Consider the following 56,448-nt stretch of genomic DNA (forward strand, 5'->3'; position numbering starts at 1 on the left):
GAGGACGGCAACGTCACCCGGCAGGGGGCGGACTACTACCTCAAGCCGATGAACTGCCCGATGCACATCCTGGCGTACCGCTCGCAGGCCCGGTCCTACCGCGACCTGCCGCTGCGGATGTTCGAGTTCGGCACGGTGTACCGCAACGAGAAGTCCGGCGTGATCCACGGCCTGACCCGCGTGCGCGGCATGACCCAGGACGACGCCCACATCTTCACCACGCAGGAGAAGATGAAGGAGGAGCTGACGACGACGCTCCAGTTCGTGCTCTCGCTGCTCCGCGACTACGGCCTCGACGACTTCTACCTCGAGCTCTCCACGAAGGACCCGGAGAAGTACGTGGGCGACGACGACGTGTGGGAGGTCGCGACGAACACCCTGCGCGAGGTCGCCGAGGAGTCGGGACTCGAGCTCGTCCCGGACCCCGCAGGCGCTGCGTTCTACGGCCCGAAGATCTCGGTGCAGGCCCGCGACGCGATCGGCCGCACGTGGCAGATGTCGACCGTGCAGCTCGACTTCAACCTGCCCGAGCGCTTCGAGCTCGAGTACACCGCGCCGGACGGCTCGCGCCAGCGTCCGGTGATGATCCACCGCGCCCTGTTCGGCTCCATCGAGCGGTTCTTCGGTGTCCTCACCGAGCACTACGCCGGCGCGTTCCCGGCATGGCTGTCCCCGGTGCAGGTCGTCGCGATCCCGGTGGCGGCCGAGTACGGCGACTACCTCGACGAGGTCGTCGCGAAGCTCCGGTCGCACGGCGTCCGTGCCGAGGTCGACCACTCGGACGACCGCATGCAGAAGAAGATCCGCACGCACACCAAGGCGAAGGTGCCGTTCCAGCTCATCGCCGGTGGTGACGACCGCGACGCCGGTGCGGTCTCGTTCCGCTTCCGCGACGGTCGCCAGGACAACGGCGTGCCCGTCGACGAGGCCGTCGACCGCATCCTCACCGCGATCCGCGACCGCACGCAGGTCTGATGGGCCAGGAACAGCCGGGAGGCACACCGGACGTCCCCGGGACCGGTCACGTCGACGACGTGGTCGGTCCCGACCCACTGGTGATCCGCGACGCCGCGACCGGCGCCGCGGTTCCCGACGCCTTCCAGCGCCTGTGGAACCCGCACCGGATGGCGTACATCGACGCCGGCCGCGACGGGAAGGGCCGAGGAGACGAGGACGACTGCCCGTTCTGCGAGGCCCCGCGGAAGTGCGACGAGGACGCCCTGATCGTCGCCCGCGGCGAGCACGCCTACGTCCTGCTCAACCTGTTCCCGTACAACAACGGGCACCTGCTCGTCTGCCCCTACCGTCACGTCCCGCTGTACGACGAGGCGACCGCGGACGAGACCCGCGAGATGGCCGAGCTGACGCAGACCGCGATGCGGGTGCTGCGCGAGGTGTCGCACTGCGACGGGTTCAACATCGGGATGAACCAGGGCGAGATCGCCGGCGCCGGCGTGGCCGCGCACCTCCACCAGCACATCGTGCCGCGGTGGGCGTCGGACTCGAACTTCTTCCCGATCATCGCCCGCACGAAGTCGATGTCCCAGTTGCTCGGTGACACCCGCCGACTCGTCGCCGAAGGCTGGCCCGCCGCGGACTAGACTGTCGGCATCATGAGCGACAGCACCAGCACCTCGGACACCAACGGCACCTCGATCACCGGCTCCGACCGCGTCAAGCGCGGCCTGGCCGAGATGCTCAAGGGCGGCGTGATCATGGACGTCATCGACGCCGAGCAGGCCCGCATCGCGGAAGAGGCCGGCGCGACCGCCGTCATGGCACTCGAGCGCGTCCCCGCCGACATCCGTGCGCAGGGCGGCGTCGCCCGCATGTCCGACCCGTCGATGATCGAGGAGATCATCGCCGCGGTGTCCATCCCGGTCATGGCGAAGGCCCGCATCGGCCACTTCGTCGAGGCCCAGGTCCTGCAGGAGCTCGGCGTCGACTACATCGACGAGTCCGAGGTGCTGTCGCCCGCCGACTACGTCAACCACATCGACAAGTGGAACTTCACCACCCCCTTCGTCTGCGGTGCCACCAACCTGGGCGAGGCGCTCCGTCGCATCACCGAAGGCGCGGCGATGATCCGCTCCAAGGGCGAGGCCGGCACGGGTGACGTGTCCGAGGCGACGAAGCACATCCGCACCATCTCCAAGGAGATCGCGGCGCTGCGCCACCTCAAGGAGGACGAGCTCTACGTCGCCGCGAAGGAGCTCCAGGCGCCGTTCGACGTCGTCAAGGAGGTCGCGCAGACCGGCAAGCTCCCGGTCGTGCTCTTCACCGCCGGTGGTGTCGCGACCCCGGCCGACGCCGCGATGATGATGCAGCTGGGCGCGGACGGCGTGTTCGTCGGCTCCGGCATCTTCAAGTCGGGCGACCCGGCGAAGCGTGCCGCGGCGATCGTCAAGGCCGTCACCTTCCACGACGACCCGAAGGTCATCGCCGAGGTCTCCCGCGGGCTGGGCGAGGCCATGGTCGGCATCAACGTCGCCGACGTCCCCGCGCCGCACCGCCTCGCCGAGCGCGGCTGGTGAGCGCCCGACCCCGCATCGGGGTCCTCGCGCTGCAGGGCGACTTCCGTGAGCACATCGCCTCGCTGACGGAGCTCGGCGCCGACGTGGTGCCGCTCCGTCGGCCCGAGGAGATCGACGCGCTCGACGGCGTGGTGATCCCCGGCGGCGAATCGAGCGTCATGGACAAGCTGTCCCGGACGTTCGGCGTGGCGGAGCCGCTCGGCGCCGCGATCCGCGACGGACTGCCGGCGTACGGCACCTGCGCCGGGATGATCATGCTGTCCTCCCGGATCGCCGCGGGCATCCCGGGGCAGCAGACCCTCGACGTGCTCGACACCACCGTGCGCCGGAACGCCTTCGGCAACCAGAACGACTCCTTCGAGACCGACATCCCGATGCCGGCGCTCGGCGAGGCCCCTGTGCACGCGGTGTTCATCCGCGCGCCCGTGGTCGAGGAGCACGGGGCCGGCGTCCAGGTGCTCGGCGCCCTGGCCGACGGGCAGGTCGTCGCGGTGCAGCAGGGCAACGTCCTGGCCAGTGCGTTCCACCCCGAGGTCGCCGGTGAGGACCGCTTCCACCGCCGCTTCCTCGACCTCGTCCGCAGCGCCTGACCCGGTCACGCGGAGGACGCGACCCGCGGGGCGGCGGCGATCCGCGCCTCCCGGCCGGTAGACTGGTGCGGATCTTCCGCTAGACGCAAGGAGCACCGTGTCCGGGCATTCCAAGTGGGCAACGACCAAGCACAAGAAGGCGGTCATCGACCAGCGCCGTGCGAAGTCGTTCGCCAAGCTCATCAAGAACATCGAGGTCGCCGCGAAGATGGGCGGCGCGGACCTGTCGGGCAACCCGACGCTGGTCGACGCCGTGCAGAAGGCGAAGAAGACCTCGGTGCCGAACGACAACATCGACCGCGCGATCAAGCGCGGTGCCGGTCTGACCGGCGAGTCGATCGAGTACACGACGATCATGTACGAGGGCTACGGCCCGAACGGTGTCGCGATGCTCGTCGAGTGCCTCACGGACAACAAGAACCGTGCTGCGGCCGAGGTCCGCACGGCGATGTCCCGCAACGGCGGCACCATGGCCGACCCGGGCAGCGTCGCCTACAACTTCTCGCGCAAGGGCGTCATCTCGGTGACGAAGACCGACGGCCTCGACGAGGACACCGTCATGACGGCCGTGCTCGACGCGGGTGTCGAGGACGTCATCGACCAGGGCGGCGGCTTCGAGGTCATCACCGAGGCGAGCGACCTCGTCGCGGCGCGCACTGCCCTGCAGGACGCCGGGATCGACTACGACTCCGCCGACGCCGAGTTCGTGCCCGGCGTGAAGGTCCCCGTCGACGCCGACACGGCGCGCAAGGTCTTCAAGCTGATCGACGCGCTCGAGGACAGCGACGACGTGCAGAACGTCTACGCGAACTTCGACATCCCCGCGGACGTCCAGGCCGAGCTCGACGAGGACGAGGACTAGTCCGGTGCTCCGTGTGCTCGGGGTCGACCCCGGGCTCACCCGGTGCGGCGTCGGCGTGGTCGAGGTCGCTCCGAACCGGCGCGCACGACTCGTCCACGTGACGGTCGTGCGCACCCCGGCGGACATGGCGTTGGAGCAGCGGCTCCTGCGCATCGCCGACGGCATCGCGGCCGAGATCGACGAGCACCGCCCCGACGCGGTGGCCGTCGAACGGGTCTTCGCGCAGGCGAACGTCCGGACGGTAATGGGGACCGCGCAGGCGGCGGGACTGGCACTGCACGCCGCCGCCGCCCGCGGGCTGCCCGTCGGACTGCACACGCCGTCCGAGGTGAAGGCCGCCGTCACCGGCTACGGCAACGCCGACAAGCGGCAGGTGCAGACCATGATCGCGCGGGTGCTCGGCCTCGACGAAGCGCCGAAGCCCGCCGACGCCGCCGACGCGCTCGCGCTGGCGGTCTGCCACGCCTGGAGGCTCGGCTCACCCGACCGCGTCGGGCCCGGCCCGTCGACGCTCACCCCCGCGCAGCGTGCCTGGCGGGACGCGCAGGCCGGTACCGCGGACTCGCCGCTGGCGCGGGCCGCTGCCGCAGCATCGCGCAAGGGCCCGGGCGCCGGTGTCGGTGCCGCCGCCGCCGCGCGGCGGTCCGGCTCCGTCGGTGGGCGGCCCTAGGCTCGTGGGCATGATCGCGAGCCTCCGGGGAACCTGCATCGACGTCTCCGGATCGGCCGTGGTGGTCGAGGTCGGGGGAGTGGGGTACGCCGTCACGGTGACCCCTGCGCACGCCCTGACGATGCGCCACGGGTCCGAGGTCTTCCTGCGGACGGCGATGATCGTGCGCGAGGACGAGCACCTGCTCTTCGGGTTCGAGTCGACCGATGCGCTCCAGGTGTTCGACCTGCTCCGCAGCGTCTCGGGCGTCGGGCCGAAGTCGGCGCTCGGGGTCCTCGCCCACATGGACCCGGCACAGGTCGCGAACGCCGTCGCGAGCGAGGACGACGCGGCGTTCCGCAAGGTCTCCGGCATCGGGCCGAAGACCGCGAAGCTCATCACGGTCGCGCTGTCGGGCAAGCTCGTCGCCTTCGAGCAGGCCCCCGCGGCCGCCGCCGGAGCGCGCGCGGTCGCGCACCCGGCCACCGTCGACGTCGTGTCGGCGCTCGTCGGGCTCGGCTGGCGTGAGGACGCCGCACAGTCCGCCGTCGACGCCGTGGTGGCGAACGACCCGGGCGCCGCGGCGATGGGCACGCAGGCCCTGCTCCGCGCCGCGCTCGGCACGCTGCGTCCCGCGGGTGCCGGTCGGTGAGCGGGATCACCTCGGCGGGCGCCGAGTCGCAGGAAGAGCTGGCGTTCGAGGGGGCGCTCCGTCCGAAGTCCCTCGACGAGTTCGTCGGGCAGCGCAAGGTCCGCGGGCAGCTCGACCTGCTGCTCCGGGCCGCGGCGCTGCAGGAGCGCACGCCCGACCACATCCTGATGGCCGGTCCGCCCGGACTCGGCAAGACCACCCTCGCGATGATCGTCGCGCACGAGTCCGGCCGACCCCTGCGGATGTCGAGCGGTCCCGCGATCCAGCACGCCGGTGACCTGGCTGCGGTGCTGTCCTCCCTGGTGCCGGGCGAGGTCCTCTTCATCGACGAGATCCACCGCATGGCGCGCTCGGCGGAGGAGATGCTCTACCTGGCGATGGAGGACTTCCGGATCGACGTGATGGTCGGCAAGGGTGCGGGCGCGACGAGCATCCCGCTCGACCTCGCACCGTTCACCCTGGTCGGGGCGACCACCCGCGCCGGCCTGCTGCCGAACCCGCTGCGCGACCGCTTCGGCTTCACGGCGCACCTCGAGTTCTACGAGAAGGACGAGCTCGAGCAGGTGCTGATCCGCGCCGCACACCTGCTGGACCTGCAGATCGACCGGACGGCCCTGCGCGAGATCGCCGGGCGGTCCCGGGGTACCCCGCGCATCGCGAACCGCCTGCTCCGCCGGGTCCGCGACTACGCGCTCGTGCACCGCACGTCGGACGGCATGGCCGCGGTGCAGGGAGCGCTCGACCTGTACGACGTCGACGAGCTCGGTCTCGACCGGCTCGACCGCGCCGTGGTCGAGACGATGCTCACGCGGTTCGACGGCGGCCCCGTCGGGCTGAACACCCTCGCGGTGTCGGTGGGCGAGGAGTCCGAGACCATCGAGTCGGTCGTGGAGCCGTTCCTGGTCCGCGTGGGACTGGTGACCCGGACACCCCGGGGGCGCATCTCGACGCCGCAGGCCTGGCGGCACTTCGGCATCACCCCGGGGGAGGGCGTCGGCGGGCAGCCCGGGCTGTTCGACGACTGATCTCGTATACGGTATTCTGGGCGGCGTCGTCCGGGTGCCCCGGCCCGTCTGCACACACTCAGGCGGCTGCCCGATCGCGGGCACGCCCGTGCCCTAGACTGCTACGGCCCGAAGCCGAGCAACGACCGCTCCGGCTGGATCCGAGCAACCAGAGAAGGCAACGCCCCCATGGACCAATCACTCTTCCTCATCGTCATCATCGTCGCGTTCGCCGCCTTCATGTTCTACAGCAGCCGCAAGCGCAAGAAGCAGCAGGCGGACCTGCAGACGAAGATGGTCCCGGGCGCCCGCGTCATGCTGTCCTTCGGCCTGTACGGCACGCTGCTCTCGGTGGACGACGAGAAGGTCACGGCTGACGTCGAGATCGCCCCGGGCACGGTCGTCACGGTCCACCGCCAGACGCTCTCGCGCGTCGTCGACGACAACGCATCCGACGTCGAGACCACCGTGGTGCCCGAGGACGACGCCGTGGCGCCGAAGCCGGTCGCCGAGCTCAACGGTGAGCCGGTCTACGGCGAGCGTGTCGACGAGACCGACCCGAACAAGCGCAAGACCGAAGACTGACGCCCTCGGTCGCCGGGTCCACCGACCCGGCGACCACACACCGCCGCCGGCCCAGACGCCGTCGGTCCTGAACAGAGAGACGAGACGACCGGTGGCACGATCGACACCCGTCAAGAAGGCGCTGCGTTCGCTCACCTGGTTGGTGATCATCATGGCGGCCCTCGCTGGCCTGAACACCGCTGCGTCGGTGCTCGCGGCCAACAGCAAGGACGACACGAACGAGTGGTTCGCCGGCGCGAGTTGGGTGCCCGAACTGGCGCTCGACCTGCAGGGCGGCACGCAGCTGACCCTCGCCGCGCAGAACACCGAGGGCGGGTCCGTCACCTCGCAGCAGTTGAGCCAGGCGGTCAACATCATCCGTCAGCGCATCAACGCCACGGGTGTCTCCGAGTCGCAGATCAACACGCAGGGCACGAACAACATCGTCGTGTCCATCCCCGGCAAGCCGGACAAGGCGACGATCGACCGGATCGAGGCAGCGGCGAAGCTGACCTTCCGTCCGGTGCTCTACACCGAGGCGGCGACGAACACCGCGGTCGGCGGCGACGGGAAGACCGCATCGCCGACGCCGTACTCACCGCCGGCATCGCTCGACGCGACCCCGAGCACGAAGCCGACCAACGGCAGCGACCTGTCCCAGGTCACGCCGGCGCTGCAGGACCTGTACACGAACTACAACTGCGCGGCCCCGGACGACGTCACGACGGCGCCCGACGACGAGCCGCTCGTCACCTGTGACCAGGACGGCGCCGCCAAGTACATCCTCGGTCCCGTCGAGGTCTCCGGTGCGGGCATCAGCAACGCGACCTCGGGCCTCGCCACCGACTCCCAGGGTGCGACCACCGGGCAGTGGGCCGTCAACCTGACGTTCTCGGGCAAGAGCTCGGACGACTTCCGCGACGTCACGAGCCGCCTCGTCAAGCTCCCTTCGCCGCAGAACCAGTTCGCGATCGTGCTCGACGGCACCGTCATCACGGCACCCGCCTCGAACGCGGCGATCACGAACGGCAAGGCGCAGATCACCGGCAACTTCACCGCCGAGTCGTCGAAGACCCTGGCCGACCAGCTGAAGTACGGTGCCCTGCCGATCAACTTCCAGGTGCAGTCGAACGAGAACATCTCGGCCACGCTCGGCACCGCGCAGCTCGTCGGCGGGCTCGTCGCCGGCCTGATCGGTCTGATCCTGGTCGTGATCTACTCGATCATCCAGTACCGGGCGCTGGCCTTCGTGACCGTGCTGTCGCTCGGTGTCGCGGCGGTCCTGACCTACCTGGTGATCGCGATCATGTCGTGGCGCGTCGACTACCGTCTGTCGCTCGCGGGTGTGGCCGGTCTCATCGTGGCCATCGGCATCACGGCGGACTCGTTCATCGTGTACTTCGAGCGCATCCGCGACGAACTCCGCGACGGCCGCGGGCTCGAGAGCGCCGTGGAGTCCGGTTGGAAGCGTGCCCTCCGCACGATCCTGGCGTCCGACTCGATCAACTTCCTCGCCGCGGTCGTGCTGTACGTCCTGGCCGTGAGCGACGTGAAGGGCTTCGCGTTCACGCTGCTGCTCACGACCCTGATCGACGTGGTCGTCGTGGTGCTGTTCACCCACCCGATGATGCAGCTCATCGCCCGGAGCCGGTTCTTCGGCGAGGGGCACAAGTTCAGCGGACTCGACCCGTCCGCCCTCGGCGCCGTCTACCGCGGCCGGGCGCAGTTCCGTGCGCCGGTCGTGGACGGCAAGCGCCAGCGCAGTGCGGGCGAGGCCCAGCGCCGCCAGACGATCGCAGAGCGGAAGGCCCAGCGGGCCTCCGGCGACAACGGCTCCACGCCGGACGGGAAGGACGACTGATGGCCAGCTTCAGCCAGTTCGGCAGCGACCTCTACACCGGGAAGCGCTCCTACGACATCGTCGGGCGGCGCAAGACCTGGTACCTCATCGCACTGATCGCGATCGTCGTGTCGCTCGCGGTGCCGTGGCTCCGTGGCGGCTACCACCTCGGCATCGAGTTCACCGGCGGCTCCGAGTTCACGATCTCGAACGCGAAGGACCTCGACCAGTCGATCGCCACCCGAACGGTGGAGTCGATCGTCCCCGAGGGGATCCCGCGCGTCTCCCAGGTCGGCCAGGACGGCATCCGCGTCCAGACCGAGCAGTTGACCGACCGTGAGACCAGCGAGGTGCAGGACGCCCTGGCGAAGGCGTACGGCGTGTCCGACGACCAGGTCGCCTCGACGTACATCGGCGCCACCTGGGGCGCGGACGTGCTCGCGCAGGCGATCCGCGGTCTGGTCATCTTCCTCGCGCTGGCGGCCGTCGTGATGGCCGTCTACTTCCGCACGTGGAAGATGTCGGTGTCGGCCATGGTCGCGCTGCTGCACGACCTGCTCATCACCGCCGGCGTCTACGGCATCGTCGGGCTCGAGGTCACCCCCGCCGCCGTCATCGGCTTCCTGACGATCCTCGGCTACTCGCTGTACGACACCGTCGTGGTGTTCGACAAGGTCCGCGAGAACACGTCGCAGGAGTCGCACCGCACCTTCGTGCAGTCGGTCAACCTCGCGGTCAACCAGACGCTGGTGCGCTCGATCAACACGTCGGTCGTGGCGCTCCTGCCCGTCGCCGCGATCCTCTTCATCGGGTCGTACGTGCTCGGCGCCGGCACGCTGCGGGACATCTCGCTCGCGCTCTTCATCGGCATCATCGTCGGCACCTACTCGACGATCTTCATCGCGTCGCCGATGTACGCGCACCTGCGTGAGAACGAGCCGAAGGTCAAGGAGGCCGACGCCAAGAAGACGCGTGCGGCCGAGAAGCGTCAGCGCGAGGTCGACGCCGCTGCCGAGGTCGCCTGATGGCGGTCGAGGTGCACGACGTCGACGTGGCCGAGGCCCGACGTCGTCTCGACGCGGGCGCCCGCCTGTTCGACGTCCGCGAGCAGGGGGAGTGGGACGAGGTGCACGCCCCGGAGGCCACGCTCGTCCCGATGTCCGACCTCGTCGCCCGCTGGCAGGAGATCGACGGCGGCGACCAGCCCGCCATCGTCGTCTGCCACTCCGGCGCCCGGTCGGCGCGGGTCGTCGCCGCCCTCGAGCAGTCGGGCGTGCCGGCGGTGAACCTGACCGGCGGCATGGTGGCGTGGGAACAGTCCGGGCAGCCGGTCGTGCGCGCGGGAGCGTCGGACGACGCCCAGGGCGAACCGCGTCACGAGCACTGACGGGACGCGCGTAGTCTTGCCAGACCGTACCCGGACACCGGTCGCAGGAGGCGCATCATGACGGACACCCGTGAGTCCTCGTCCCAGGGTGCGTCCACGCCCGGCGCGAGCCGTCCCGGTTCCGCACCACGGCCCTCCAGCCCGCTGAACGCGACGACCACCGGCAACCTCGGATCCCTGCGGTCGCTGCTGCCCCGGCTGTTCTCGCGGGCGCAGCCCGCGGGGGCGGTCGACACACTGATCCGGACCGTCCGGTCACACCACCCGAAGGCCGACGTGACGCTCATCGAGCGGGCGTACACCGTCGCCGAGCGGGCGCACGACGGGCAGAAGCGCAAGTCCGGCGAGCCCTACATCACCCACCCGGTCGCGGTCGCGCAGATCCTCGCCGACCTGGGGATCGGCACGATCACGATCGCCGCGGCCCTCCTGCACGACACGGTCGAGGACACCGACTACCAGCTCGACCAGCTCCGGTCGGACTTCGGTGACGAGATTGCCATGCTCGTCGACGGCGTCACCAAGCTGGACAAGGTCAAGTACGGCGACAGCGCGCAGGCCGAGACCGTCCGCAAGATGGTCATCGCGATGTCGAAGGACATCCGCGTGCTCGTCATCAAGCTCGCCGACCGCCTGCACAACGCTCGGACGTGGGGCTTCGTGGAGTCCGCCTCGGCGACCCGCAAGGCCAAGGAGACGCTCGAGATCTACGCGCCGCTGGCGCACCGCCTCGGCATCCAGATGATCAAGCTGGAGCTCGAGGACCTGTCGTTCGCGGTCCTGCACCCGAAGCTCTACGTCGAGATCGACAGCCTGGTCAAGGAACGGCAGCCGAAGCGCGAGCAGTTCGTGCAGAACGTCATCGGCACGCTCAAGAAGGACCTGAAGGCCGCGAAGGTGCGCGGCGAGGTCATGGGCCGGCCGAAGCAGTACTACTCGATCTACCAGAAGATGATCGTGCGCGGTCGAGAGTTCGACGAGATCTACGACCTGGTCGGCATCCGCGTCCTCGTGCCGACCGTCCGCGACTGCTACGCGATGCTCGGGTCCGTGCACGCGCGGTGGACCCCGCTGCCCGGGCGCTTCAAGGACTACATCGCGACGCCGAAGTTCAACCTGTACCAGTCCCTGCACACGACCGTGCTCGGGCCGCAGGGCCGTGCCGTGGAGATCCAGATCCGCACGCACGAGATGCACCAGCGCGCCGAGTTCGGTGTCGCGGCGCACTGGAAGTACAAGCAGCGTGCGCAGGGTCGGGACGTCGACGCCTCGTCGACCACCGACGACCAGGACATGGCGTGGCTCGCCCACATCACCGACTGGCAGGCCGAGACGAGCGACCCGGGCGAGTTCCTCGACTCGTTGCGGTACGAGATCGGCGCGAAGGAGACCTACGTCTTCACCCCGCAGGGCAAGGTCATCGGCCTGCCCGCCGGTGCCACGCCGGTGGACTTCGCCTACGCGGTGCACACCGAGATCGGGCACCGCACGATGGGTGCCAAGGTGAACGGGCGGCTCGTCCCGCTCGAGAGCTCCCTGTCGAGCGGCGACGTCGTCGAGATCTTCACGTCGAAGAACCCCGACTCCGGGCCGAGCCAGGACTGGCTGACCTTCGTGCGGAGCCCCAGGGCCCGCAACAAGATCAAGCAGTGGTTCACGAAGGAGCGCCGCGAGGAAGCGATCGAGCAGGGCCGCGACGCGATCGCGCGTGCGATGCGCAAGCAGAACCTGCCGCTGCAGCGCATCATGAGCCAGGACTCCATCGCCGAGGTCGCGTCGTCGATGCGGTACGACGACGTCTCCGCGCTCTACGCGGCGGTGGGCGAGGGCCACGTGTCCACCCAGTCCGTCATCGAGAAGGTGCTCGGCAACGTCCAGGCCGAGACCGAGACGGACGAGCCCGAGCTGGCCTTCCCGCGCCAGGTCACGAGCCGCCAGCTCCGGAACAGCGACAGCGGCGTGCTCGTCCGCGGCGCGCCCGACATCCTGGTGAAGCTCGCCAAGTGCTGCACCCCGGTGCCCGGCGACCAGATCGTGGGCTTCATCACGCGCGGTCAGGGCGTCTCGGTGCACCAGGCGTCCTGCACGAACGTGAAGTCGCTGATGAACGAGCCGGACCGGATGATCGAGGTCGAGTGGGCCCCGTCGTCGAAGTCGGTGTTCCTCGTGCAGATCCAGATCGAGGCGCTCGACCGTTCCGGGCTGCTCAGCGACGTCACCCGGGTGCTGACCGACCACCACGTGAACATCCTGTCCGCGACGGTGTCGACCTCGTCGGACCGACTGGCGCTCAGCCGCTTCGTGTTCGAGATGGGCGACACGACGCACCTCGACCGCGTGCTGAACGCCGTGCGGCGGATCGACGCCGTGTACGACGTGTACCGCGTCAGCGCGGGCTGACCGCGGTCGACGTCGGTCGCGTCAGCGCGGGCTGACCGCGGTCGACGTCGGTCGCGTCAGCTCGGGCCGACCCGGTCGACCCCGCTCACCTCAGCGCTGAGCGTCGCCGGGCGGTGTCCACCCGGCCGTCGCGCGGTCGAGCCGACGCGCCGCCTGCCGCACCATGGGGATCGTCCCGAGCGCGTCGAGGCGGCGGGTGATGTCGTCCGCCCGGACCGCGCCGATCGCCACGAGGCCGCGCAGGGCGTCCCGTGCGGTCACGTCGAACGTGTCGGGCGCGCGGAGCAGGTCGACGGCCGTGCGCTCCGGCGAGGTCACCCGGACCGACCCGAGCCGCACCGTGTCCGCGGCGGGGAGTCGCACCTCGCGGAGCCGCACGTCGGGGTCGACCCGGACGCGGACGGTCGGCGGCACGCTCACCTCGACCGGCGACGGTGGACGCGACGTGGCGCCCCAGATCCACGCGGCGGACCGGCCGCTCGCCACCAGTCGTCCGTCGGGCACACGCCACGCGTGCGCGGCGGCGCGGAGTGCCGGCGTCTGCGGTTCTGCGGGGGAGGCCCAGCACCACCCGACCGCGACGAGCTCGCCGGCCAGCACGGCGGCGCGGAGTTCCGCCTCCGGCCAGTCGTCGCTGGTCAGCAGGCGGGGCGTCGGCACCCGCTCATCCTGCCGGACGGACGTCGGTCACGGCCCGGCCTGTGGAGAGCACCGTGCGACGACGCAGCGCTCGGTGGTCCAGTGCCGGACGCGTACGGCGCCCGAGGGTTCAGCGCAGCACGTCGGCGCGGTGCACCAGCGCCGCGGCCCCGATGAGCGGTCCATCCTGGGACAGTCCGGTCGGCACGATCCGGACCTTCGTCACGAAGCCGAACTCGACCCGCTCGGCCACCGCCTCGCGCGCGTACTCGAACAGGTCCGGGGTGACGTGCGAGAAGCCGCCGCCGATCGCCACCACCTCGAGGTCGACCAGGCTCGTCGCCGCGGCGATGGCCTGTCCCAGTGCGCGCCCGCTCCGCCGGACCGCGGCGACCGCGATCTCGTCCCCGGCAGCGTAGGCGGCGGAGAGCTCCTCGCCGGTGGTCCCGGCGAACCCCTGCCGCTGCGCCCAGGCGACGGTCTTCGGCCCGCTGGCGATCGCCTCGAGGCATCCGGTCCCGCCGCACGCGCACGGGTCGTCGAACCCGCCGCACTCGACGTGGCCGATGTGGCCGGCGTTGCCGGTCGGCCCGCTCACGGTGCGGCCGTGCAGGATCAGCCCGCCACCGACACCGGTGGAGACGATCATGCCCATGACGTGGTCCGACCCCTGCGCCGCCCCGACCCAGTGCTCGGCCAGGGTGATCGCGAGGCCGTCCATCCGCAGCGTCACCGGGACGCCCTCGGGGACGAGGGCTGCGACGCGGTCACGGAGCGGCCAACCGCGCCACACCGGCATGTTCAAGGGGGAGACGAGGCCGTGCTCCTCGTCGACGGGGCCGGCAGCACCGACACCGACGCCGACGAGCTGCGCGTCGGTCGGCAGCGTTGCGAGGGTCGCCGTCACGACCTGGTCGACGGCCGCCTGCAGTTCGGCAGCACTCCGCTGCGGTCCGGTCGGCTGCCGGTGCCGGGTCCCCGGCAGGACGACGCCGCGGTCGGTGACGAGGGCCGCCTCGACCTTGGTGCCGCCGAGATCGACGGCCAGTGCGAGCGCGGACGAGGGGGACTGGGCTGCGGTGCTGGACATGCGCGCTCCGATGCGGCGGTCTGGAGGCTCGGCTCACCGTGGCGACGCGACCTCGCGTCGGTGCGAGCCGGCCCGGGCGGTGTGGTCGGGTCGGGTGGTGCCGGACCGGCCGCGGCCGGTCCGGGTGGGGCCGCCCGCGAGCGGGCGGCCGGGCCGTCAGTACGAGGAGGTGTCGTCCCCGAGTGCGGACGCGGCGCCGGTCGTGGCGCGGTGCGCGACCTCGTCGAGGATGCGCGCCGAGGCACTCGTACCGATCCGGTCGACGCCGGCCTCGACCATCTCGAGCAGGGTGTCCAGTCCGCGGACGCCTCCGGAGGCCTTGACGCCCGTGTCGGGCCCGACCGTCTCGCGCATCAGGCGGATGTGCTCGGCCGTGGCGCCCCCGCCCGCGAACCCCGTGGACGTCTTGACGAAGGCGGCGCCGGCACGCTGTGCGGCCCGCGATGCGGCGACGATCTCGTCGTCGGTGAGGAACGCCGTCTCGAGGATGACCTTGACGACGGTGTCTCCGGCGGCGTCGACGACCGCGCGGACGTCCTGCTCGACACGCTCCCAGTCGCCGGACCGCGCTGCGCCGATGTTCTGCACCATGTCGAGCTCGAAGGCGCCGTCGGCCAGGGCCTGCAGCGACTCGGCGACCTTGGCGGCGGTGGTGGTGGTGCCGTGCGGGAACCCGATCACGGTGCCGACGCCGACGCCGGTGCCCTGCAGCCGCTCCACGGCGTGCGCGACGTCGCTCGGCCGGACGCAGACGCTGAAGACCCGGTGGGCGGCGGCCTCGTCGAGCTGGACGTCGACGTCGGCGCGGGTGAGCTCGGGCTTGAGGATCGCGTGGTCTATCAGAGCGCGCACGGCGTCGGCGCCGAGTTCGTGCTGGTCGGCCCGGTCCTGGTGTGCGGGGGTCGCTGCGTTGTCCACCCGGAAAGCCTACCCGGAGGCGACGCGCGTACCGTGCCCTCCATGCAGGTCCTCGTCACCGGTGCGACCGGGTACATCGGCGGTCGTCTCGTCCCCCGCCTCCTCGAGGCCGGACACGACGTCCGCGTCTTCGTCCGCACGCCCCGGAAGCTCCAGGACGTGCCCTGGCACGACGACGTCGAGGTCGCTGCGGGCGACCTGCAGGACGCCGATGCGGTGCGTTCCGCCGTCCAGGGCATCGAGGCCGTCTACTACCTCGCGCACGCCATGGGTGCGGACGGGGACTTCGAGCAGGCCGAACGGGACGCCGTCGAGACGATGGCGCGCGAGGCCCGCGATGCGGAGGTCCGCCGGTTCGTGTACCTGGGCGGACTGCACCCGGACGGCGAGCTGTCGAAGCACCTCCGGAGCCGGAAGGAGGTCGGGGACGTGCTCCTCGCCTCCGGCGTCCCGACCATCGCCTACCAGGCGGGCGTCGTCATCGGGTCGGGGAGCACCTCGTTCGAGATGATCCGGCACGTGACCGACGTGCTGCCGTGGATGCCCGCGCCCCGGTGGGTCCGCAACCGCATCCAGCCGATCGCCGTCCGTGACGTCCTGTACTACCTGGTCGCGGCGCTCGACATCCCCGCCGACGTCAACCGGACGTTCGACATCGGCGGGCCGGACGTGCTCAAGTACGGGCAGATGCTGAACGGCTACGCGGTCGAGGCGAAGCTGCCGCAGCGGCGCTTCACCGTGCTGCCCGTGCTCACCCCGGGGCTCTCCGCGCACTGGTTCAACATCGTGACGCCGATCCCGAAGAAGCTCGCGACGCCGATCATCGAGTCGCTCCAGTTCGAGTGCGTGCAGCGCGAGCACGACATCGACGAGGTCGTCCCGCGTCCGGAGGGCGGACTCACCTCGTACCGACGGGCCGTGCGACTGGCCCTGACGAAGATGCGGAAGGGTGAGGTGCAGACGAGCTGGCGGAGCGCGACGCTCTCGTCGACCCCGGCCGACCCGCTGCCGAGCGACCCGGAGTGGGCCGGACACACCGTCTACGTCGACGACCGGAAGCGCCACTCGAACGCCAGCGCCGAGGACGTCTGGAGCGTCGTCGAGTCGATCGGCGGCGAGAACGGCTGGTACTCGTTCCCCCTGGCCTGGGTCGCCCGCGGATGGATGGACAAGGTCGCCGGCGGGGTCGGACTCAACCGGGGCAGGCGCGACCCGCACCGCCTCGAGCAGGGCGACGCGCTCGACTGGTGGCGCGTGGAGCGGCTGGAGCGCGGGCGCTACCTGCGGCTCCGCGCCGAGTTCAAGTCGCCCGGACGCGCCTGGCTCGAGATGCGGGTGACCCCGAGCGACGACGGCGGCAGCGACTACCACCAGCGGGCTATCTACTTCCCGCAGGGGCTCCCCGGACGCCTGTACTGGTACGGCATCCTGCCGTTCCACGGGATCATCTTCCCGGGCATGGTCGAACGCATCACGGCGGCGGCGGAGCGCGAGTCGCAGCACACGGAGTCGACGGGGCGGAACTGGACCCAGCAGAATGGGCCGCAGGAACCGGTACACGAGGAGGCAGCATGACCACCGAACACCCCACCGTCCTGTTCCTGGGCGACAGCATCACCGAGCAGGGGTCCTGGGACCAGTGGCTCCCCGGAGAGCGCACGAGCAACCAGGGCGTCGGCGGTGACACCACCGACGGCGTGCTCACCCGGCTCGACGCCGTGATCGCCGAGCAGCCCGAGGTCATCGTGCTCCTGATCGGGACGAACGACTTCGGCAACCACCGGTCGAGCGTCGAGCACGTCGTCCGCGGCGTCGAGTCGATCCTCGTCACGCTGCGCCGCGAGCTCCCGGGCGTCCGCCTGCTGCTCGTGTCGATCCTGCCGCGCCAGTCCGACTGGTGCGCGAAGATCGAGGAGGCGAACCGGCACCTCCGCCAGTTCGTCGCGACCTGCCACGCGCAGTACCTCGACCTCTGGCCCGCGCTGGCCGAGGACGACCACCTGGCCGAGCGGTTCACCGAGGACGGCCTGCACCTCAACGCCGACGGCTACCGCGCGGTGGTCGACGAACTCCAGCCGGCGCTCGAGCGCGTGCGCGGCCTCCCGCCGATGTCCCGTCCGATCCAGGCGATCGACCTCGAGGAGGCCGGCGCCTGATGGCACGGAAGGGTCGGTCCCCGGCAGGATCGTCGCTGCAGGGGGTCCCCTCGGGGCGTCAGGACGAGCGCCGTCCGCAGGGCGCGCGACCGGACGCCGACGGCACACCGCCCTTCACCCGCCCCGCCCTGGCCCCCGGGCTGCTCGCTGCCGTCGTGCTCATCGCGTTCGTGGCCGTCATCGACTCCTCGGGCTTCGTGTTCGTCCGGTGGGGCGTGACGGTGCTCGCGCTCATCGTCCTCGTCTTCGCGTTCCGCGGCCGCGCCTGGTGGGCGGTCGCCCTCACCGCGGCGATCGCGGTGTGCTGGAACCCGGTGGTGGTCGTGCCGATCCCTGGTCAGGTGTGGGCGGGTCTGCAACTCGTGGCGGCCGCGGCGTTCATCGTCGTCGGGATCACCGTCAAGGTGCCGCGCGGGGCGGACGCAGGGCGCGCCTCCCGTCCGTGACCGCGCGGCGCTCGTCCGCCGGACGGTAGGATCGCAGGAGCCGGGCACGGGGCCCGGCTGACGTGATGCGAAGGGCATGGATGAGCCACGAGACCGAGCCGGCGACCGAGAGTCCTCTGCTGAACCCTCGACCGTCCTCCGGCGGTCTCGACCGACCTGACGTCGTCGTCCGCAAGGGACGCCTGACCCTGGTCAACGGGCACCTGACGCCCCAGCAGTCGATGATCGAGGACCTGTTGTTCCTCGACGACGCGCTCACCGCCGGTGACGTCGACCACCTGCTCATCCGCGGCAACGACCGACGGCCGGTCATCGCCGTCGACGAACGCGACCGGCAGCGCGCCGAGAGCGCGATCATGGCAGCCGCCGCCAACGAGCCGTTCTACGCCAAGCCGCCGGGACAGCCCGCCGTGCTCGTCCTCGACGACGGCCTCGGATCGGTCGACGAACCGGTGCTGCGGGTCTTCCGACCGCGGCTCGAACCCATGGGTCGGCTCCGCTACGGCGCCGAGACGAGCGTCCAACTCGAGTTCTGGCGTGTCACCGACACCGAGGTGCTCGCGCCCGTCGAGAACGCCCTGATGCGGCGCAGCCTGCCGGTCGACGAGTTCGTGCTCGTCGACATCGAGCGCTACGGCCGCACCTGGCGCACGGTGGAGCACATGTTCGACGACCACGTGTCGGACATCCGCTTCCCGATCGACATCGTCTTCTCGTGGGTCGACGGCAACGCGATCGAGTACCAGCGTGCCCGCCAGGCAGCGCAGGCGAACGCGGTGCTGGGGGAGGGCGACGACGCCCCCGCGCGGTTCCGGCAGATCGACGAGCTGAAGTACGCCCTGCGCTCGGTGCACACCTTCGCGCCGTGGATCCGGCAGATCTACATCGCCACCGACTCGCCGGCACCCGCCTGGCTCGCGGACCACCCCAAGGTGCGGATCGTCCGGAGCGAGGAGTTCTTCGCGGACCCCTCGGTGCTCCCGACCCACAACTCGCAGGCCGTCGAGTCGCAGCTGCACCACATCCCGGGCATCAGCGAGCACTTCATCTACTCGAACGACGACATGTTCTTCGGGCGGATGGTCGAGCCGTCGGTGTTCTTCAGCCCGGGCTCGGTGTCGAAGTTCATCCTCGCGACGACCCGCATCGGGCTCGGGTCGAACAACCCGGCCCGCAGCGGGTTCGAGAACTCCGCGCGCGTGAACCGTCAGCTGCTGCAGCAGCGGTTCGGCGCGGTGACCACGCGGCACCTCGAGCACGCGCCCACGCCGCTCCGCGCCTCGATCCTGACCGAGATGGAGCACGAGTTCGCGGCGGAGTTCCGCGCGACCGCCGCCTCACGGTTCCGTGCGGCGGACAACATCTCGGTGACGAACTCGCTGTACCACTACTACGCCCTGCTCACCGGCCGCGCGATCGTGCAGGAGAACGCTCCGGTCCGGTACATCGACACGACGATGCAGTCCGGGTTGAAGGCGCTGGAGGACCTGCTCAAGAAGCGGAACGTCGACTTCTTCTGCCTGAACGACGGGAGCTTCCCGGAGGTCTCGGACGAGGAGCGCACCCGTCGGGTGACGGACTTCCTCGAGAAGTACTTCCCGTTCCCGGCGCCGTGGGAGCAGGACGCGCAGTAGGGCTGCGGCGGGCCGTTCGGGCCTCGTGGCGTCCGGGCGCGACCGGTCCGCGGCACTGAGCGGGCACGATCTGTCCCGCTCGACGGCGACGAGCGACGGATCCCACCCGGACGCCGATCGTTCGACGACATGTCGTGCTCGTTCGACCGCGTGCAGCCGTGCACGCGGTCGGCCGGCCCTCAGCGGCGGATGGGGGAGGTGGGCACCGTGTCGAGGGTGAACACCGGGATGCTCGCGGTGACCGGCGCCGGCTCGACCGCGGACGCGATCGTGACCCCTGCAGCGGCGAGCCGTGCCTCGGTCTGCTCCGACGACACGGGCTCGCCGACCGTCGAGTAGTGCCCGATCGGCACCACCGAGTGCACGACGTTGTTGCCGTAGACGTGCACGAGGTTGAACGACTGCGCGCCGTCCTGCCCGCGGGTACCGCCCTGGTACTCGGTGAGGTCCTGCGTGTAGCACGTCGCACTCGCGACCGACACGGGCACCCCGGCGAACACGGCGCTCGTGGAGTAGTGCAGGTGCCCGGCGATGATCGAGATGACGTCCGACCCCTCGATGACCTCGGCGAGGGCGGCCTGGTCGCGGAGCTCGACGAGGACCGCGAGGTCCTGCACGCTCGGGACCGGCGGGTGGTGCATGGCGAGGATCGTGCCGTGCGGTGCAGCCTCGGAGAGGACTTCAGCCAGCCAGTCGAGCTGCGCAGGGGAGACCTCGCCGTGGTGCGCTCCGGGCACGCTCGTGTCCAGGGTGATGACGCGGAGGCCGTTGACGTCGTACACGAAGTCGACGGGGCGATCGGTCGGCTGGAGTCCGAAGAGCTCCTGGCGGAACGCACCGCGCTCGTCGTGGTTCCCCATCGCCCAGATGACCTGCGCGCCGATGCGGCGGGCCGCGGGCTCGACGATGTCGCGGATCCTGGCGTACGCGCCCGGCTCGCCCTTGTCGGCAACGTCGCCCGTGACGACGATGGCCTCCGGGCGAGTGCCGGAGGCCTCGATGTCGGCGACGATCGCCGAGAGACGTGCTGCGGGGTCGACGTCACCGTAGAGCGCGCCGTCACCCGCCACGAGGTGGGTGTCGCTGAGGTGGAGGAGGAAGTGGTTCGGCCTGGGGTGTTCGGCCGTCCGGCTGTCCATCGGTCTCTCGTTCCGTTGGCGGATGCGTGGTGCAACACGTTGCCACACCGTCGAGGACGAGTCCAGCACGCCACTCTGAATGCACGGTGAACCGGGAGTGGCGGATCCACGTCGGTCCACAGCGAACGACGGAGCCCCCCGACCACGTGGTGGTCGAGGGGCTCCGTCGTTCCCGCTGCGGGACCTAGTGGTTGGCGGCGCCGAGCGCGGGGGCCTGGGCCTGGTGGTCGCCCTCCAGCTCCGGACCGTGGTGCGCGGCGTGCGCTGCCTCGAGCTCCGCCTTCGTGACCGGCGCGATGCGGTCCTCGAAGAAGAAGCGCGACAGGTTCGCACGGACCTTCTGCACCCCGGTGATCCGACCCTTGGCGTCCGGACGGACCATGAGCGGCTTGTACTCGTTGAACTGCAGGAGCTTCCAGCGCTCGTACTCGTCGAGCTGCTCGTGGACCTCGATGTACTCGCCGTGCGGCAGTCGGACGATGCGGCCCGACTCGTAACCGTGCAGCACGATCTCGCGGTCCTTCTTCTGCAGCGCGAGGCAGACGCGCTTCGTGATCCAGAAGGCGACGAACGGGCCGAGGACCGTCGTGGCCTGGATGACGTGGATCACGTGCTCGATCGACACCATGAAGTGCGTGGCGATGATGTCGGACGAGGCGGCGGCCCAGAGCGACGCGTAGAGCGTGATGCCCGCAGCACCGAACGCGGTGCGGGTCGGGGCGTTGCGCGGACGGTCGGCCAGGTGGTGCTCACGCTTGTCGCCTGTGACCCACGCCTCGAGGAACGGGTAGGCGAACATCGCGATGATGAGCGCCATGAGGACGGCGATCGGGACGAGGATGTTGAACGACACCGTGTAGCCGAACCACACGACCTCCCAGTGCGGCGGCACCAGACGGAGCGCACCGTCCGCGAAGCCGATGTACCAGTCGGGCTGGGTGCCGGCGGACACGGGGGACGGGTCGTACGGGCCGTAGTTCCAGATCGGGTTGATCGTGAACAGCGACGCGATGAGGGCGAGGATGCCCGCGACGATGAAGAAGAAGCCGCCGGCCTTCGCGGCGAACGCCGGGAGGATCGGGACGCCCACGACGTTCTCGTTGGTCTTGCCGGGGCCCGCGAACTGCGTGTGCTTGTTGATGACGACGAGCACGAGGTGCACGCCGAGCACCGCCACGAGGATCGCCGGCAGCAGCAGGATGTGGAGCGTGTAGAGGCGGCCGACGATGTCGGTACCCGGGAACTCGCCACCGAACAGCAGGTAGGCGATCCACACGCCGATCACCGGGACACCCTCGATCATGCCGACGATGATGCGGAGACCGTTGCCCGAGAGCAGGTCGTCGGGGAGCGAGTAGCCGGTGAAGCCCTCGGCCATCGCCAGGACCCACAGCACGAAGCCGAAGACCCAGTTGAGCTCACGCGGCTTGCGGAAGGCGCCGGTGAAGAACACGCGGGCCATGTGCAGCATCACCGAGGCGACGAACAGCAGGGCTGCCCAGTGGTGGATCTGCCGGACGAACAGGCCACCGCGGATGTCGAACGAGATGTTCAGGGTGGACTGCAGGGCGGTCGACATCTCGACGCCCTTCAGCGGGACGTACGAGCCGTTGTAGACGACCTCGGTCATCGACGCCTGGAAGAAGAACGTCAGGAACGTCCCCGACAACAGGACGACGACGAAGCTGTACAGCGCGACCTCGCCGAGCATGAAGCTCCAGTGGTCGGGGAAGATCTTGCGCCCGACCTCCTTCACCAGACCCGAGATGCTCGTCCGCTCGTCGATGTAGTTGGCGGTGGCCCCGATGAGTCGGGACCCGCGCGTCGGCTCGGGCCGTGTGGCCGTGGACGGCGCGCTCGTGGTGGTGGTGCTGGTCATCAGCGTTCACGCTCCCAGAAGGACGGTCCGACCGGCTCGTGGAAGTCGCTCTGGGCAACCAGGTAGCCGTCGTCGTCGATCGCGATCGGAAGTTGGGGGAGGGGACGTGCAGCCGGGCCGAAGATGACTTCGCAGTTGTTCGAGACGTCGAACGTCGACTGGTGGCACGGGCACAGCAGGTGGTGCGTCTGCTGCTCGTAGAGCGCGACCGGGCACCCGACGTGGGTGCAGATCTTGGAGTAGGCGACGATGCCGTCGTAGCCCCAGTCCTCGTGCCCCTTCGAGGGGTTGAGGTCCTTCGGGTCGAGACGCATGAGGAGGACCGAGGCCTTCGCCTTCTCCTCGAGCATGTGCTCGGAGTCGAGCATGCCGTCCGGGATGACGTGGAAGACCGAACCGATCGTGACGTCGGACGCCTTGATCGGCAGACCCGTCGGGTCCTTCGTCAGGCGCATGCCGGACTTCCAGAAGGTGTGGCGCAGGAGCTCGTTCGGGTCCTCCGCCGGGGCGAAGTCACGGACGAGGACGACACCCGGCAGCGGGAACGCCACCAGGGCGCCGATCATCGAGTTGCGGATCAGCTTGCGACGGCTGAAGCCGGACTCCTTGTCGGCGAGCTGGAAGGCCTCGACGGCCTTCGCGCGGGTCGCGTCGGTGCCACGGGTGCTGTGGCGCATCTCCGTGATCTCGCGGTCCACGACGAGCGACTTGGACCAGTAGACGGCGCCGAGGCCCAGCGCGAGCAGCGCCAGGGCGATCGCCAGACCGAGCCAGAGGTTGCCGGACCGGACGGTGCCGAAGTCCTCGGGGTCGATCGGGAAGGCGATGTACGCCGCGATCGCCAGGACGCTGCCCACGATGGAAAGGTAGAAGAACGTGGCGACCTGACGCTCGGCCAGGCGCTGCTTCTTCGGGTCGACGTCGGTGCGGCGCGCGCGGTGCGGCGGCTCACCCGGGTTCTCGAACGGGTCCGCGGGGACGACCGCGATCCCGGCCGACGTGCTGGTCGCGCCGTGCTTCTCGACAGCCGAGGACGAGTTCAGTGCCTCGTCGTCGTGCTCTGCCATGGTGTTCCCTTCAGTGTCGTTCGACACGGACGATCAGTTGGACTTCGCGGTCAGCCAGACGGTCATCGCGACGACCGCGCCGAGTCCGAAGATCCAGATGAACAGACCCTCTGCCACCGGGCCGAGGGAGCCGAGGGCGAACCCGCCGGGCGACTTGTTGTCCTGCACGTACTTCAGGTACGTGATGATGTCGGCCTTCTGCTCCGGCGTCAGGTTGAGGTCGTTGAAGACCGGCATGTTCTGCGGGCCCGTGACCATGGCCTCGTAGATGTGCTTGCCGGAGACCGACTGCAGGTTCGGGGCGTACTTGCCCTCGGTGAGTGCGCCGCCGGCGCCCGCCACGTTGTGGCACATGGCGCAGTTGATGCGGAAGAGCTCGGCGCCTTCGGCTGCGTCGCCCTTGCCGTCCGTCAGCGACGAGGAGGGGACCGACGGGCCGGGGCCGAGCGAGGCGACGTAGGCACCCATGGCATCGATCTGCTCGTCCGTGAACTGGGCGGGCTTCTCCTCGGCCTGGGGGCCCTGCGCGGCCATCGGCATGCGGCCGGTGCCGACCTGGAAGTCGACCGACGCGGCGCCGACACCGATGAGGGACGGACCCTCGCTGGTGCCCTGGGCGTCGAGGCCGTGGCAGGTCGCGCAGTTCGAGGCGAAGAGCTTCTCGCCCTCGTTGACCTTGGACTGGCTGGACACCGCGGAGGTGGTGCTGTCGTCGGCGTTCGCCGTCGAGCTGAACAGCGCGTACGCACCGCCGGTGGTCATGAGACCGACGACGATGAGCGACACGGTCGCCATCGGGGAACGGCGGCCCTTCTTGGACTTGCTTCTGGTGAACATGCGGTGGGGGGTGTCCAGTTCCTACTTGAGAAGGTAGATGACAGCGAAGAGGCCGATCCAGACCACGTCGACGAAGTGCCAGTAGTACGACACGACGATCGCGGTGGTCGCCTCCTTGTGCCCGAAGTTCTTGGCGGCGAAGCCGCGACCGAGGGTCAGGAGGAAGGCGATGAGACCACCCGTGACGTGCAGGCCGTGGAAGCCGGTGGTCATGTAGAACGCGGAGCCGTAGGCGCTCGACGAGAGCGTGACGCCCTCGTGCCAGAGGTTCGCGTACTCGAAGATCTGGCCGCAGACGAAGATCGCACCCATGCAGTACGTGACGAAGAACCACTCCGTCATGCCCCAGTCCTTGGGGTTCCAGCTCGTGCGGTGCACCTGGAAGCGCTCCGCGGCGAACACCGCGAACTGGCAGGCGAAGCTCGACAGCACCAGGATGATCGTGTTCACCGAGGCGAACGGCACCTCGAGCTTGGCGGTCTCGGTCGCCCAGAGCTCGGGCGAGGTGCTGCGCAGCGTGAAGTAGATCGCGAACAGGCCGGCGAAGAACATGACCTCGCTGCCCAGCCACACGATCGTCCCCACGGCAACGGCGTTCGGCCTGTTCAGGACCGGACCGCTGGCGGATCTGGAGAGAGGGGTGCTAGTCACGTCCTCCATTATGGCCGAAACCACTGACAGTGTTTTCGCAGGACACTGGCGGGTCGTTCGAACTCAGTACCATCGAGCCATGTCCCTCACACTCTCCTGGCCTGCAGTCATCAGCGCGCTCATGGCGCGCGAGGACCTCTCGATCAGGCAGTCCACGTGGGCCATGGAGGAGATCGTCCAGGGGCGCGCGACCGCCGCACAGATCGCGGCCTTCGCGGTCGCGCTCCGGGCGAAGGGCGAGACCGTCGACGAGGTCGTCGGCTTCCGCGACGCGATCCTCGACGCCGCCGTCCCGTTGGACGTCGACCCGATGGCACTCGACATCGTCGGGACCGGCGGCGACGTCGTGGGCACCGTGAACGTCTCGACGATGGCCGCGATCGTCATCGCCGCCGCGGGCGTGCCGGTCGTCAAGCACGGCAACCGCGCGAGTTCGTCGAAGTCGGGCTCGAGCGACGTGCTGGCCGCCCTCGGCCTCGACCTGACGATGGACGCCGCGCGTGTCGCGGACACCTTCCGGCGTGTCGGGCTGACCTTCGCGTTCGCGAGCGCGTTCCACCCCGGCTTCGCTCATGCGGCCCCGGTCCGGCGCGAGATCGGCGTGCCCACCGTCTTCAACTTCCTCGGGCCGCTGGTGAACCCGGCCCGGTGCGAGGCGAACGCGGTGGGCGTGGCGCAGCTCGAGCTCGTGCCGATCATCACGGGCGTGTTCCAGACCCGTGGGGCGACCGCGCTCGTGTTCCGCGGCGACGACGGCCTCGACGAGCTGACGACCACCGGGCACTCCCACATCTGGGAGGTCACCGGCGGCCGGGTCATCGAGCACGACCTCGACCCGCGGGACCTCGGGATCGCCCGGGCGCGCACGGAGGACCTGCTCGGCGGTGACCCCGAGCACAACGCCGCCGTGGTGCACCGCGTGCTCGCGGGGGAGACCGGCCCGGTCCGTGACATCGTGCTGCTCAACGCCGCCGCCGGGCTGGTGTCCTTCCGTCTGGCCGAGGATCCCGAGCAGGCGGACCGGCCGATCCTGCAGCGGTTCCGTGAGCAGCTCGCCGTCGCCGCCGAGGCGGTCGACTCCGGCGCCGCCGCGCAGAAGCTCGCCGACTGGGTCGGCGCCGCCCCCGCGGCCTGAGCGACCCCGCAAGTCGCGACGTCGGCGGATGCTCGCAGCGCTGTGGCGTTGCGCGGATCCGCCGACGTTGCGTTTCGCGGCCGGACCGGTGCGCCCGGCCCGCACCGCGCGTGCCACCGCAACGGCCTGGAGGCGCGGTGCCGGCCCGTCGGACCGGCACCGCGCCTCCAGGCGGTCACCTCAGCTGCGCGTCAGCGCACGTCCTCGTCGACCCAGTCGAAGGTCTTCGTGACGGCCTTCTTCCAGAGGCGGAGCTGACGGTCGCGCTCGGCGTCGTCGAGCGACGGCTCCCAGCGCTGGTCCTCCTGCCAGTTGGCGCGGAGCTCGTCGAGGTTCGCCCAGAACCCGACGGCCAGACCGGCGGCGTACGCGGCACCGAGGGCGGTGGTCTCCGCGACGACGGGACGGACGACCGGCACGTTGAGGATGTCCGCCTGGAACTGCATGAGCGCGTCGTTGGCGGTCATGCCGCCGTCGACCTTGAGCTCGGTCAGGTCCACACCGGAGTCCGCGTTGACGGCGTCGAGGACCTCGCGGGTCTGCAGCGCCGTCGCCTCGAGGGCGGCACGGGCGATGTGCCCCTTGTTGACGTAGCGGGTCAGGCCGACCAGCGCGCCGCGGGCGTCGGGACGCCAGTACGGCGCGAACAGGCCCGAGAACGCCGGCACGAAGTACACGCCACCGTTGTCCTCGACGGTCTTGGCGAGCGCCTCGACCTCCGGGGCGCTGCCGATGATGCCGAGGTTGTCGCGGAGCCACTGGATGAGCGAACCGGTGACGGCGATGGAGCCCTCGAGCGCGTAGTGCGTCTCCTGGTCGCCGAGCTTGTACCCGACGGTGGTGAGCAGCCCGTTCTCCGACCGGACGATCTCGGTGCCCGTGTTGAAGATGAGGAAGTTGCCGGTGCCGTAGGTGTTCTTCGACTCGCCTTGGTCGAACGCCGCCTGGCCGAACGTCGCGGCCTGCTGGTCGCCGAGGATGCCGGCGATCGGGACCTCGCGGAGCAGGCTGGACGACTCGACGTGGCCGTAGACCTCGGAGGAGCTGACGATCTCCGGGAGCATCGACTTCGGCACCCCGAAGTCGGCCAGGATGTCGTCGCGCCACTGCAGCGTCTCGAGGTCCATGAACAGCGTGCGGGACGCGTTCGTGACGTCGGTCTTGTGCACACCGCCGTCCGTGCCACCGGTCAGGTTCCAGAGGACCCAGGTGTCGGTGGTGCCGAAGAGCAGGTCGCCCGCCTCGGCCTTCTCGCGTGCGCCCTCGACGTTCTCGAGGATCCAGGCGATCTTGGTGCCGGCGAAGTAGGTGGCGAGCGGCAGGCCGACGATCGCCTTGTAGCGGTCGGTGTCGCCGTCGGCGAGCTTGTCGACGATCGCCTGGGTGCGGGTGTCCTGCCACACGATGGCGTTGTAGACGGCCTTGCCGGTGTTCTTGTCCCAGACCACCGCGGTCTCGCGCTGGTTCGTGATGCCGACCGCCGCGACGTCGTGGCGGGTGATGTCGGCGCGGGACAGGGCCTGGCCGATGACCTCACGGGTGTTGTCCCAGATCTCCGCGGGGTCGTGCTCGACCCACCCGGCGCGCGGGAAGATCTGCTCGTGCTCCTTCTGCCCGACCGAGATGATCGAACCGGAGTGGTCGAAGACGATGGCACGCGTCGAGGTCGTGCCCTGGTCGATGGCGACGATGTAGTCGGCCATTGGTGCTCCTTACGGGTGTGTTCGGTGTGTGCTGGGGGTTCGGTCTGCAGCCGTCAGGAGACGACGGGGAGCAGGAAGGTCGAGGCGCCGGCGGCGAGGGCGGCACCGATGAGCGGGCCGACGACCGGGACCCAGGCGTAGGACCAGTCGCTCGAGCCCTTGCCCTTGATCGGCAGGATCGCGTGGGCGATGCGGGGGCCGAGGTCACGGGCGGGGTTGATGGCGTAGCCGGTGGGGCCACCGAGCGAGACACCGATCGCGATCACGAGGAAGGCGACGGGGACGGCGCCGAGCTCGGCCGGGGCCTTGCCGTTGGTGATGCCGAGGATGACGAAGACCAGCACGAACGTGCCGATGACCTCGGTGACGAGGTTCCAGCCGTAGCTGCGGATCGCCGGTCCGGTCGAGAACACGCCGAGCTTGGCGGCGGCGTCGGGCTCCTCGTCGAAGTGCTGCTTGTAGGCGAGCCAGACGATCACCGCGCCGATGAAGGCGCCGAGCAGCTGTGCGACCCAGTAGATGAGCATGGTGCCGATGCTGATGTTGCCGAGCAGCATCTGCGCGAGGCTGACGGCGGGGTTGAGCTGGCCGCCCGACTTGTAGGACACGAGCACACCGGCGAAGACCGCGAAGCCCCAGCCGATCGTGACCATGAGGAAGCCGGCGCCGAAGCCCTTGGACTTCGTCAGCGAGACGGCGGCGACGACTCCGCCACCGAGGATGATGAGCAACGCCGTACCGACGAGCTCTGACATGAAATTGACGCCGATGCCGTCCATCGGTGACCTCCAGTGCGAGTGGTGGGGGTCCGGTGGCTGCTGCGTCCGGCACTCCCCGTCGAGTGATTGGGGCCGAGCATAGTGAGGCCGGTCACCGCGACGCGATCGCGGAACGAGCCGAGTTCGCGAAACTGCACGAACGTGCACGCCTGGTGTGCGGAGGGGCATCCGAGGACCAGGCCACGACAGCACCCTCATGCACGAACGTGCACCGGAGGCGAACGGGCGGCCGCTGTAGGGTGAACGCACTCCGGTCGACGACGGCGGTGTGGCTCCGCCGGCGGTCGGCCCCCGCACCCGTGGAGGTCCGTCATGAAGAAGCTCATCAACGATCCGCACGACGTCGTGACGGAGACCGTCCGGGGGTTCGCCCGAGCGCACGAGGGGCACGTCGTGCTGGTCGAGGACCCGATCCACCTGCACCGCGCCGACGCCCCCGTGCGCGGGAAGGTCGGGATCGTGAGCGGTGGGGGCAGCGGGCACGAACCGCTGCACGCCGGCTTCGTCGGTCACGGGATGCTCGACGCGGCCGTCCCCGGTCCCGTCTTCACGAGCCCGACCCCCGACCCGATCCTCGCCGCGACGAAGGCGGTCGACGGGGGAGCGGGCGTGCTCCACATCGTGAAGAACTACACCGGCGACGTGCTCAACTTCGAGACCGCCGCCGAGCTCGCCGAGATGGAGGACATCCGCGTCGCGTCCGTCGTGGTCGACGACGACGTCGCCGTGCAGGACTCGCTGTACACGGCCGGGCGCCGCGGCGTGGCCGGTACGGTCGTCGTCGAGAAGTGCGCCGGTGCCGCTGCCGAGCGTGGTGACGACCTCGACGCCGTTGCCGCGGTCGCCCGACGGGTCAACGAGGTGACCCGGTCGATGGGCCTGGCCCTCGGCTCCGGGACGGTCCCGCACGCAGGGGAGCCGTCCTTCACGCTCGCGGACGACGAGGTCGAGCTCGGCATCGGCATCCACGGCGAGCCGGGCCGTGAGCGCATCGCCATGGCCCCGGCCGACCAGCTCGTCGACCGCGTGCTCGAACCGGTGCTCGCCGACCTCGACGCGCCGGCGGGCTCGCAGCTGCTGCTCCTCGTCAACGGCATGGGCGGCACCCCGCTCTCCGAGCTCTACATCGTCTACCGCCGCGCCGCCGAGGTGCTCACGGACCGCGGCCACCACGTCGCGCGTAGCGTGGTCGGCGACTACGTCACGTCCCTCGAGATGCCGGGCTTCTCGATCACCGTCACGGTGCTCGACGAGGAGCTCACCGCCCTCTGGGACGCCCCGGTGGAGACCCCGGCGCTGCGCTGGGGTCGCTGACCACCGTCCACCATCCAGGAAGGAACACGAATTGGCGCTCGACACCGCATGGGCCATCGACTGGGTGCGCCGCACCGCCGCGACGATCGACGACCACCGCGCCGAACTCGTCACGCTCGACCGTGAGATCGGCGACGGAGACCACGGCGAGAACCTCGACCGTGGCTTCCGCGCCGTGCTCGAGGCCGTCGACGCCGGGTCCTTCGACACCCCCGGCGCGGTCTTCAAGACGGTCGCGACGAAGCTCATCTCGACGGTCGGCGGCGCGGCGGGCCCGCTGTTCGGCACCGCGTACCTGAAGGCCGCGCAGGCCGCCGGCGACGCGACCGAGCTCGACGCGGACACCCTGGTCGCCGTGCTCACCGCAGCCCGCGACGGCGTCGTCTCGCGGGGCAAGGCCGAGGTCGGCGACAAGACCATGGTCGACGCCTGGTCGGCCGCCGTCGACGCCGCCGGCACCACAGCCGCGGCGGGTGAGGGTCCGCAGCGCGTGCTCGAGGCCGCCGCCGACGCCGCCGTGACCGGTGCCGAGTCCACCGACTCCCTCGTCGCCCGCAAGGGCCGCGCGAGCTACCTCGGCGACCGTGCGGTCGGGCACCGCGACCCGGGCGCCCAGTCGACGGCGTACATCCTGCGCGCCGCGGTGGACGCCGCGTGACCGTCGGCATCCTGGTCGTCTCGCACAGTGCGGCGATCGCGACCGGCACCGTCGAGCTGGCCCGCCAGATGGCCGCCGACGTCCCGCTCGTCGCCGCGGGCGGCACGGACGACGGCGGCATCGGGACCTCGTTCGAGGCGATCAACGACGGCATCCACGAGCTCTCGGCGGCCGACGCCGTCGTCGTGCTGTGCGACCTCGGGTCCGCCTACCTGACCACCGACACCGCGCTGGACTTCCTCGACGACGCCGACCGCGAGCGCGTGCACGTCTCGCAGGCCCCGCTCGTCGAGGGCACGGTCGCGGCGGCGGTCGCCGCGCAGACCGGTGGTGACGTCGGTGCCGTCCTGGCCGCCGCCGCGTCGGCCGCAGGGTCCGCGGACGACGCCGGGGGAGCCTCCGACCCGACCGGTGACCAGCCGGGAGGCGCGTCCTCCGTCGACGACGCGGGCTCCGCCGACGGGGCGGTCACCGAGACCGTCGAGCTGGTCAACGAGAGCGGGCTGCACGCCCGTCCGGCGGCCGAGTTCGTGAAGGCCGCCGCGAAGCACGAGTCGCGCGTCCGCGTGAACGGCGTCGACGCGAAGAGCCTGCTCGCGATCATGGCGCTCGCCCTGCCGAAGGGTGCCACCGTGACGATCGAGGCCGACGGGCCCGACGCGCGGGACGCCGTGGACACCCTCGTCGCGCTCGTCCGCTCCGGCTTCGGCGAGTGACGACGACCGCTGCGCCCTCCACAGGGCGGGCGCGGCGGGAACCGCCGGGTCAGGACGTCGCGAACTCCTGCAGTCCGGTGACCCGGAGCAGGTCCAGCTTCGCGGCGTCCTCGCTGCCGGGGACCGCGGTGTAGACGACGATCCGCAGGTCGCTGCCCGGCACGCTGAGCACGTCGCAGTCGACCTCGACCGGACCGACGGGCGTGTGCACGACCTTGCGGCTCGTCCGGTGCTCGGCGATGCGCGCGCCGTGCCAGCGCCGCTCGAACTCCGGGGATCCGCGGCGGAGCCGGGTGACGAGCTCTGCGAGCCGCCGGTCCGCCGGGTAGCGGCCCACAGCGGAGCGGAGGTCGGCGACCAGGTCGCTCGAGAAGTCCTCCTGGTGCGTGTCGTCCCACTCGACGCCGTCGTGCCCCTGCGTGAAGTGCCGCCACACCAGGTTCCCCTCGACCCCGGTCCAGGTGCTCGGATCGCCGGACACGGCCGCCCACAGGTCGTTCCAGAGCAGGATGTCGTGCGCCGCGGTGAAGACCGCCAACGGGACGTCACCGAGCCGGTCGACCATGCGGTGCACGCCCGGCGGGACGTGCCGCGGAACCTCGGCCCGCGACGGCACCGGAGCACCCGCGACCCGGTACAGGTGGTCCCGCTCCGCCTCGGTCAGGCGGAGCGCGGTCGCGAGGGCGCCGAGCAGCTGCGGTGACGGGTTCGTCGCGCGACCCTGTTCGAGCCGGACGACGTAGTCGACGCTGACCCCGGCGAGCGCGGCGAGTTCCTCGCGCCGGAGCCCGGCGGTGCGCCGCCCCGGCCCCGCGGGCAACCCGACCTCGGCCGGACGCACCCGGTCCCGCCAGGCGCGCAACACCTCCGCGAACTCGCTCATGCGTCCATCATCGCCTCCGTCGGGCGAACGGTCGTGGTACTGCCGGTCCCACCGTCGAGCGGTGCCTGGGAGGACGGGAACGGCGGGGGCATCGTGGAGGGCATGACCACGACACTCATCACCGGAGCGAACCGCTCCCTCGGGCTCGAGACCGCACGCCGACTCCTCGAGGCCGGCCACACCGTGTACGCCGGCATGCGCGACACCGCCTCCGGTGACGCCGTCCGAGCGCTCGGCGCACACCCCGTGCAGCTCGACGTCACCGACCAGGCGAGCGTCGACGCCGCGCTCTCGTCGTTGCCGGAGCTCGACGTCCTCGTGAACAACGCCGGCGTCCTCGGGACGTCCTTCGGTGTCGACGATCTGGACGCCGACGCGATCACCGCGGTGCTCGACACGAACGTGGTCGGGGTCGTCCGGGTGACGCAGGCGGCCCTCCCGCTGCTGCGGCGGTCGTCGAACCCCGTCATCGTCAACGTCGCGTCCGGCGTCGGCTTCGCGCGCTGGCTCACCACGCCGGGGCACGACGAGTACCCGGTCGCCGCGGTGCCCTACGCGGCGTCGAAGGCGGCGCTCATCGCGGCGACGGTGCAGTACGCGAAGAACCTGCCCGGCTTCCGCGTGAACGCGAGCGATCCCGGCTACACGGCGACCGACTTCAACGGCCACGGTGGGCACCAGACCGTGACCGAGGGCACGGACGCGACGGTCGCGCTCGCCCTGGTCGGTCCGGACGGGCCGACGGGGGAGTTCCACGACCGCACCGGGCGCATCGAGTACTGAGCCGACCAGCGGACGGACGGGAGGCGCGTGGCGGCCCCGCCACGCGCCTCCCGTCCGTCCCGCGGCCCCCTCAGGGCGCGGCGTCGACCACCGAGGTCATCACCGACTTCGAGTCCAGCACCGTCCCCGCGGGCAGGGTGCGGGTGGCCCTGCCGGCGACGGAGCGCATCCCGATGAAGTCGCCCGTGGTCGGGTCGACGACGACCTCGGTGTACTCGTCGCCGCGTCCGGCCTCGGTGCGCCCGATGCCGACGCCCGTGCGGCCGTCGAGCGTGACGGCGTGGTGCGTGATCGTCGCCCCGGGGATCCTCGCGAGCACCTGGTACATGGCGCTGCGGAGGTCCGCCGGCACCATCCCGGTCGCGAGCCGATCGGTGATGAGCACCGTCATCGCCTCCTCGTGGCTGTTCGAGCCGGAGGCGTGCGCGGAGACCCACGCGAGGAGGGCGTCCGGGTCGCGGGGCATGTCGGCGAGGTCATCGGGAACCCAGGGGTGTCCGGAGAAGGCGCCGTCGAGCGCACGGACCGTGCCGGTCGGGTACCCGGCGGGGTCGGCATCCCACGCCGCCTCGACCTCGGCCGCGCGGTCCGTCGGGAAGTACGCGACCGGTTCCCCCGAGGTGCGGACCAGGGTCCACTCGGCGGACGAGTCCGCCGGGCGGTAGACGGTCAGCGAGTACGGCACGAGGGCCGAGGAGTCAGGACCGAGGAACGCCTGGCTCTGCTCCTGCACGTCGACCTCGAGGTACTGGCCCGGGCCGACGACCGGGTCGCTCGTGTGCACCGTGGCGTCGGCGGCACGACGGAACACCTCCGCGGCGGTGGCGGCCTGCGGCGCCGAGCCGACGACGGGCACGTGCTCGGTCGTGCCCGTCAGGTCGCCCGCGACCAGGACGGTCGCGAGCGCGGTCACCGCGGCGACACTGCCGACCACGCCCAGGGTCCACCGGGACCTGGTGCGGCGGTGACCGACGGTCCGGGCGAGCACCTCGCGGCGGATCGGTGCGACGGCATCGTCGAGGGCCGGACCCTCGGGCGGCGGAACGGTGATCATGACGTCTGCTCCATCCCCTGCGCCGCACGGCTCGAACGGAGTCGGGCGCGGGATCGTTGGATGCGCTTGCGCGCGTTGGCGGGGGAGAGGCCGAGCATCGCGGCGGCCTCGTCGTAGGACCGGTCCTGCAGCAGGCAGAGCGCGCAGAGTTCGCGGTCCGGCGAGTCGAGCGCGGCGATTTCCGCGCGGACCCACCGCAGCTGCTGCACGGCCTCGTCGTGCGACACCTGGCGGTACCAGGCCTCGTCGGCGCCGCTGTGCTCGTCGAGCTCGTCGACGCGGTGCGCGCGACGCTGCCGGTTCGTGTTCATCGCGACGAACCGCGCGGTCGTCAGCAGCCACGGCAGCGCCGAGCTCCCGACGATGCGCAGGTCCCTGCGTCGGCGCCATGCGACGACGAAGGTCTCCTGCACGATGTCGTCGACGTCGGACCGCTGATCGGCGAGTCCCCAGGCGTAGCGGAACACCGACCGCGTGTGTCGGTCGAGCAGCGTCGTGTACGCGTCGGCGTCGCCGGTGGCGATCGCCGCGACCAGGGCCCCGTCGGTCGTGGTGCCGGTGGTCGTCGTGCTGGTCGTCGTGCTGGTCGTCTCCGGGATGGTGCCCGGCCCCCTCGGTGTGTTCACTGTTGCCTCCGATCATGAGGTGTCGGGGGAGCGACTCGTGTGACAGATCGGTGCGTGTCGTCGGCGGACCACCGGCCGTCGGTGGCTCTGCCAGGATGACGGGATGCGCGCAGTACAGTACGACCGCTTCGGATCGATGCCCGTGATCGTCGAGCTCCCGGCGCCGGAGGCACCCGCGGACGGCGTCGTCGTGGCCGTCCGTGCGACGGGCGTCTGCAGGAGCGACTGGCACGCGTGGAAGGGGCACGACGACTCTGTCGCGCTGCCGCACGTCCCGGGTCACGAGTTCTCCGGCATCGTCGCGGCCGTCGGGTCGGACGTCTCCGGGTTCGCGGTCGGCGACCGGGTGACCGCGCCGTTCGTCTTCGCCTGCGGCACGTGCGAGCAGTGCCGCGACGGGGCCACGCAGGTCTGCACCCGACAGCAGCAACCCGGCTTCACGCTGCCCGGGTCGTACGCCGACTCCGTCGTCGTGCCGCACGCCGACGTGAACCTCGTGGCGCTGCCCGACGAGGTCGGCTTCGCCGAGGCGGCGGGGCTCGGCTGCCGGTTCGGCACCGCCTACCACGCGCTGCACGCTCGCGGACGTGTCGCTGCGGGGGAGTGGGTCGCGGTCTTCGGCTGCGGCGGTGTCGGTCTGTCCACCGTCCTGGTCGCCGTGGCAGCGGGCGCACGTGTGGTCGCCGTCGACGTCTCGCCGGCAGCGCTCGAACGCGCAGCGGCCCTCGGCGCGACCACCCTGCAGATGGGTGAGGACGTGACGGCGACGGTGCGCGAGGTCACCGGCGGCGGCGCACACGTGTCCGTCGACGCCTACGGCAGCCGGGCGACCTCGGTGGCGGCGGTGGACTCGCTCCGACCCCGGGGCCGGCACGTGCAGGTCGGGCTGCTGCTCGACGACGAGGCCGCGCCGGCGATCCCGATGGGCCGGGTCATCGCGGACGAGCTCGAACTGCTCGGCAGCCACGGGATCGCCGTGGGGGAGTACGCCGCGATGCTCGACGACGTGGTCGCCGGGCGGCTGCGGCCCGCCGAGTCGATCGGGTCGACCATCGGCTTCGACGACCTGCCGGGAGCGCTCGAGGCGATGGACCGTCCTGCGACCGGCTCCGGCATGACGGTCGCCGTGTTCTGAACCGGAGCGTGCGCGGGCTCGAGGTCAGGGTCGGGCCGGTGAGTCCCGGGCCCGTCGGCTGGGCGGATCTGGACACTGGGCCGATTAGGACACCGGGCCGATCAGGACACCGAGCCGATCAGGACACCGGGCCGATCAGGACACCGAGCCGATCAGGACACCGGGCCGATCAGGCCCGATGGTGGTCCCGCGGGTGCCGAATGGCCACGATGAGGCCGACGACGGCCGCCGCGAGCAGGAACAGCGTCGACCCGGCGCTGAGCAGGAACGGGACACCGTCCGAGGTCTGCGTGCGGAACCCCTGGACGGCGTTGTAGAGCACGTGCACCACGACGGGCCCGACGATCGAACCGGTCACGCGGCGTGCGAGGTAGGCGGCGGATCCCAGCACGAACGTCATCTGCACCTGGAACAGTCCGTCGAGGCCCTGCCCGAGGGCGTGGGCGAGCGCGAACGTTGCCGTCGACAGGAGCCAGACCACCCACTCCGGCAGGACTCGTCGGAAGCCGGCGACCAGGGTGCCGCGGTACACGAGTTCCTCGACGAGGGCGACCGCCACGACGGCGACCGCGAGCGCGCCGAGGTAGTCACCGCTGTCCGGCCGGAGCGGTGTCGTGAAGGTGGCCGCGGCGACGAGCGCGTAGCCGACGAGGAGGACGACACCCCACCGGGAACGCGTCCGCCGTTCCGACACGACGCTGCGCCAGCCGCCGAGCAGCGTGACGAGCGCTGCGACGACCACCAGAGCGATGGCGTCACCCGCGGTCTGTCGAAGGAGCGCGTCCTCGGACCCGAGCGGGCTGCCGTCGACACCGGGCAGGATCGCGGACACGCCGAGCAGCACCAGCGGGAGGACCACCACGAAGACGAGCGTGACGACGGTAGCGGCCGTCCGGTTCGCGATCCTCGCGGGGAACGCAGGTCCAGCCGGGACGGTCGTGGCGGGGGGAGTCGAGGGCACGGGTGTCCTTCCGGGTCGTTCGGGTTGCACGGTCACGAGGGCCACTGTGCCAGCGCCGCCCCGGACCGTTCACGGGCGGCGGCCGACGGGAGATCCGGCTGCAACGTGGTGTGCTACATGCTACCTCGCTGCCGGTCGAGCGCAACCGTCAGTACGAGACGCGGCGGTGCCGTCACGACACTCGGGGTCGGGCACGGCCGTGAGGAGCGCGCCCTGGCGCCGTCGCCGCGTGTTCCTTGGGGTACCGGGCGGTGGCGGTGGGGGCGGAGCGACGAGGAAGAACGTGCTGGACGCCCGGCTGAGTTGACATAATATGCATTATCGGCTCGTGGTCTTGCCTCCAGCTGGTGACATGACGGGCGTCCATGCCGCGCGAGTCGATGCACCGCATCGCAGCCGTGGATCGCACTTCCGGCTCCGTCATCCGATCCTCGGAGAGGACGAAGTGGACGCCGGTTAGGCCTGACGATGACGTCGTACGCGCATCTTCGTCGAGCACCGGTCGGAGCAGTAGGCGCGGTTGTGGCGCGGCGAGGTGTCGAGGAACGGGGTGATGCAGCCGTCTGCCCCGCACTCGTGGAGGTACCGGACCTCGCCCGTGGAGTACGCAGCGATGCTCGCGCCGATGACGCGTCCGGCGACGCGACCGACGACACCTGTCCTCGAGCTGCGGTACGTGACCGGTTCACCGAGGGCGGGGACGCGGGGGGTGATGGCGTACTCGGCCACGAGGCCGTCGAGACGAGCAGCCGCGTCCGGCGCGTGTGGGTCGAGGAGCACGGCAGCGAGCGTGTCGCGGAGTGCCCGGATCCCCTGGAGAGCCGCCGGGCCAGCGTCGCTCGTGTGCTGCCGCGTGCGGCTGCCGGGGAAGATCCGTTCGACATCCGCCATCGTCAGCAGCTCCTCCGGCCACGGCCCGATCTCCCGCGTCGCCACCAGGGCGACGGCACGGCGGAGTTCCTCGCGATCGATGGGGTGCATCTCCATGCGACCATCATCGCAGGTAACGGACGCTACGGGTAGAACCCGTTACATTCGGGGCATGACGCACACCTCCCCGCTCCTCGCGGTCCTCCGGTCGCCAGCCTTCTGGAGGTACTCCGCCGTCGCATCGCTGATGCGCGCACCTGTCCTCATGGCCGCGGTGGCCCTGACCACGACGAGCATCCTCGTGACGGGGACCTTGGCGACGGGTGCGGCGCTGGCGGCGTGGTACGTGGTGGGCACGGTCGCGGCGACGCCGATCATGGCGCAGCTGGTCGGGTCGCTGCCGCTGCGTCAGGTGCTCCGGTGGCAGATGCTCGCCCACGCGGTCCTCTGGATCGGGATCACGGCGTGCTGGACGTACCAGGGTCCTTCCTGGGTGGCCCCGCTGCTCGCAGCGGACGCCGGGGCGGTGATCGCAGGTAATGCGGGTGCCGTGCGCGTGTTGATGTCCGGGACCGTGCCCGCGGACGCTGCACGGGCCGCGTCCACGGTGGACGTGACCTTCCTCGACCTCCTCGTCTTCCTCGCGCCGTTGCTGGCGGCGCTCGCATCGCTCCTCCATCCGACGGCGCCGGTCGCGACGGTGGCCGTGGTGGGTCTGTCCGCGGCTGTCGCCGTCTCCCTGCTGTCGAACGACAGCTTCGCGGTCACCTCCTCGGAGCGAGGCCGCAGGAGCGCGGACCGGGGACGACTCCGGTGGGATGCTCACGGTGTGTCGTGGATCGTGTTCAGCGCATCCATCGGCCTCTACTTCGGGGCCATGGAGGTCGGAGCGCCGACCCTCGTGGCCGTCCACGGCTTCGACGTGAGCGTCGCGTGGGTGGTCTTCTTCGTGCTCTCGGTCACCAGCGTGCTCGGCGGGTGGGCGGATGCCTCCCGACCTCCAGGTGCAAGCGAGGATCGGTGGGCGCTCGTCGGCGCCGCCTCGATGTGCGTCGGATGCATGCTCGTCTCGTCGGCCGCTTCGCTCCCGTGGGCTGTCCTCGGGCTGCTCCTCAGCGGCGTTCCCGTCGCGGCTCTGCTTGGTCTGCGCTCGCACCGCATCGACATCGGCCTCCCGTCGGAACAGCGCGCCGGCTACCTCTCCTGGGCCTTCGCCGCGCAGAACGCCGGCTTCGCCCTCGCGAGCATGCTCCTCGCCCACGTCGGTCAAGCGGCGGTGCTCGTGTGCGCTGGCGTTCTCGTCCCACTCACCCTGGTCGTCGCCCTGCGCGCGAAGAGCAGCACGGAGAGCGCACCGTGCCAGGGCCCGGCTGAGTAGCTCGACGCCCGGTGGCGGATCTACGCGGAGAGGAACCGCAGGACGGCCAGCACCCGCCGGTGGTCCGCGGTCGTCGCCTCGAGCCCGAGCTTCGCGAAGACGGCCGTCACGTGCTTCTCGACCGTCCCGCCCGACAGGAACAACGTCTCCGCGATCGCAGCGTTCGACCGCCCCTCGGCCATGAGTCGCAGGACGTCGGTCTCGCGCGCGGTGAGCCGGTCGAGCCGGTCCCGGAGCGGCCGCGGTGCCTGCACCAGCGCGGCGGCGACCTCGGGATCGAGCACGACCTTGCCGGCCGCGACCTGCTGCAACGACTCGATGAAGGTGGCGACCTCGGCGACCCGGTCCTTCAGGAGGTAGCCTACGCCGACGGTCGCGACGTCGAGCAGGGTCCGCGCCCACCGGACCTCGGCGTACTGCGAGAACAGCAGCACGCCGACCTCCGGCCGCGCTGCCTTGAGAGCGACTGCGGCCCGGACACCTTCGTCGGTGTGGGTCGGCGGCATCCGGATGTCCATCACGACGACGTCGACGAGCTCGGACGTGAGCGCGGGGAGGACGGCCGCACCGTCACCGACCGCCGCGACGATCTCGTGACCGCGACCCTGCAACAACGACGCCAGTCCCTCGCGGACGATCGTGTTGTCGTCGGCGATCACGATCCTCATGCGGACCTGCCGGAGGGCATCGCGAGCTGGACCGTGGTGGGGCCGCCGGCCGGACTCTCGACCTCGAGCGTGCCGTCGACCGCTCGGAGGCGTTCGAGCAGTCCGACGAGACCGGTCCCCTGCCCGTCCGGCCGCGGCAACGAGACGTGAGCGCCTCCCACTCCGTCGTCGACGACGGTGACGACGAGCTCGGGTCCCTCCGATGCCACGTCGACCGTGGCCGCGGTGGCGCCAGCGTGCTTCGACACGTTCGTGAGCAACTCGAGCACTCCGAAGTAGACGATGCCCTCCACGACCGGCGACGGTCGGACGGGCAGTTCCACACGCAACGTCACGGGGAACGGGGTGCGGGAGCACGCCGACGCAAGCCCTGCCTCGAGCCCCTCGTCGAGGACCGGCGGATGGATCCCCCGGGCCAGCGCACGCAACTCGACGAGCGCTTCCTTCGTCGAGGCGTGCGCCTGGGCGACGAGCGCGTCCACTCCGGACCCGTCGGCGTCCTGACGGTTCCGGAGCCGGTCACGGGCGTCCCCGAGCGTCATCGCCAGGCCGACCAGACGTGCCTGCGTGCCGTCGTGCAGCTCTCGCTCGATGCGGCGCAACGTCGTGTCCGCGTCCATCACCGCTGCGTCACGGGACGCAGTGACCTCGGCCAGGCGCCGCTGCCGGAGGTCGGCGCCGAGCATCGAACGGATGACCGCGCGCTGCACGGACCCGAGGCCGTGGTTGACGGCGGGCCAGACCGCGGCGAGCACGACCAGGCCGAACGCGGCGAACGCGATCTGGAGCGGGACGGTGTCGACGAACACCCCGAGGAACTGCGCACCGCGGTGCTGCAGCCCGTCCGAACCCGTCTGCTCCGGGAGGAAGCGGCCCCAGACGCTGTGCGACAGCGCACCGACCGCGGAGACGAGCACCGAGACCGAGATGGCGAAGGACACCGTCGTGACGACGAAGCCGACCACCAGGTACGCGAACGCCCTCCACGTCGAGCCGTCCGTCAGTCGCGTGGTCGCCCATGCCAACGGGCCTCCGCGAGGCTGACGCATCGTCGGCGCGACCACCTCTTGCCCCAGCAGCGCAGCCGACATCCGCCGGGTGACCGCAGCGAACCACGCGGAACCCCCGACGAGGAACGCCGTGACGATCAGACCGAACCACGTGACCGCCGACGGAACGCCGATACCGACCGCCAGGGCGAACCACGTCACCGCCCCGATCGCGATCGGCAGGTGCGCGGCATGGAACGCGAACTGCCGCCAGGTCGATGCTGCGAACAATCCGGAGACGAACCGGAACCGGGGAACTACGGTGCGTTGCGGGACGAGAACAGTGGTTCGGGACATGAGACCTCTTCGTGGGAACCGGGAGTGTGCTGCGCTGTTCCCAGCTTCGGGGAACGCGGGCGTTCGCGGGACCAGGCAGGCCCTCCGTCTGCTGGGGGGAAACCCGAACGGGGGGGGCGCCGCGGCACTCGGTCAGCGCGCACGGGTCGTCAGGTCGCGGAGCAGCAGTCCGACGAGATCTCGTCGCGATCCGACCGGGCCGCATCCCGAGCAGCGCAGGAGTGCTCCCGGTCACATCGGAGCGCGCGCCGGGACGAGCTCGGCGGTCGCGCCGCTCCCACCGGACAGGACCGTCTGCAGCAGCGCACCGGCGAGCCGGACTCCCCCACGGCGGCGTCGCGGTCGTCCGATCCGCACGGTCGGATCGCCGCGTACTCCGCACGACCTCGTGGTCGCGGCATCGCGGTCCGGCGATGCGACCGGGACCACGTCGTGAAGGTCACTCATGAGACTCATCGTCGCAGACACGGCGCGGGACGGCAGCACACCGGTCAGCCTCCATCGAGGACGAGGACGAGGACGAGGACGAGGACGGTGCCGGACCACCCGTGGCGACGACCCACATGCCCCACACCGTCGGCGCCGACGCATCGAGCCCGGAGGCGTACGACCTGCCGCCGACCAGGTGTCCCGGTCGACCGACATGCCGCTCACGAACATCGTGAGCGGCATGTCGTGCGACCTGCGTGGGGCGACCAGGACGACCGGTGGGCCGTCGGTCAGGAACGCCGGATCATGGGGGCGCAAGAACCAGCGCGCAAGCGTCGGCGCGGGGCGGTCAGCCCCTCGGAGTCAGTGCTCGGGCGTCTCGTCGCCGGTCGGCACGTCGTCGGCGTCGATCTCGAGGGCCGCGTCCTCGCGGCCGTCCTCCTCGACCTCGGGGCGGTCGGTGTCCGGCTGCTCCGGCGCGTCTGCCTGGGTGGTCTCTTCTGCGGGGTCCGGCTGGCTGTACGTCATGGCGCGGACGCTACTCGGACCGGGCTGGGACGGTCTCGACGACGGTGCAGCGGACGTCGGAGACCGGACAGACGGACGGGAGGCGCGTGGCGGGTCCGCCACGCGCCTCCCGTCCGGTGTGCGACTACTGGTTGTTCATGTACGACACGGCGGCCATCGCGCCGATGATCATGAAGATGATCGCGATGACGATGCCGATGACGCTCAGGACGATGCCCGCGAGCACCATGCCACGGCTCAGGCCGCGGCGACGCGCCACGAAGCCCAGGACGAGACCGACGATGCCGGCGATCAGCCCGATGATCGAGAACAGGAAGCCGAAGACGACGGCGACGATGCCGAGCACCAGCGAGCCGACGGCGAGGCCGTTGCCGCCGTTCGTCGCGGGAGCCGCGCCGGGCGTGTTCGGTGCCGGCGGGAAACCGTTCGTGGACATTGAAGCTCCTCGTGTCAAGGCCGCTGGCACGGGTTGCGTGCGGCCGTCTGCGCACACGCTATGCGATACCTGCGAATTCCGTTCGCATGCGCCCGTCGCAGGCGTGGCGGTCTTGTCGGGTCGGTCAGACCACCCGGTGCTGCCGGACGAGCTGCGGGAGTTCCGCCGGTTCGAAGGGCTCGTCGGTCGCGTCGAGCTCCTCGGCCGTCCACCAGCGGGACGCGAGGATGTCGACGCGCTCGTCGTCCGTCCACTCGGTGTCGGAGAGCTCGAACCCGGGCGTCCGGACGACGTAGAACTCGGCGTGGCCCCGGTCGTGGTCGGCAAGGTCCCACTCCACGGTGAAGTCCCACGACCACACCGGCTCCCCCGGATCGTCGACGACGATGCCGGTCTCCTCACGGAGCTCCCGGACAGCGGCGTCACGGTGCGACTCCCCCGGGTCCACGCCGCCGCCCGGAGTGATCCACCGGTGGGACCCGTCGGACGACGGCGACCGCGTGTCCATGAGGAACACGCGGCCGTCGGGGTCGAGCAGGAGGATGCGGGACGTCAGTCGCAGGCCGGGCTTCGCTGTCACGCGCCCGAGGCTACCGGTCGTCCCGTGGCGCTGGTCAGGCCGTGAAGCCGCTCGTGTCGCCGACGAGCTTCGTGTGGTCGGCCGGGATCGGCTCGACGGCGGCGAGGGCGATCTCCGCCGCGAACTCGGACACGCTGTAGAGCTTGCCGACCTCCTGGCGACGACCCTCGATCGCGCCGGGGTTCAGGCGGTTGAGCAGGGTCGCCGTGATGGTGCCCTCGATCATGTCGCCGGAGACGGTGACGAACTCGATGCCGGCGGCCTCGAGCTGCGGGATGAGCTCGCGCAGGGCGAGTTCACCGGCGCGCTTGCTCTTCGCGACGGGCACGTACTCGTCCATGGTCTCGGCGGTCTCGACGAAGTGGGCCTGGTGGCTGGTCACGAAGACGACGCGCGATCCGGCCGGCATGTGCGGCACGGCGGTCTGCAGCATGTCGACCTGCGCGTCGCGGTTCAGGCGGAGTGCGTAGTCCTCCCCCAGGTCGGCCTCCATGCCGCCCGAGGCGTTCAGCACGAGCAGGTCGATGCCGCCCCACTCGGCGACGACGCGGTCGACCATCGCCTGGACCGAGTCGTGGTCGGTCAGGTCGGCTCCCACGGCGATCGCGGAGCCACCGGCAGCGACGACCTTCTCGACGATCTGCTCGGCACGCCGGGCCTTGTTGCGGTAGTTCACGACGACCTTCGCGCCGGCCTCCGCCAGGTAGCCGACGGTGTCGGCGCCGATGCCGCGCGACGAGCCGGTGACGAGGGCGCGCTTGTCGGCGAGGGATCCGGGGGCGAGGGGGTTGCTCACAGTCGTGTTCTCCAGGTCGCTGCTGTGGCCGGTTCGGCCGCGCACGAGCCTACCAACCGCCCGTGTCGGCACCGTCGACGACCTCCTCGGTCGCGCGGACCCGAGCGTTACCCGATATGTTGAACGGAGTTGGACCGGCCGTCGCGACGCTGCACGCCGGAGCGCGCGATGCGAGGGAGGGAGTTCGCGTGAACATCGACTGGATCCAGACCGTCGTCTGGATCGGACTGACACTGCTGTTGGGTGTGGTCGAGATCTTCACCCTCGACTTCATCTTCCTGATGCTCGCCGCGGGTGCTGCCGGAGGGCTGGTCGCCGCGCTGCTCGGCGCCCCGTGGTGGCTCTCGGCGATCATCGCGGCCGTCGTGGCCCTCGTGCTGCTGTCGCTCGTCCGTCCGCGGCTGCTCGTGGCGCTCGGCCGGAACGCCGACCCGCACCGCACCAACATCGAGGGGCTGATCGGCCTGCGCGGCACCGTTGCCGTGGCCTTCACGTCGTCGTCGCCCGGGCAGGTCCGTCTCGCGAACGGCGAGACCTGGAGCGCCCGGCTCGCCGCTGGCTCCCCCGACCGCACACCGCCGCTCGGCACCCCCGTGGTCGTCGAGTCGATCGAGGGGTCGACCGCGGTCGTCCGCCTCGGAGAAAGGGCCACCTCGTGACCATCTCAGCCGGGACGATCGCCCTGATCGTCCTCGTCCTCGTCGTCGTGATCTTCGTGATCGTCGTCCTGTCCCGCGCGATCCGCATCGTGCCGCAGGCGACGGCCGGGATCGTCGAACGCCTCGGCAAGTACCACAAGACCCTCAGCCCGGGGCTCAACATCCTGGTGCCGTTCATCGACCGACTCCGCCCGCTCATCGACATGCGCGAGCAGGTCGTGTCCTTCCCGCCGCAGCCGGTGATCACCGAGGACAACCTGGTGGTGTCGATCGACACCGTCGTCTACTTCCAGGTGACCGACGCACGCGCCGCGACCTACGAGATCGCGAACTACCTGGGCGCGGTCGAGCAGCTCACCACGACCACGCTCCGCAACGTCGTCGGTGGCCTCAACCTCGAGGAGGCGCTGACGAGCCGCGACAACATCAACGGCCAGCTGCGCGTCGTCCTCGACGAGGCGACCGGCAAGTGGGGCATCCGGGTCGGTCGCGTCGAGCTCAAGGCGATCGAGCCGCCCGTGTCGATCCAGGACGCCATGGAGCAGCAGCTCCGTGCCGAGCGGAGCCGTCGTGCCGCGATCCTGCAGGCCGAGGGCACGAAGCAGTCGCAGATCCTCGAGGCCGAGGGTCAGCGGCAGGCCGCGATCCTCGCCGCCGAGGGTGACGCGAAGGCCCAGGTGCTCCGTGCCGAGGGTGAGGCACAGGCCATCGCGACCGTGTTCGAGGCGATCCACACGGGTGACCCGGACGAGAAGCTGCTGTCGTACCAGTACCTGCAGACCCTGCCGAAGATCGCCGAGGGCACCGCGAACAAGCTGTGGATGATCCCGAGCGAGTTCACCGACGCGTTGTCCGGCATCGCCAAGGGCTTCACCGCCGGTCGCACCGGCAGCGGTCCCGTCGCCGGTGCCGGCGGCGGCACGGACTTCCTGTCCCGCATCTCGAAGCTCGCCAACGAGAGCCTGGCGAACACCGCGACGGCGGACGGCGCCGCAGCGGCGAACCCGCGGCCGAACGCCACGGCCGCGGACATCGTGCCGGACGCGGCGCTCGACGAGCGACTCGCCGAGTCCGACCGCAGCGTCGACGCGCACCTCGCGGCCGCGGACGACGCCTCGCAGGCGGACCTCGACGGCGGCCACCAGCGTGCGGGCGACGACCAGCAGCGCGCACAGTAGCCCGAGCCACGACACGACGACGCCCGCCCCGGGATCCCGGGGCGGGCGTCGTCGTGTCCGGGAGCTGCGGTTCAGGCGCCGCGTCGTGCGCGCAGGAACGCGAGACGCTCCTCGAGCAGCTCCTCGAGCTCCTCGCGCGAGCGTCGCTCGAGGAGCATGTCCCAGTGGGTCCTCGGCGCCTTGACGTCCTCAGCAGCGACCTCGACGGGGATCCCGTCGTCGCCGAGCAGTCGTCCTTCGCGCCCCGTCCGGGGTTCCGACCACGTCTGCGGTACGTCGGCCTCGGCGGAGAAGACGACGTCGAACGTCTCCCCCGACTGGGTCTGGTACACCGCGCGCTTCCGGTCGGAGAGCTCGACGCCCTCCTCGCTCTGGAGACTCTGGCTCCCGAGCCGCATCCCGCGGAGACTCCGATCAGCCATGTGTGTGCTCCTCTCGCTCGTCTGCCGTCCTCAACACTGTCCCACGCGGGTTGCATCCCGATGGGGCGCATTCACAGAGCGTTCCCAGTGGGAGGTCGCGGTGTTCAGGAAGCGCGTCGACGAGGACGAGCGGAACGGCGGCCCCACGGCACGCACGCGAGCAGTGCGAGGAGGCTCCCGAGCGACACGAGGAGGGTCACGGAGCCGGAGACGACCGTCGCGGGCGTCGTACCGGTCCCGAGCGGCACGTCGGTGATCATCGAGGTCGCGGTGTATTCCGGGACCCGGTCGATGGTCCGTCCCGACGGGTCGATGACCTGCGAGGCACCGACCGTGGAGATGTTGACGAGCGACCGGCCGGTCTCGACAGCCCGGAGCCGGGCGATCTCGAGCTGCTGCAGGTTCTCGTCGGTGCCGGAGAAGTCGGCGTTGTTCGTCTGCGCGAGGATGACCTGCGCTCCCCCGCGCGCCATGTCCGACGTGAGGCCGTCGTCGACGATGTCGAAGCAGACCGCGATCCCGGCCTTGATCCCCGCGACGTCGAGCACGTTCGGCTTCGTGCCCGGTGTGTAGTCGCGCTGCAGGAGCCCGATGAGCGACGGTGCGAGCTTCGAGAAGAACCAGCGGTCGGGCACGTACTCGCCGAAGGGGACGGGACGTTTCTTGTCGTAGGACGACTGCCAGCCGTCGGCGGTCCAGACGAACGACGTGTTGTGCAGCACCCCGGACGGCGTCTGCGTGATCGCCCCCGCGACGAGGGGTGCCCCGACGGTGTCCACGACGGAGTCGAGTGCGTCCGCGACGGTCGGGAACTGCCGCGGATCGGCCTCCGCGGCGGCCTCGGGCCAGACGACCAGGTCGACGCCGCGCGCCTCGACGTCGGTCGCAGCGACCTGCGCGGCCAGGACCTCGCCCGGCTGTGCGCGGTCGAAGTACCCGGCCGGACCGTTCCCCTGCACGGACTCGACGCGGATGCTGCCGTCGACGCGGGTCGGCCAGGCGGGCACGGCCAGGACCACGGCGACCAGGAGCCCGGCGGCCGCGATGCGAGCGGGTGCGCCGAGGACGGCGCCGGGTGCCCGCGGCACGACGAGCGCGAGCGAGAGCACGACGGCGACGCAGTAGACGACGAGGAAGGTCACCCCGAGCACACCCACGTACGCGGCGAGGTGCGTGAACGGGCCCTGTGACTGGGACAGTCCGACACGGCCCCACGCGAAGCCCTCGTACGGCCAGCTCCCGGAGAACCACTCGCGTCCGGTCCACAGGCCTGCGACGACGGCCGGGAGGCCCCACACCCGCCAGGCGGTCGAGGGCAGGACGCGCGCGACCCACCGGTACGCGAGGGCGATCGCCACGCTGCCGAGCGCGAAGTACGCGGCTTCGAACAGCGCGAGCGCCAGCCACGGGACCGGCCCGAGGTACCGTCCGGCCCACGAGATCGCGGGCAGCCAGAACGCGGCACCGGCCACGTACCCGAGCCAGGCTGCGCGACGGGCGCGCTGCCCCATGGCGGCGAGCAGCATGCAGGCCATCGCCGGGTAGGCGAGGAACCACCACCCCGGCGACGGGAACGACAGGGCGAACAGCAGGCCGCCGACGACCGCGAGCGGGAGCGCGAGCCGCAGCGGCAGCGCGGCGAACTCGTCGCGTCGGCCGTCCGGCAGGACGCCGTGCCCGGACCCGGATCGCGGCGTCGTCCGCGAGGTGCGGTGGGTGACGCCGCGGCGCGGGGTGGGGCCGCCGGCCTGCGGACGCGTGGCTGCGTCGGGGACGTGCACCGGGCCTCCCGTCAGACCGTCGCGTAGGCGACGATGCCGCGGCGGACCGCGTCGGTCGCGCGCCGCGCGGTCTGGGCGAGCTCGTCGTCACCGGCGTTCCGGACCTGGTCGAGCAGGTCGATCACCTGCTTCGACCAGCGCACGAAGTCACCTGCGGGCATGTCGAGGGTCCGGAGCACGTCGTCGAGCGCGGAGCCTGACGCCCACCGGAACATGCCGACGGACATGGCCGGGGTCGGCGGCTGGGAGCCGGCGAGCCGGGCGTCCCGCTCGATGTCGTCGAGGCGGGACCAGATGGTCAGGGTCTCGTCGAGCGCCGGCCGGAACGCGCCGCGGGGCAGGGCGTGCTCGGTGCCGGGGGCGTCCTCGCGGCGGGGCTGGTAGACGATCGTCGCGGCCATCGCGGCGAGCTGCGCAGGGGTCAGTTCCTTCCAGACGCCGGCCTCGAGGCACTCGGCGACGAGCAGGTCACGCTCGCCGTAGATCCGCTGCAGGCGGCGCCCGCCGGCGGCGACGGTGGCTTCGCCGTCCCCGGTCGCGACCAGGTAGCCGAGCTGCAGGAGCACGTCCGTGACGCGGTCGAACGTCGTCGCGACGGCACCGGTGCGGGAACGGATCTGCTGCACGAGCTTGTCGTTGGCGCGCTTGAGCTTGTACCAGCGCTCGGCCCAGCGGGCGTGCGCCTCGCGGTCCGGGCAGGCGTGGCAGGGGTGCCGCTGCATCTGCCGACGGACCTCGGTGATCGCCGCCTGGCGCTCCTGACGGGCGCCGTGCGAGGCCTCGCGCCCGCCGGGGACGTTCGTGCGCTCGAGGTCGGACAGGCGACGACGGAGCGCGGCGTACTCGGTGAAGTCGCCGAGGTGGCACTCCATCGCCCGCTGGTACCCGTCGAGGGACTCCTGCTGTGACCGCACCTTGCGCGCGAGGTCGACGACCGAACGGTCCGCCTGGAACTGCGCGAACGAGGTCTCCAGGACCTCGCGCGTGCGCTGCCGCCCGAACTGCTCGATGAGGTTCACGGCCATGTTGTACGTCGGTTTGAAGGACGAGTTGAGCGGGTACGTCCGACGGCTCGCCAGCGACGCGACGGCCTGCGGGTCGAGGCCGTCCGACCACTGGATGACCGAGTGCCCCTCGACGTCGATGCCACGGCGTCCGGCACGACCGGTGAGCTGCGTGAACTCCCCCGGCGTGATCGGCACCCGGGCCTCGCCGTTGAACTTCTCGAGCTTCTCGAGCACCACCGTGCGCGCCGGCATGTTCACGCCGAGTGCCAGGGTCTCCGTCGCGAACACGACCTTGAGGAGCTTGCGCTGGAAGAGGTCCTCGACGACTTCCTTGAAGGCGGGCAGGAGCCCCGCGTGGTGCGCGGCGACGCCCCGCTCGAGCCCCTCGAGCCACTCCCAGTAGCCGAGCACGGCGAGGTCCTCGTCGAGCAGGGTCCGGCAGTGGTACTCGGCGGTCTCGCGGATCTCGTTGCGCTCGTCGGCGGTCGTCAGCGAGATGCCGGACCGCAGGACCTGACGGACCCCCTGGTCGCAGCCGTTGCGGCTGAAGACGAAGAAGATCGCGGGCAGGAGCATCCGCTCGTCGAGCACCTTCGCGATCTGCTCGCGGTACATCTTCTCGGTGCGCGGACCCCGGCGCTCCGGGTAGCCGCCGCGACCGCGACGACCGCGGTGACCGCCGCCGTGCCGCTCGCTGCGCGAGGCACCGCCGACCAGCCGGAGCAACTCCGGGTTCACGCGGTTCGTCGCGGCGGCACCGCTCGAGTCGAACAGGTCGACCATCTTCGACCCGACGAGCACGTGCTGCTCGAGCGGGACCGGTCGGTCCTCGGACACGATGACGTCGGTGTCGCCTCGGACGGTCTGCAACCAGTCGCCGAACTCCTCGGCGTTCGACACCGTCGCGCTGAGCGACACGAGCCGGACCTCGGTCGGCAGGTGCAGGATCACTTCTTCCCACACCGCGCCGCGGAACCGGTCGGCCAGGTAGTGGACCTCGTCGAGGACGACCCACGCCAGGTCGTCGAGCAGGTCGGAGTCCGCGTAGATCATGTTCCGGAGCACCTCGGTCGTCATCACGACGACACGGGCCCGCGGGTTGACGTTCGTGTCGCCGGTGAGGAGCCCGACCTCGGACTCGCCGTAGTCGGCCACGAGCTCGTTGTACTTCTGGTTGCTCAGCGCCTTCATCGGCGTCGTGTAGAACACCTTCGCCGTCGGCTGCCGCATCGCGAGCCAGATCGCGAACTCGGCCACGATCGTCTTGCCGGCACCGGTCGGTGCGGCGACCAGGACGCTCCGACCCTGGTCGAGGGCGTCGCAGCCGGCGACCTGGAACGGGTCGAGGTCGAAGCGCAGGTCGGAACGGAACAGCTCGAGGTTGCGCGAGCGGTTCCGGACCTTCGCCGCCTGGTAGCGCTCGGCAGCAGTGGGTCCGGGTGTCATCAGCGTGCGTACTCCTCGTCGAGCTTCGCCTGCTGCTTCGCCAGCCGGCGGTCGTGGAGCCAGGTCACGAGACACGCTGCTGCGTAGAGCACCGTCATCGGGATCGCCAGCAGGAACATCGAGATGACGTCGGCCGACGGGGTGACGATCGCACAGAACACCAGGATGCACACGATCGCGACGCGCCACGACTTGATGATCGAGCTGGCCGACAGCACCCCGACGAAGTTCAGCAGGACGAGGAACACCGGCAGCACGAACGCGATGCCGACGGCCACGATGAGCTTGATGACGAAGTCGTAGTACGCCTTCGCGTCGACGATCGACGTGTCCTGCGACGACACGAAGCTGCCGAGGATCCCCACGATGTGCGGCAGGACGTACCAGCCGAACCAGCACCCGGCGAAGAACAGCGGGATCGCGGTGCCCAGGAACCCGAACACGTACTGCTTCTCGCGCCGGACCAGCGCCGGGACGATGAACGCCCACACCTGGTACAGCCACACGGGGCTCGAGATGACGACACCGATCGTGATCGCGATCTGCAGCCGCAGGTCGAACGCCCCGGTGATCTGGGGGAAGTTCAGCTCGGCGGTGTGGCCACCGACCTCCGCCAGCTGGGTGACCGGCTGCCGCAGGGCGTCGAGGACGAACGGGGTGAGGAACCACCCGCCGATCGCGCACACCGCGACCGCGAGGACGGCCTTGAAGAGACGGTTCCGCAGCTCGATCAGGTGCTGCCCGAGCGACATGCGACCCTCGGTGTCCTTCTTCGGACGGCCTGGTCGCCCCGCTCGCCCGCTCGCGGTCGTCGAAGCCATGGCCCGATCCTACGGGACCGGGACCGACAGTCGGGCCGTCGGCGGCGGACCCACAGGAGGACCGTCGGACGGGAGGCGCGGCTCGGGCCCGCCCCGCGCCTCCCGTCCGACGGCGGTCGCCCGAGGGAGGGCGGTCGCGGTCGCGGCGGTCGCGCGGCCGGGGACGGGGCGCTACTCGGCGGCCAGCGCCGCCACGGCGAACGCGCGCACGGCGGCGCGCGCTGCCGGTGGGTCGAGCACGACCGCGCGGCCCGGCAGACCGGCCACCAGTCGGACGACGCCGTCGAAGCCGTTGGACGCAGCGAGCCGGATGCGCACGCGGCCGTCGGCGTCCTCGGCGTCGGCGGTGTCCGCCAGGTAGTCCGCGACGAGGGGCAGCGCCGAGCAGTCGAGCTCCACCGTGACGATGACGTCGCCCCCGGACTGCTGGAAGAGCGTGTCCGGGATCACGACGTCGCCGATGGTCTTCTCGGCCGGCCGGTCGTCGACCCGGACGTTCGTCATCCGGTCGAGGCGGAAGGTCCGCAGTGCCTGCCGGTCGAGGTCCCAGGCCCGCAGGTACCAGTCGGTGTCGATCGACTCGACGCGCAGCGGGTCCACGCGGCGGGTGCCGCCGCGGGTGCGGGGACCGGCGTACTCGAAGGCGAGCCCGCGCCCGTCGGCGACGGCGCGGCGGATCGTGGTCAGCGCGGCGTCGTGCAGGTCTTGACCGACCGCCACGTTCGACGCCGCTCCCCCGGCACCGCGGGACAGCTTCGCCATGAGCGCCCGGATGGCGTCGCGGTCCGCGGCCTCGGGCAGCGCCGACAGGTACTGCAGGCCGGCGATCAGGGCCGAGGCCTCGCGCGCCGAGAGCCGGGGCGAGTCGTCGATCGCCACGAGGTTCGTCAGCACGATCATGTCGTTCTGCTCGAAGTCGTCCCAGGCGATGTCGAACAGGTCGCCGTGCTGGTACTGCATCGTCTCGCCGGGCACGCCGGACACCGCGATGAGCTCGACGGCACGGCGGATGCGCTGCTCGGGGACGCCGAAGTGCCGCGCGGCCTCGGCCACGGAGACGCGCTCGTGGTCGATGAGGTAGGGCACGAGGACGAGCAGGAACGCGAGCTTGTCCTGGGCCTGGAGTGGTTGCTGGTCAGCCACGGGCACCCCCGGCCTCGGCGGTCTGGTCGGCGTCTGCCGTCTGGTCGGCGTCTGCCGTCTGGTCGGCTCCGTCGGTGTCCGCGCCCGCACCGGTCCGGTCGGCTGCGTCCGTGTGGTCGGCGACGAGGGCGCGCAGACGGGACACCACCTGCTCCCGCAGCGCGGCGGGTTCGAGCACCCGCACCTCGGGGCCGAAGGCCGCGAGTTCCCCGGCGAGGATCTGCGGGTCGACGTGGTGCACCACGAGCACGCCGTCGGCGGTGACCTCCGTGCCACGGCGACGTCGGAGCCGGCGCTCGGCGTCGGACCCGGGCACGACCGCGATGCGGGCGGTGCGCTCGGCCCACACCCGGTCGAGCTCGGCGAGTGCCCGTTCGGCGGCACCGGCGGGGGCAGGGTGCTGCCCGACCTGGTGCACGCTGACCGGGCCGACGATCCGGGACAGCAGGTAGTTCTTCGTGCCGCCGGTGGAGAACTCGTGCGCCGCCAGCATCCAGCGTCCGCCGTGCTGCACGAGCGCGAGGGGCGCGAGGTCACGGCGACGCGGCGCGTGCTCACCCGGCGTGATGTAGTCGAACCGGACGGCGGCGCCGCGGTCGAGGGCGGAGCGCAGCGGCTCGAACGCGGCGTCACGGGCGCGGAGCCGCGGCGCGTACGCAGCCATGCCGGCGACGCCCCGCGCCGCGCTCGACCCGTCGTCGTCGGCGCCGGCGGAACGGACCTTGAGCAGCGCCCGGCGGGAGTCCGTGGACAGTGCGCCCTCGCGCCACGCCATCGCGGCGAGCGACAGCAGTGCGGACTCGTCCGGGGTGAACCGGACGTCGAGCGGCAGGTCGTACTCGCCCTTCGGGATCCGGTAGCGCAGCGTCTGGTTGTTGCCGGCGGCGCCCGGGGTCTCGATCGTCTCGAGCGGGATGCCGAGGTCGCGGACGTCGTCCTTGTCACGCTCGAACTGGCGCTCGAGCGACGCGTTGTCCCCACCGGGCGAGAACCGCTGCCGGTAGCCCTGCACGTTCGCCAGGATCTCCGCCTTCGTCAGCCCGGCCTCGGTCGAGAGCAGCGCGAGCACGAGGCTGAAGAGCCGCTCCTCGGCGGGGACGCGGGGGGCTCGGGTGGCTGGCACGAGCCCGATCCTACGGCAGCGCGGGTGCACCGGAGTGCACCCGCGCAGGGTCGGTGGAGGGACGGTCGCGGCTCAGGCGGGCATCTTCCCGAGCACGTCGATGACGTACGCCGTGGTGCCGTCCTGCTGGTGCACGATCGCCAGGACCTGGTCGCCGACGCGGTGGCCGAGGACCGCGTTCCGCACGCCGTCGATGAGCTGGCCCTTCGCGAGCGGGATCGCCTGGGCGCCGGAGCCGTCGGTCCAGTTCGACGCGACGACCGAGGAGTCGCCGTTGCTGCCGGCCCACGAGACGGCCGTGTACTTGATGACCGCGGTGTCCTTCGCGGTGAGCTCCGCCCCGGACCCCTTGCGGAGCAGGTGCAGGGCGTCGTCCTTCGGCGCGCTCCACGACGGGATCGTGATGCCGGGGGCACCCGACGGCGCCAGGACGACGGCGGGCATGCCGTCACCGGCGAGCTGCGGCGTACCGGTTGCCCGTGCATCGAAGGCCTGCTTGACGTCCATGACCGCCACGACGGCGTCCTCGGTCTTCTCCGAGGTGCCGGACGTGCTGGTGGCGCTCCCGCTCAGTCCGCTCTTCGGCAGGGCCACGGCGAGCCGGTCGCCGACGTGGGCGCACTCGAGCGCGGTACCCAGCGGTCCGAACTTCGCGGCGCTGACGGTGATCGGGGCGGTCTGACCGGAGTACCCGCTGGTCTGCGCCACCTGACCGGTGGCGCCGTCGACCAGCGTGTACTCGACGAGGACCGGCGTGCCCTCCTCGACCTGTCGGCCGTCGCCGGAGCGCAGGACGGAGACCTGCGTGCCCTTCGTGGTCAGCCCGGCGGGCACCGACACCCTCGGCTCCTTGCCGAACGCACCGGTCGCCGTCACCGCTGCCGAGGCGGCACCGGGGGCGGGGCACGCGGACGGCGCCGAACCGGCCCCGCTGGCGGCGCACCCCGTCAGGGACGCGGCGAGGCCGATGGTGACCAGGAGTGCGGGGATGGTGCGCACGGACCCTCTTTCCGTTCGGTGCTGGACGGGCATGCGTAGCCTAGCGGTCGCCGTCGGCGGCATCGTGCGAGGCGTCCGGGGCGACCTCGTCCGCGCCCGTCCCAGCCTCGGCGGCCGCGACCTTGCGTGCCTGTGCCGCGGCCTGGCGGGCCACCTTGCGCAGCTTCTTGTCGCTGGCGGACCGCTCGCCGACGGCGCCGGGGGTCCAGGCCTCGACGTCCTCGTCCGAGAACTCGGCCTTGCCTGCGCGACGCTTCAGGTTCGGCAGGACGACACCGTCGGCCAGGCGGCGCGCGGTCACGAGGAACCCGGTGTGGCCGACCATGCGGTGGTCCGGTCGGACGGCGAGGCCCTCCACGTGCCAGGTGCGCACCAGGGTCTCGCTCGACTGCGGGTCCGTGAAGCGCCCGGTGTCGCGCAGCGCCTCTGCGGTGCGGGACAGCTGCGTGACCGTTGCCACGTAGCAGACGATGAGTCCGCCGGGCACGAGGGCGTCCGCCGCGGCGTCCACGCACTCCCACGGCGCGAGCATGTCGAGGACCACGCGGTCGATGCTCTGCGGTTCGGTGGCGCCGGGGAGCTCCTCGACGAGGTCGCCGACGGTCACCGACCAGTTGTCCGGGACGGCGCCGAGGAACGTGCCGACGTTGCCCCGGGCGATGGCGGCGAACTCCTCGCGGCGCTCGAACGACTGCAGCTGCCCGGTCGGCCCGATCGCCCGGAGCAGGAAGAGCGAGAGCGCTCCCGAGCCGACGCCGGCTTCGACGACACGGGCGCCGGGGAAGACGTCCGCGAAGGCGACGATCTGGGCGGCGTCCTTCGGGTAGACGATGGCCGCACCGCGGGGCATCGACATGACGTAGTCGTTGAGCAGCGGGCGGAGCGCCAGGTACTCGTCCCCGGTGCTCGCCCGGATGACCGAGCCGTCGGGCTGCCCGATCACGTCGTCGTGCCGGAGCACACCGCGGTGGGTGTGGTACTCGCCGGCGGTCTCGAGCGAGAGCGTCGTGAGCTTGCCCTTCGGACCGGTGAGCTGCACCCGGTCACCGGCGCGGAACGGGCCGCGCGGCGGGGTGTGCGGGGCGCCGCCCGCGGTGTGCGGCAGGGCGACGAGGTCGTCCTGCGAGGGCTGCTGGGACTGCTCGGTCATCGGTTCGCCGTCTCGGTACGGGCCGCGAGGGCCGGGCTGGTCAGTTCGACGAGGCGGTCGACGTCCACGTCCGCCAGCGTCGTCAGGTGCACGTCGCCGCCGGCGATCTCGGACAGCGGCACGATGTGCTCGACCGCGACGGTCACGGCGCCGGACGCCACCGCCGAGGCGACGCCGGTGGCGGAGTCCTCGATCGCGACGCACGCGGTGGGGTCGACCCCGAGCTGCGCCGCGGCGGCGAGGTACGCGTCCGGGTACGGCTTCGGGCGGTCGACGTCGTCACCGGCGACGACCACGCGGAACCCGCGGGCCCCGAGGGCGTCGGCCGTGACGAGCGCCATCGTGCGGCGGGACATCGTCACGAGTGCGGTCGGGATGCCGCGGTCGTGCAGCTCCTCGACGAGTTCACGGGCGCCCGGACGCCAGGGCAGTTCGCCGCCCTGCAGGCGCTCCGTCACGTAGTCGGTCATCCACAGGACGATCTCCTCGACCTCCATGTCGACGCCCCGGTCGCGGAGGATCTCGCCCGACCGCTCGAGGCCGCTGCCGACCAGCGACAGGCCGTCCTCGTGCGTCCACTCGGCGCCGTACCGGTCGGTCAGTTCGACCTGGGACTGCTGCCAGATCGGCTCGGTGTCGATGATCGTGCCGTCCATGTCCCACAGCACGGCTGCGGGGAGGACGCGTTCGGGGTGCTGGGCGGTCACGGGCGACGAGTCTACCGGGGCGCCGACCGACCCCGCGGTTCCGCTCGGGGCGGACGGAGGGATGCCCGCGGCCGGCTCCGGCCTATCCTGGGTGATCGACCGTGTCCGGCCGCGCGCGAGCACCGCGTGCGCCCCGCTCCACCACCAGGAGGCCCCTCCGTGCCACAGCACTCCCCCTTCAGCGACGGACGCCTGCTCGTCGTCGCCTTCGAGGGCTGGAACGACGCCGGCGAGGCGGCGAGCGGCCTCGCACGCCGCATCGTCGACGCGCTGGAGCTCGACGAGCTGCGCGAGAT

The 56,448-nt window shown here is 71.1% G+C and carries 57 protein-coding genes (2 of these 57 running past the window's edge); 27 read left to right on the top strand and 30 right to left on the bottom strand.

Annotated features, from left to right (window positions below; all coding sequences use genetic code 11):
- From thrS to ABIC52_RS09630, 13 genes are all read left to right on the top strand, one after another.
- Positions 1–975: the final stretch of a threonine--tRNA ligase gene (gene thrS, locus ABIC52_RS09570; RefSeq protein ID WP_126891611.1), read on the top strand. Its footprint begins 1,014 nt before the window's first position; the window shows 975 of its 1,989 coding nt (coding positions 1,015–1,989); the start codon falls outside the window, past its left edge; the stop codon is at positions 973–975.
- The gene (locus ABIC52_RS09575; RefSeq protein ID WP_126891605.1) at positions 975–1,601 is read left to right on the top strand and encodes an HIT family protein; all 627 of its coding nucleotides are present in this window, start codon (positions 975–977) and stop codon (positions 1,599–1,601) included. The genes thrS and ABIC52_RS09575 overlap by 1 nt, the downstream gene beginning before the upstream one ends.
- Before the next feature lie 12 nt (positions 1,602–1,613).
- Positions 1,614–2,534: a pyridoxal 5'-phosphate synthase lyase subunit PdxS gene (pdxS, locus tag ABIC52_RS09580; RefSeq protein ID WP_126891606.1), complete on the top strand. Its 921-nt coding sequence runs from the start codon at positions 1,614–1,616 to the stop codon at positions 2,532–2,534.
- Complete coding sequence (gene pdxT, locus ABIC52_RS09585; RefSeq protein ID WP_126891607.1) at positions 2,531–3,124, top strand: pyridoxal 5'-phosphate synthase glutaminase subunit PdxT; 594 nt, start codon at positions 2,531–2,533, stop codon at positions 3,122–3,124. The genes pdxS and pdxT overlap by 4 nt, the downstream gene beginning before the upstream one ends.
- Positions 3,125–3,221: 97 nt before the next feature.
- Entirely contained in the window at positions 3,222–3,986 is a 765-nt protein-coding gene (locus ABIC52_RS09590) for a YebC/PmpR family DNA-binding transcriptional regulator (RefSeq protein WP_126891608.1), read from the top strand.
- 4 nt (positions 3,987–3,990) lie between these two features.
- The gene (gene ruvC, locus ABIC52_RS09595) at positions 3,991–4,656 is read left to right on the top strand and encodes a crossover junction endodeoxyribonuclease RuvC (protein WP_354027192.1); all 666 of its coding nucleotides are present in this window, start codon (positions 3,991–3,993) and stop codon (positions 4,654–4,656) included.
- Between the two features lie 10 nt (positions 4,657–4,666).
- On the top strand, positions 4,667–5,287 hold the full coding sequence (gene ruvA, locus ABIC52_RS09600; protein ID WP_209823637.1) for a Holliday junction branch migration protein RuvA: 621 nt from the start codon (positions 4,667–4,669) through the stop codon (positions 5,285–5,287).
- Positions 5,284–6,312, top strand: a complete 1,029-nt coding sequence (ruvB, locus tag ABIC52_RS09605; RefSeq protein WP_354027193.1) for a Holliday junction branch migration DNA helicase RuvB — start codon at positions 5,284–5,286, stop codon at positions 6,310–6,312. Before ruvA ends, ruvB begins: the two co-directional genes overlap by 4 nt.
- A 168-nt stretch (positions 6,313–6,480) precedes the next feature.
- Entirely contained in the window at positions 6,481–6,876 is a 396-nt protein-coding gene (locus ABIC52_RS09610) for a preprotein translocase subunit YajC (protein WP_126890121.1), read from the top strand.
- A 91-nt stretch (positions 6,877–6,967) separates the two neighbouring features.
- A complete protein-coding gene (secD, locus tag ABIC52_RS09615; RefSeq protein ID WP_354027194.1) occupies positions 6,968–8,716 on the top strand; it encodes a protein translocase subunit SecD in 1,749 nt (582 codons plus the stop codon).
- A complete protein-coding gene (gene secF, locus ABIC52_RS09620) occupies positions 8,716–9,720 on the top strand; it encodes a protein translocase subunit SecF (RefSeq protein WP_126890119.1) in 1,005 nt (334 codons plus the stop codon). Before secD ends, secF begins: the two co-directional genes overlap by 1 nt.
- Positions 9,720–10,082 (top strand): rhodanese-like domain-containing protein, encoded by a 363-nt coding sequence (locus ABIC52_RS09625; protein WP_126890118.1) that lies wholly within the window; start codon positions 9,720–9,722, stop codon positions 10,080–10,082. The genes secF and ABIC52_RS09625 overlap by 1 nt, the downstream gene beginning before the upstream one ends.
- A 57-nt stretch (positions 10,083–10,139) precedes the next feature.
- On the top strand, positions 10,140–12,482 hold the full coding sequence (locus ABIC52_RS09630; protein WP_354027195.1) for a RelA/SpoT family protein: 2,343 nt from the start codon (positions 10,140–10,142) through the stop codon (positions 12,480–12,482).
- Between the two features lie 90 nt (positions 12,483–12,572).
- On the opposite strand, the gene ABIC52_RS09635 is transcribed toward ABIC52_RS09630, so the two are convergent.
- The 3 genes from ABIC52_RS09635 to deoC all read right to left on the bottom strand — a co-directional run bounded on the left by ABIC52_RS09635 (position 12,573) and on the right by deoC (position 15,129).
- The gene (locus ABIC52_RS09635; protein ID WP_126890117.1) at positions 12,573–13,142 is read right to left on the bottom strand and encodes a type IV toxin-antitoxin system AbiEi family antitoxin domain-containing protein; all 570 of its coding nucleotides are present in this window, start codon (positions 13,140–13,142) and stop codon (positions 12,573–12,575) included.
- 109 nt (positions 13,143–13,251) lie between these two features.
- The gene (locus ABIC52_RS09640; RefSeq protein ID WP_209677121.1) at positions 13,252–14,211 is read right to left on the bottom strand and encodes an ROK family protein; all 960 of its coding nucleotides are present in this window, start codon (positions 14,209–14,211) and stop codon (positions 13,252–13,254) included.
- Positions 14,212–14,367: 156 nt separating this feature from the next.
- Positions 14,368–15,129: a deoxyribose-phosphate aldolase gene (gene deoC, locus ABIC52_RS09645; protein WP_435526074.1), complete on the bottom strand. Its 762-nt coding sequence runs from the start codon at positions 15,127–15,129 to the stop codon at positions 14,368–14,370.
- A gap of 42 nt (positions 15,130–15,171) precedes the next feature.
- Here deoC and ABIC52_RS09650 point away from each other — a divergent pair, with 42 nt between their 5' ends.
- The 4 genes from ABIC52_RS09650 to ABIC52_RS09665 all read left to right on the top strand — a co-directional run bounded on the left by ABIC52_RS09650 (position 15,172) and on the right by ABIC52_RS09665 (position 19,365).
- Positions 15,172–16,704: an SDR family oxidoreductase gene (locus ABIC52_RS09650; RefSeq protein WP_354027196.1), complete on the top strand. Its 1,533-nt coding sequence runs from the start codon at positions 15,172–15,174 to the stop codon at positions 16,702–16,704.
- Positions 16,701–17,285, top strand: coding sequence for a GDSL-type esterase/lipase family protein (locus ABIC52_RS09655; RefSeq protein ID WP_126890114.1), 585 nt, complete (start codon positions 16,701–16,703; stop codon positions 17,283–17,285). The genes ABIC52_RS09650 and ABIC52_RS09655 overlap by 4 nt, the downstream gene beginning before the upstream one ends.
- A complete protein-coding gene (locus ABIC52_RS09660) occupies positions 17,285–17,731 on the top strand; it encodes a DUF6804 family protein (RefSeq protein ID WP_238638037.1) in 447 nt (148 codons plus the stop codon). The genes ABIC52_RS09655 and ABIC52_RS09660 overlap by 1 nt, the downstream gene beginning before the upstream one ends.
- Before the next feature lie 80 nt (positions 17,732–17,811).
- On the top strand, positions 17,812–19,365 hold the full coding sequence (locus tag ABIC52_RS09665) for a stealth conserved region 3 domain-containing protein (protein WP_354027197.1): 1,554 nt from the start codon (positions 17,812–17,814) through the stop codon (positions 19,363–19,365).
- 179 nt (positions 19,366–19,544) lie between these two features.
- Here the strand turns inward: ABIC52_RS09665 and ABIC52_RS09670 are convergent, their stop codons facing one another.
- The 5 genes from ABIC52_RS09670 to ctaE all read right to left on the bottom strand — a co-directional run bounded on the left by ABIC52_RS09670 (position 19,545) and on the right by ctaE (position 24,947).
- Positions 19,545–20,504, bottom strand: a complete 960-nt coding sequence (locus ABIC52_RS09670) for a phosphodiesterase (protein WP_354027198.1) — start codon at positions 20,502–20,504, stop codon at positions 19,545–19,547.
- Between the two features lie 184 nt (positions 20,505–20,688).
- Positions 20,689–22,383 (bottom strand): cytochrome bc1 complex cytochrome b subunit, encoded by a 1,695-nt coding sequence (gene qcrB / locus ABIC52_RS09675; protein ID WP_126890111.1) that lies wholly within the window; start codon positions 22,381–22,383, stop codon positions 20,689–20,691.
- Positions 22,383–23,450, bottom strand: coding sequence for a cytochrome bc1 complex Rieske iron-sulfur subunit (gene qcrA / locus ABIC52_RS09680; protein ID WP_174234667.1), 1,068 nt, complete (start codon positions 23,448–23,450; stop codon positions 22,383–22,385). Before qcrA ends, qcrB begins: the two co-directional genes overlap by 1 nt.
- Before the next feature lie 33 nt (positions 23,451–23,483).
- Positions 23,484–24,287 (bottom strand): cytochrome bc1 complex diheme cytochrome c subunit, encoded by an 804-nt coding sequence (qcrC, locus tag ABIC52_RS09685; protein ID WP_126890110.1) that lies wholly within the window; start codon positions 24,285–24,287, stop codon positions 23,484–23,486.
- Positions 24,288–24,308: 21 nt separating this feature from the next.
- The gene (ctaE, locus tag ABIC52_RS09690) at positions 24,309–24,947 is read right to left on the bottom strand and encodes an aa3-type cytochrome oxidase subunit III (RefSeq protein WP_058727853.1); all 639 of its coding nucleotides are present in this window, start codon (positions 24,945–24,947) and stop codon (positions 24,309–24,311) included.
- Between the two features lie 70 nt (positions 24,948–25,017).
- Between ctaE and trpD the strand changes: the two genes are divergently transcribed.
- The gene (gene trpD / locus ABIC52_RS09695; protein WP_126890109.1) at positions 25,018–26,073 is read left to right on the top strand and encodes an anthranilate phosphoribosyltransferase; all 1,056 of its coding nucleotides are present in this window, start codon (positions 25,018–25,020) and stop codon (positions 26,071–26,073) included.
- A 191-nt stretch (positions 26,074–26,264) separates the two neighbouring features.
- Here the strand turns inward: trpD and glpK are convergent, their stop codons facing one another.
- Both glpK and ABIC52_RS09705 read right to left on the bottom strand, forming a co-directional pair.
- Positions 26,265–27,776, bottom strand: coding sequence for a glycerol kinase GlpK (gene glpK / locus ABIC52_RS09700; protein WP_250366945.1), 1,512 nt, complete (start codon positions 27,774–27,776; stop codon positions 26,265–26,267).
- A 53-nt stretch (positions 27,777–27,829) separates the two neighbouring features.
- Positions 27,830–28,555 (bottom strand): MIP/aquaporin family protein, encoded by a 726-nt coding sequence (locus tag ABIC52_RS09705; RefSeq protein WP_126890107.1) that lies wholly within the window; start codon positions 28,553–28,555, stop codon positions 27,830–27,832.
- Positions 28,556–28,867: 312 nt separating this feature from the next.
- On the opposite strand from ABIC52_RS09705, the gene dhaK reads away from it, so the two are divergent.
- From dhaK to dhaM, 3 genes are read left to right on the top strand one after another with little or no spacing between them, the layout of a single operon-like run.
- Positions 28,868–29,869 (top strand): dihydroxyacetone kinase subunit DhaK, encoded by a 1,002-nt coding sequence (dhaK, locus tag ABIC52_RS09710; RefSeq protein ID WP_209677129.1) that lies wholly within the window; start codon positions 28,868–28,870, stop codon positions 29,867–29,869.
- Positions 29,870–29,900: 31 nt separating this feature from the next.
- Entirely contained in the window at positions 29,901–30,527 is a 627-nt protein-coding gene (dhaL, locus tag ABIC52_RS09715; RefSeq protein ID WP_354027199.1) for a dihydroxyacetone kinase subunit DhaL, read from the top strand.
- Complete coding sequence (dhaM, locus tag ABIC52_RS09720) at positions 30,524–31,243, top strand: dihydroxyacetone kinase phosphoryl donor subunit DhaM (RefSeq protein ID WP_209677133.1); 720 nt, start codon at positions 30,524–30,526, stop codon at positions 31,241–31,243. Before dhaL ends, dhaM begins: the two co-directional genes overlap by 4 nt.
- 49 nt (positions 31,244–31,292) lie before the next feature.
- Here dhaM and ABIC52_RS09725 read toward each other — a convergent pair whose 3' ends face one another.
- Complete coding sequence (locus ABIC52_RS09725) at positions 31,293–32,126, bottom strand: helix-turn-helix transcriptional regulator (protein ID WP_209823631.1); 834 nt, start codon at positions 32,124–32,126, stop codon at positions 31,293–31,295.
- Positions 32,127–32,228: 102 nt separating this feature from the next.
- On the opposite strand from ABIC52_RS09725, the gene ABIC52_RS09730 reads away from it, so the two are divergent.
- Positions 32,229–32,909, top strand: a complete 681-nt coding sequence (locus ABIC52_RS09730; protein ID WP_354027200.1) for an SDR family NAD(P)-dependent oxidoreductase — start codon at positions 32,229–32,231, stop codon at positions 32,907–32,909.
- Positions 32,910–32,979: 70 nt separating this feature from the next.
- On the opposite strand, the gene ABIC52_RS09735 is transcribed toward ABIC52_RS09730, so the two are convergent.
- Positions 32,980–33,963 (bottom strand): CU044_5270 family protein, encoded by a 984-nt coding sequence (locus ABIC52_RS09735; RefSeq protein WP_354027201.1) that lies wholly within the window; start codon positions 33,961–33,963, stop codon positions 32,980–32,982.
- The gene (locus ABIC52_RS09740) at positions 33,960–34,589 is read right to left on the bottom strand and encodes an RNA polymerase sigma factor (protein ID WP_354027202.1); all 630 of its coding nucleotides are present in this window, start codon (positions 34,587–34,589) and stop codon (positions 33,960–33,962) included. The genes ABIC52_RS09735 and ABIC52_RS09740 overlap by 4 nt, the downstream gene beginning before the upstream one ends.
- 103 nt (positions 34,590–34,692) lie before the next feature.
- Between ABIC52_RS09740 and ABIC52_RS09745 the strand changes: the two genes are divergently transcribed.
- Positions 34,693–35,724, top strand: coding sequence for an alcohol dehydrogenase catalytic domain-containing protein (locus ABIC52_RS09745; RefSeq protein WP_354027203.1), 1,032 nt, complete (start codon positions 34,693–34,695; stop codon positions 35,722–35,724).
- 169 nt (positions 35,725–35,893) lie between these two features.
- Here ABIC52_RS09745 and ABIC52_RS09750 read toward each other — a convergent pair whose 3' ends face one another.
- Positions 35,894–36,586: a CPBP family intramembrane glutamic endopeptidase gene (locus ABIC52_RS09750; protein ID WP_209823627.1), complete on the bottom strand. Its 693-nt coding sequence runs from the start codon at positions 36,584–36,586 to the stop codon at positions 35,894–35,896.
- A gap of 555 nt (positions 36,587–37,141) precedes the next feature.
- Positions 37,142–37,672: a CGNR zinc finger domain-containing protein gene (locus tag ABIC52_RS09755; protein ID WP_126890075.1), complete on the bottom strand. Its 531-nt coding sequence runs from the start codon at positions 37,670–37,672 to the stop codon at positions 37,142–37,144.
- A 55-nt stretch (positions 37,673–37,727) separates the two neighbouring features.
- Between ABIC52_RS09755 and ABIC52_RS09760 the strand changes: the two genes are divergently transcribed.
- Positions 37,728–38,933 (top strand): MFS transporter, encoded by a 1,206-nt coding sequence (locus ABIC52_RS09760; RefSeq protein ID WP_354027204.1) that lies wholly within the window; start codon positions 37,728–37,730, stop codon positions 38,931–38,933.
- Between the two features lie 20 nt (positions 38,934–38,953).
- Here the strand turns inward: ABIC52_RS09760 and ABIC52_RS09765 are convergent, their stop codons facing one another.
- The 6 genes from ABIC52_RS09765 to ABIC52_RS09790 all read right to left on the bottom strand — a co-directional run bounded on the left by ABIC52_RS09765 (position 38,954) and on the right by ABIC52_RS09790 (position 43,716).
- Entirely contained in the window at positions 38,954–39,601 is a 648-nt protein-coding gene (locus ABIC52_RS09765; protein WP_354027205.1) for a response regulator transcription factor, read from the bottom strand.
- Positions 39,598–40,881: a sensor histidine kinase gene (locus tag ABIC52_RS09770; protein ID WP_354027206.1), complete on the bottom strand. Its 1,284-nt coding sequence runs from the start codon at positions 40,879–40,881 to the stop codon at positions 39,598–39,600. The genes ABIC52_RS09765 and ABIC52_RS09770 overlap by 4 nt, the downstream gene beginning before the upstream one ends.
- An 858-nt stretch (positions 40,882–41,739) precedes the next feature.
- Positions 41,740–41,904: a hypothetical protein gene (locus ABIC52_RS09775; protein WP_153257417.1), complete on the bottom strand. Its 165-nt coding sequence runs from the start codon at positions 41,902–41,904 to the stop codon at positions 41,740–41,742.
- Positions 41,905–42,028: 124 nt separating this feature from the next.
- A complete protein-coding gene (locus ABIC52_RS09780) occupies positions 42,029–42,340 on the bottom strand; it encodes a DUF4190 domain-containing protein (RefSeq protein ID WP_126890071.1) in 312 nt (103 codons plus the stop codon).
- A 124-nt stretch (positions 42,341–42,464) separates the two neighbouring features.
- A complete protein-coding gene (locus ABIC52_RS09785; RefSeq protein WP_126890070.1) occupies positions 42,465–42,920 on the bottom strand; it encodes an NUDIX hydrolase in 456 nt (151 codons plus the stop codon).
- Positions 42,921–42,954: 34 nt separating this feature from the next.
- Positions 42,955–43,716 carry an SDR family oxidoreductase gene (locus ABIC52_RS09790; protein ID WP_126890069.1) on the bottom strand — a complete coding sequence of 254 codons (762 nt, stop codon included), beginning with the start codon at positions 43,714–43,716 and terminating at the stop codon, positions 42,955–42,957.
- Between the two features lie 188 nt (positions 43,717–43,904).
- Between ABIC52_RS09790 and ABIC52_RS09795 the strand changes: the two genes are divergently transcribed.
- Positions 43,905–44,375 (top strand): NfeD family protein, encoded by a 471-nt coding sequence (locus tag ABIC52_RS09795; protein ID WP_354027207.1) that lies wholly within the window; start codon positions 43,905–43,907, stop codon positions 44,373–44,375.
- Positions 44,372–45,553, top strand: a complete 1,182-nt coding sequence (locus ABIC52_RS09800; RefSeq protein ID WP_354027208.1) for an SPFH domain-containing protein — start codon at positions 44,372–44,374, stop codon at positions 45,551–45,553. Before ABIC52_RS09795 ends, ABIC52_RS09800 begins: the two co-directional genes overlap by 4 nt.
- A 71-nt stretch (positions 45,554–45,624) precedes the next feature.
- Here the strand turns inward: ABIC52_RS09800 and ABIC52_RS09805 are convergent, their stop codons facing one another.
- The 9 genes from ABIC52_RS09805 to ABIC52_RS09845 all read right to left on the bottom strand — a co-directional run bounded on the left by ABIC52_RS09805 (position 45,625) and on the right by ABIC52_RS09845 (position 56,152).
- On the bottom strand, positions 45,625–45,975 hold the full coding sequence (locus tag ABIC52_RS09805) for an RNA polymerase-binding protein RbpA (RefSeq protein WP_354027209.1): 351 nt from the start codon (positions 45,973–45,975) through the stop codon (positions 45,625–45,627).
- A 104-nt stretch (positions 45,976–46,079) separates the two neighbouring features.
- A complete protein-coding gene (gene lnt, locus ABIC52_RS09810; RefSeq protein WP_354027210.1) occupies positions 46,080–47,756 on the bottom strand; it encodes an apolipoprotein N-acyltransferase in 1,677 nt (558 codons plus the stop codon).
- A gap of 11 nt (positions 47,757–47,767) precedes the next feature.
- Complete coding sequence (locus ABIC52_RS09815; RefSeq protein WP_354027211.1) at positions 47,768–50,209, bottom strand: DEAD/DEAH box helicase; 2,442 nt, start codon at positions 50,207–50,209, stop codon at positions 47,768–47,770.
- Positions 50,209–50,961 carry a twin-arginine translocase subunit TatC gene (gene tatC, locus ABIC52_RS09820; protein ID WP_126890124.1) on the bottom strand — a complete coding sequence of 251 codons (753 nt, stop codon included), beginning with the start codon at positions 50,959–50,961 and terminating at the stop codon, positions 50,209–50,211. The genes ABIC52_RS09815 and tatC overlap by 1 nt, the downstream gene beginning before the upstream one ends.
- A 240-nt stretch (positions 50,962–51,201) precedes the next feature.
- Positions 51,202–52,173, bottom strand: a complete 972-nt coding sequence (locus ABIC52_RS09825; protein WP_209677149.1) for a helix-turn-helix transcriptional regulator — start codon at positions 52,171–52,173, stop codon at positions 51,202–51,204.
- Positions 52,166–53,296: a helix-turn-helix transcriptional regulator gene (locus ABIC52_RS09830; protein ID WP_354027212.1), complete on the bottom strand. Its 1,131-nt coding sequence runs from the start codon at positions 53,294–53,296 to the stop codon at positions 52,166–52,168. Before ABIC52_RS09830 ends, ABIC52_RS09825 begins: the two co-directional genes overlap by 8 nt.
- A 72-nt stretch (positions 53,297–53,368) precedes the next feature.
- Entirely contained in the window at positions 53,369–54,295 is a 927-nt protein-coding gene (locus ABIC52_RS09835; RefSeq protein ID WP_354027213.1) for an FKBP-type peptidyl-prolyl cis-trans isomerase, read from the bottom strand.
- A 40-nt stretch (positions 54,296–54,335) separates the two neighbouring features.
- Entirely contained in the window at positions 54,336–55,445 is a 1,110-nt protein-coding gene (locus tag ABIC52_RS09840; protein ID WP_354027214.1) for a tRNA (adenine-N1)-methyltransferase, read from the bottom strand.
- Positions 55,442–56,152, bottom strand: coding sequence for an HAD family hydrolase (locus tag ABIC52_RS09845; protein ID WP_238638274.1), 711 nt, complete (start codon positions 56,150–56,152; stop codon positions 55,442–55,444). The genes ABIC52_RS09840 and ABIC52_RS09845 overlap by 4 nt, the downstream gene beginning before the upstream one ends.
- Positions 56,153–56,311: 159 nt before the next feature.
- Here ABIC52_RS09845 and ABIC52_RS09850 point away from each other — a divergent pair, with 159 nt between their 5' ends.
- Positions 56,312–56,448, top strand: the 5' portion of a protein-coding gene (locus ABIC52_RS09850) for a proteasome assembly chaperone family protein (protein ID WP_354027215.1). The gene runs 799 nt beyond the window's last position; the window shows 137 of its 936 coding nt (coding positions 1–137); the start codon lies at positions 56,312–56,314; the stop codon falls past the right edge of the window.

Source organism: Curtobacterium oceanosedimentum (genome assembly GCF_040545555.1).
GTDB lineage: Bacteria > Actinomycetota > Actinomycetes > Actinomycetales > Microbacteriaceae > Curtobacterium.

Coding starts and splice junctions, on each gene's coding strand:
- ABIC52_RS09575 (WP_126891605.1), top strand. CDS start 975: ATGGGCCAGGAACAGCCGGGAGGCACACCGGACGTCCCCGGGACCGGT.
- pdxS (WP_126891606.1), top strand. CDS start 1,614: ATGAGCGACAGCACCAGCACCTCGGACACCAACGGCACCTCGATCACC.
- ruvA (WP_209823637.1), top strand. CDS start 4,667: ATGATCGCGAGCCTCCGGGGAACCTGCATCGACGTCTCCGGATCGGCC.
- ABIC52_RS09610 (WP_126890121.1), top strand. CDS start 6,481: ATGGACCAATCACTCTTCCTCATCGTCATCATCGTCGCGTTCGCCGCC.
- secF (WP_126890119.1), top strand. CDS start 8,716: ATGGCCAGCTTCAGCCAGTTCGGCAGCGACCTCTACACCGGGAAGCGC.
- ABIC52_RS09625 (WP_126890118.1), top strand. CDS start 9,720: ATGGCGGTCGAGGTGCACGACGTCGACGTGGCCGAGGCCCGACGTCGT.
- ABIC52_RS09630 (WP_354027195.1), top strand. CDS start 10,140: ATGACGGACACCCGTGAGTCCTCGTCCCAGGGTGCGTCCACGCCCGGC.
- ABIC52_RS09640 (WP_209677121.1), bottom strand. CDS start 14,211: ATGTCCAGCACCGCAGCCCAGTCCCCCTCGTCCGCGCTCGCACTGGCC.
- ABIC52_RS09650 (WP_354027196.1), top strand. CDS start 15,172: ATGCAGGTCCTCGTCACCGGTGCGACCGGGTACATCGGCGGTCGTCTC.
- ABIC52_RS09655 (WP_126890114.1), top strand. CDS start 16,701: ATGACCACCGAACACCCCACCGTCCTGTTCCTGGGCGACAGCATCACC.
- ABIC52_RS09660 (WP_238638037.1), top strand. CDS start 17,285: ATGGCACGGAAGGGTCGGTCCCCGGCAGGATCGTCGCTGCAGGGGGTC.
- ABIC52_RS09665 (WP_354027197.1), top strand. CDS start 17,812: ATGAGCCACGAGACCGAGCCGGCGACCGAGAGTCCTCTGCTGAACCCT.
- ABIC52_RS09670 (WP_354027198.1), bottom strand. CDS start 20,504: ATGGACAGCCGGACGGCCGAACACCCCAGGCCGAACCACTTCCTCCTC.
- qcrB (WP_126890111.1), bottom strand. CDS start 22,383: ATGACCAGCACCACCACCACGAGCGCGCCGTCCACGGCCACACGGCCC.
- qcrA (WP_174234667.1), bottom strand. CDS start 23,450: ATGGCAGAGCACGACGACGAGGCACTGAACTCGTCCTCGGCTGTCGAG.
- qcrC (WP_126890110.1), bottom strand. CDS start 24,287: ATGTTCACCAGAAGCAAGTCCAAGAAGGGCCGCCGTTCCCCGATGGCG.
- ctaE (WP_058727853.1), bottom strand. CDS start 24,947: ATGGAGGACGTGACTAGCACCCCTCTCTCCAGATCCGCCAGCGGTCCG.
- trpD (WP_126890109.1), top strand. CDS start 25,018: ATGTCCCTCACACTCTCCTGGCCTGCAGTCATCAGCGCGCTCATGGCG.
- glpK (WP_250366945.1), bottom strand. CDS start 27,776: ATGGCCGACTACATCGTCGCCATCGACCAGGGCACGACCTCGACGCGT.
- ABIC52_RS09705 (WP_126890107.1), bottom strand. CDS start 28,555: ATGGACGGCATCGGCGTCAATTTCATGTCAGAGCTCGTCGGTACGGCG.
- dhaK (WP_209677129.1), top strand. CDS start 28,868: ATGAAGAAGCTCATCAACGATCCGCACGACGTCGTGACGGAGACCGTC.
- ABIC52_RS09725 (WP_209823631.1), bottom strand. CDS start 32,126: ATGAGCGAGTTCGCGGAGGTGTTGCGCGCCTGGCGGGACCGGGTGCGT.
- ABIC52_RS09730 (WP_354027200.1), top strand. CDS start 32,229: ATGACCACGACACTCATCACCGGAGCGAACCGCTCCCTCGGGCTCGAG.
- ABIC52_RS09735 (WP_354027201.1), bottom strand. CDS start 33,963: ATGATCACCGTTCCGCCGCCCGAGGGTCCGGCCCTCGACGATGCCGTC.
- ABIC52_RS09745 (WP_354027203.1), top strand. CDS start 34,693: ATGCGCGCAGTACAGTACGACCGCTTCGGATCGATGCCCGTGATCGTC.
- ABIC52_RS09755 (WP_126890075.1), bottom strand. CDS start 37,672: ATGGAGATGCACCCCATCGATCGCGAGGAACTCCGCCGTGCCGTCGCC.
- ABIC52_RS09760 (WP_354027204.1), top strand. CDS start 37,728: ATGACGCACACCTCCCCGCTCCTCGCGGTCCTCCGGTCGCCAGCCTTC.
- ABIC52_RS09765 (WP_354027205.1), bottom strand. CDS start 39,601: ATGAGGATCGTGATCGCCGACGACAACACGATCGTCCGCGAGGGACTG.
- ABIC52_RS09775 (WP_153257417.1), bottom strand. CDS start 41,904: ATGACGTACAGCCAGCCGGACCCCGCAGAAGAGACCACCCAGGCAGAC.
- ABIC52_RS09780 (WP_126890071.1), bottom strand. CDS start 42,340: ATGTCCACGAACGGTTTCCCGCCGGCACCGAACACGCCCGGCGCGGCT.
- ABIC52_RS09805 (WP_354027209.1), bottom strand. CDS start 45,975: ATGGCTGATCGGAGTCTCCGCGGGATGCGGCTCGGGAGCCAGAGTCTC.
- ABIC52_RS09815 (WP_354027211.1), bottom strand. CDS start 50,209: ATGACACCCGGACCCACTGCTGCCGAGCGCTACCAGGCGGCGAAGGTC.
- tatC (WP_126890124.1), bottom strand. CDS start 50,961: ATGTCGCTCGGGCAGCACCTGATCGAGCTGCGGAACCGTCTCTTCAAG.
- ABIC52_RS09840 (WP_354027214.1), bottom strand. CDS start 55,445: ATGACCGAGCAGTCCCAGCAGCCCTCGCAGGACGACCTCGTCGCCCTG.